Origin of the sequence: Chengkuizengella marina, assembly GCF_009910845.1 — a bacterium.
In the GTDB taxonomy this organism is placed as follows: domain Bacteria; phylum Bacillota; class Bacilli; order Paenibacillales; family KCTC-33759; genus Chengkuizengella; species Chengkuizengella marina.
Genome location: NZ_SIJB01000023.1, coordinates 115343 through 173013, shown reverse-complemented (window position 1 = coordinate 173013; position 57671 = coordinate 115343). Strand labels below are relative to the sequence as shown.

Below are 57671 nucleotides of genomic sequence, written 5' to 3'. Positions count from 1 at the left end.
TTTATCCCGATATTTTTTTTACTTTCAACATTGTCATATTCTATATTTAAATTAAACATAGGCCCATGAGGGATAACTTTTATTTTTTCAGTTTCAACATTAATGTTACTGATTAGCTCTTTCTTAGCATGATCTGTATGACAAATAAGATTATCTGCTACTTCCTTATACACTTTTGAATAAACCTTTTTATATCTATCATTAGTATCATGTGGCAGTATATTATGAACTGTATATATTATTTTAATCCCTCTTAATTTTAATAACTTTAATAGATGAATTTCCAATCTAGTCTTAGTTAGTAGGTTTAACCATTGAATGTGAATTACATCTGGCTTCTTTATAAGAAGTCTAATTGTATATGTTATTAAATTAGCTAAGTATTCACCCAACTTTAAAATTTGTCTAATCTTTTTTTGTCTAATACCTAACTTAGAAACTATATCAAACAGTCCTGGGTCATTTTTTATTCCATTACTTTTAAAATATGTTGTATCTAAATGAAAAGATATAGATGCAAACTTCGTTTTAGAGTTTAAACTCATTATTTCTTTAATCAAGTAGTAATCATAATACGGGGTTATACATAATAAGTCCATGATCACAACAGACAGATTATCTTTTTCTTCACTTTTCTTTTTGTTATGATTAAATTTAAAAATGATACACACCTCTTTATTTATTGATGAAAAATTTTCTGAAAATACTCTGTGTGATTAAAGATATTCTATTTGTTACGAATAAAAACTTGATATGAAATTTAGGTTTTACTGGAAAACTTTTAACAATTAGTTCGTAATTTTCATCAATAAATCTATTGTTATTTTTTATAATATAATATTCATTTTTAAGTCGTCCCTTTTGTCTTTGACCACCAGTTCTTTGATTAAGATGGATACATGTACAATCAGAGGTATAGTAGTTTTTTTTGTTTTCTAACAGGTAATATAATTGAAAATCTGACTCTTCTCTGTATCCATTAATTTTATAGATATCTTTATAGTTATACTTTTTTATAAAGTTAGTATCCATTAAACATACTGCATGAACAAATGGTACAATATGATCCTTATCTGTTTTTATCCTGTAATATCCTTCTAATAGTTTGAAATCATAAACATTAGTCTTACTGTTATTTTTTTCTTCGAGTTCTTGTATTGTTCGAGGATATTCTTGATAATATTTACCATCTATATAGAGTATCCTTCCTGCTATAGCACCAATGTTTGGGTTATTCAACTTTTTTTGTATTAGGGTATTTACATAATTATCTCCGAGTAAAACATCATCTTCTCCCCATAAGATATAATCAAATTCAACCTCTTCTTTTAATTTATTTCTACAATATTCTGCGCCCTTTTTTTCTTTATTAGTAAAATATTTAAACTTTATATTTTTATGTCTACACATAGATGAAATTTTATCAATTGTGTTTGTATAATTTTTTGTACTACCATCATTTATTATAATTAATTCACCAATATTATCTTGTGTTAGGTATGAATTAATTATATACATTAGAGTATCGGGTCTATTATATGTGGGGATTGCTATTGAAACTAATTTTGACATTTCCACACCATCTTCTCCCTATTTTTAAAATTATGAATAAAGTCAATTAATAATTAAATGTCTAACTTCTTAATTACTTTACTAATCTTTTTTGCAATTACGTCATTGGAATACATCAATTCAAATTTCTGTCTTGAATACTTACTTAGCAACTCTCTTTGCTTCTGGTTTTTTAGTAATAAATTAACGTGTTCAGAAAAAAGTTTTGGAGTGTCAGCTATTAATACATCTTCAAAGTGTGATAACTGTATTCCTTCTATACCTTTACTAGTAGAAATTATTGGAATTCCCTTCCTCATAGCTTCTAATACCTTTAACCTAATACCGCTTCCAGACAATAACGGAACAATGAAAATATTACTTTTTAACAAAAATGAAGATAGATCGTCAACAAACCCCAAGAGTTTTACATTTGGAAAAGCTGCTACTTTCTTTTTAAGTTTATCATTCGCACCTTTTCCAATGATAAATACTTTAACTTCACTTAAGTTTAATTTACTAACAACCTCATCAAGAAACCACTCTATTCCCTCATTATTAGGTATATATTCTAAACTTCCTACAAAAACAAGGTTTGGTTTAGTGTTGAAATTACCTATTGGTTGTTCATTATCATCTAAACCAAATGGTATAACCTCACTTTTATTTGGAGGAATATCAAGAAGTTGTTTATCTTCCTTTGATAATACAATTGTAAAATCTAAGTAATTGAATAAGTTTTTTTCGAATTTTTTAACCAAAGAAATCTGTGTAAGCAAAAAAAATTTTTTTAAAAATCTTTGTTTTTTTATTTTTTGCTTTAATAAATCTGACTCAACGTTATGCTCTCTATAAATTATTTTTAAATTTGGCAGAATTTTTTTTAGCTTTTTTACGTATACTGTTGGCCATAATTGATCAACCCATAATACATCTATATTATTTTTATTACAGTAAACAACAATATCATTTAATATCTTTTTTGAATAATATCTATTTATCAATATTGAGTTAACAGAGAAGAGATTTTTAAACAGTAACTTACTATTCATTTTGATTTCTTTTCTAAAAATCAAGATATTCTTGATACAAGCTTTACATAATAATTTATTTTTATTGTGCTCTATATTAGAATCATCTATTTCTGCAAAAGTTGCTAGGTGTACGTTATGTCCAAGTTTATCTAAACAAATGATAGAGGACATCGAGGCAATACTTCCACCATCATTTACTGGATATGGTAACCATGGAGTAATTACTAAAATGTTCAACAAAGATTTCCTCTCCTTTAATTAATGATATTATAAGAAAAATAGTTTACTTACCAAATGACCGTTGTAAATTATAAACTTCTACTTTAGTCCTAATTGCATTAGAAAGATCATTCCAAAAGTGAATGATCTTTCTAATTTTTAATATATTAACGTTTCAAATAACCTTTTTATAACTTTAAAAACAACTCTAAATATAAAAATTCTTCCCTTCAGCATTTAGCACATTATGTTAGCATAAAACAAACTATCAATTCATTGATAGTTTCCGACTATACTTAAATTTTATAAAAACTAGATTAAAAAGGAACAGAAAAAGGAAGAAAATAGTATTTGCGAAAAAGTATGGACCTTTTATATTTATGATAAACATCAGCAAAATAATTGTATATAAATAATAAATTATATTTATTTTTACATTTAATTGCCTTTTAAAATATTTACTCATATTAAACAATTTTATAAACCAATAGATATAAATAAATATAATAATAATTAATCCGATAATTCCTAAACCGTTTATTATCTGAACATACCCTACATCTGAATATCCTCCAAGTTTAGAGGCATTTGAATAAGATGTACCAAAAATTAGCTTTATCAAATCATTTGTCAATTCATAGTGGTTTTCCAATGTGTTATCAAAACTACTAGTGTAAAATTCACCAGTTTCAGTATAATTAATAAACGCTTCAAACATAAAATTATAGCTTTGTTCATACAGTATTGGATATTGTGATTTTATAATTTTTGATCCACCCAAAAGTATAACTATTACTATCAAGATATAAATAATAATATTCATTACATATCTAAATAAGTTTTTAGAAGTCAAAAATGAAAAAATAAGAAAAAATAAAAGTAACGTTAACAGTCCTGTTCTTGATGTAAAAAAGATGGAAAATCCACATAATATCGCAGATGCAATATAAAACAATTTTGCCGTTCTGCTATTGCTTATTTTTATAAGAATAATTGATAGAACAAATGTCATTGCTATAATAATTCCATTGGCATCGTAACCTGCCATTAATCCCATTGCTCTATAAGGCTTATAAGCATGAAGTAGAAAAGTGCTATTTAAATTAAGCGCGAAATCTCCTAGAGAAAAAAGATCAAAATATTGCACATAGGTAATTAATACATTTACTAATAAGACTATTAAGATTGATTTTAAACTTTCATAAATATTAAGATTAAATAGAATTATCAAATAATATAATCCTAAGGATATAATAATTAACTTTGTGAATAGAATAAAATAATATAAATCACCAGATTGAGAGAATAAAATTATAAAAAGAGAATAAATTAGTGGTATTAACAATATATAAATTGGTGTTATTTGTAATTTGTTATCCACCTTTTTTTTAGACAGTAGTAGTCCACATATTATGAAAAAGACAGAAGTAATAACCGGGACCCCGATTAAGCCACTATTAGGAATAAAAAAAATAAGAAATAAAGCCAAACTACTAACAGCAACTTTATAATGAGTAAAATATTGCATCATTTCACCTCTATCATTTTAATACTTCTTTGCGAATTTATAATGTAAAAGTAAAACTATCATACAAATAACAGAAAATGAAAATGCAAAAACATTCGCCTTAGCAACCCCGATTGCACCAAAATTTGCTGCTGCTAATGTATAAGCTATAATGGTAAACACACCTGATGGCAAGATACAGTAAATAAAAAACTTAAATGGACTGTGTTTAATAGTTAAATAACTCAGCAAAGGTCTAAATGTGTTAAAAATAGATAAACCTAACAAAATAAAAACTAGATATTCATAGATAATTTTTATGTCATTTCCCTCTACATATAATTTCAATAAATACTCACCAAACATTATAAAGCATAGATATTGTATAATTGATAGTACTGCACTTATAATAATAAACTTTTTAACTACCAAACTTGCCTTTTTTGGTTCATCTTCTGATAAATTGGCAAGAGCAATGTTAGTGTTTTTTTGTATAATTTGAAAAACAACGATAAAATAATTCGCAATCACTAGTGCTATGGAATAATTGCCCACAATTGTCATAGTTGTGAAAAAACCTAAAATAAAAGGATCAATCCTATAAATTATATTAGTTACTACTCCTGACATATGAGCCCACAAAGAAAAATTTAATATTGATTTTTTTATAATTGAATACCATTCTTTTAATTTTACACCTTTAAACTTATAATCAAAATGTCCCTTTAAATATATAAAAGATAACACAAATTGAATAGTAACAAATACTATATCACTTAAAAGTACTATATATAGATTTGGGATTAGTATTAAAATAGAAAGGACTAGTGTCCTGATCAATCTAGAGATAAGAAAAAACCTAGTAATAAATTTTTGAAGAAAACTCACTTCTAAAAATATGTTCATTACTGCATTGATATTTTTAATAAATAAAACAAAACTATTAACGATAATTACTATTAAGTACATTAAATCGCCATGTAAAATTAATAGAAAAACACCAATAGCAATATTTAAAATAACAATTAAAGTGGATTTTAGAACATTAAAAATAAAATAGCTATTTAAAAAGGTGAATTTTTCTTTCTTATTAAAAGATTTAAACTTCTTATAAAAAAATGTTTCAGGCGCTAAATTAACTATTTGTACTATGGTTGCAATAGAAGCAATATAACCAATAATTCCATAGTCACTTCTCAATAAATATCTAGCCATAATTATGCTTGCTATTAATCCAAACAAAATATCTATAAATTTTTCACTCAATCCATAAGAAACAGAGCTAATTATTTTTTTCCGTAAATTAGTATTTGAACTGGGATCTTTCATAAAATAATTCCTTTTTTTGTTTTTATTAGTTTTTGTTAAATTTAAGCTCTATTAACTAGATAAAAAATAAAAATCTCCATCGCAAAGAGAAGGATTATGTTTCTTAAATTATTAAGCTTTTTGAATTAACTTATATAAGCCATTTTATGATGATACTAGGTTTCATCCCTTAATTTCTTTTATTCAATATATTATAAATGATGTTTAAATGTTGAAAACCCTCAAAAACCATAAAGTTATTAAAAATATCACCTAATTATATAAATTAATGCCTTCTTGATTTCTTTTAGTTCCAGAGTCTTAAAAAAATACTTCAAGAATAATTTTAAGTGTTTTTTATAAAATTTCTTATATCCATTTCTAGCGTTTTTTGAACTACCTATACTTTCTCTTGTATGCTTATGATATATAGTTTGTACACTCTTAACGACTTCACATGAATAGCCATTATTTAAAATTCTTGTCCACATATCCCAGTCTTGACAACTAGGAAAACTCTCATCAAAAAGTTTAGATTTTATTATTGCATCTTTTTTTACCATTACAGAAGGTGAGGGGATAAAACACCCTTTCAACATTTGTCTTATTGCATTTCCATGTATAGTACTTCTAAACTCATGTACAAGCTCACCTTTATCATTTATTGCATCAGTCCAAGTATATACTATCCCAACTTCAGGTCCGCAATTACTAAATAATTTAACTTGCTCTTGTAATTTGGTGGGTAACCATTCGTCATCATCATCAACTAAGGCTATTAGTTCATATTTTGATTTTAGAATACCTTGGTTTCGCGAATATGGTGCACCTTTATTTTTTGAATTTCTTATATAAGTTAGATTATTAATTTTCTGAGAGTATTTTTGTATAAGGTTATTATATTCTTGGCTATTTGGAGAGTTATCATCAATTATTATTACTTCATAATATTTATATACTTGCTGTTCTATACTCTTTAATAGCCTTTCTAGCAAATCTGCTCTTTTGTAAGTTGGGATGACAATACTTACACCCATATACTAATCACCTTTTCCCAATAATATTAGTTTATATTTAACAGATAAAATATCACTTTTTTTGTAATTTACGTTCTTTAACTCTAAATCTATCATCTTCACTGAACCTAGGGGTGAATAGTAATTATTGTCACTTATATTGTATTCACCTTCTTCAAATGAAACCTCTAGTTTTTGACCTTCAACTTCTGAAATAAAACTTTGACCGTTAATTTTCGTTAAATTATAAAAGAATAATTTCAAAGGATGAAATTTTTCAAACTCTATATTTTTTAGAAAGATAATCTTATCATTAATTATTATTTCTCTCTCTTTAAAATCGTAATTCCTAATATGTTTTATTATTTTGGATTCTCCAACTAATTTATTATTTAATAATTTATATCTTAACTCGTCTCTAAAAAAAAGATTATTATTAATTGGCTTTTTCAGAACCCTTTTTAAATTCAGTTTCAATAACTGTTTTACACTATGACTTCTTTTTTTTACAATCCCATGTGGAAGTGGAATAGATTCAGGCGAATATAATAAACTACCAAATTGTTCACCACCATATGTAGGGGTTAAATTAACCTTTTTATAACAGATAAAAGGTATTGGTAAATCATTAGTCCAATAACCCCCTGGAGTTGCAATCACGGCATCATAATTTGTGCTTTTCAATATATAAAAGTTTTTATTACTAATTATATTTTTAATTTCATAATCATTTAACAGATTAGTGTCAGGTTCATAAAGTTTGATTGCCTTATTAAGGTAATAAGCAAGAAAGCAAGTATAATCAAAATAATTATTATAGTTATACCACCCTAAATATTTTGGGTCGTTCACATCTATTTTTATAGGATAGGATAGTTCTTCTTTTCTTAAGACTAAAGGTAATGATCCATCCTCCCTAACAAATAATATTAAATGGCAATACACTTTATTAACTAGCATCTCATACTTTGATTCCCCTGTTAAATTAAGCGCAAATACAAGTGAATATAATAACGGCCCATATCCAAATAATTGCTCCTGTCCCCTACCTATATAATTAGTAGTTCCATTAGAAAGAACAAAATCCGATATAAAGTCAACTGCTTTAAGAAAACTTTGTTTAAAGAAATCGTTTTTTGTAACTTGATATGCCTCAGCGATTAATGCCATTGAAAAACAATGATACTGTAGGGAATTTACTCTTTTATCATCCCTAATAAACCCGAATTCATCTTGATACTTGGTTATCTTACGTGTAATTTCAAATACACCAAGAGGATAATTTTTCTTGGTTAAAATTCGGCATAAACCTCGAAGAATTGTCCAATTTGTACATTTAGTTCCTTTAAACCTTAATGGGTGTAATTGATTATATGCTTCTCTATCATTACTCAAATTATAATACTGGTGTAGTGCATAATTATTAAACTCCCAATGAAAGTTGAAATAGTTTTTATCCTTGTCACCATAACTTTTCAATGAATCCTTTATTTCTAGTTCATACTTTTTATTATCTAATTGAAATAATGTAAGCAAAAAATAAGTCTCCGCATAAAATGTCCTAGCAGGAAAGTTTCCCTTTTTTACAGATTTCAACAAATAGTTTACTAAATTATCAACTGTCATTTGCATATCTTTTTTTATCATGAATTCACCCTATATTTTCGAGAACACTGCCTCAGTTTTTAAAGATAATTTTTCTCCGTTCATTAATTTTACTAATCCGAATGCATTAATTGGTAGTTTTATTCGACTCTTCTCACCGTTATACCATAGGTGTTTTGCGAGTGGGGATTTTAATAGAATTTTAGATATATTATCTGGAAGAGGTCTTGCCTTACTAGTGTATTTTACTAACTTTACAATCTCTTTGTCATATTTTCTAGGGAATAATCTAACATGGACAACCCAAAATTTCGCACTCCCCCTAACATATATAACCTGCTTGAAGTTTGGAACTTTTTCTATAGACAAGACTCGAATATTTACACAATAGTTAGGTCCATACAACTTTACTTTATCAGTTTCATATTGATGATTAATATATTCATTTTTGTGTTCAAACTTCAATCCAGCTAATTCTGCTATAGGAAATATAGACTTATTAAACTGAAAACGAGTAACAAAGTCCATAAAATATGAGTCTTTAAGGGAATAAATGCTGTTTGTTCGTATTACTTTATTATCCAAGACTTTATCTACTATATTCAAATTGAATCTTCCATCATGAAATTCATATTCTCCATTAAATTTATTTTCAAATTGAGAAATATCCCTTTGACATTGAATTAGCTTATAGTCATAGCCACCATTTTCAAGACTTAAAAAGGATTTAGAATCCGCAGTTTCTATTCCCCAACTACCGATTAAGTTATCTTCATTTTTTCTCAACTCTTGTAAGTAACTATTTTTTTCAAAATAAACATTATCAAAAAACATTCTTATCCTCCAATGTCTCTTTTACGAATCTTTTCCACCTTTTCTCGAAAACCAATATTGAAAAGTTTTTTACTGCCCATTCTCTTAATTCCTCTTTCAAATACTTTGATTCGACTTGGCTATTAAACTTTTTAAAATTAACCTCAAAGTCGTCTATAGTTGAAATAAATTCAGGAAATTTTTCATTAATCTCAACTGAATAGCCTGTTTTATTCATTAAAATAGGGGTACCGGTTGCTAAGGCCTCTATTGCAACCAAGCTTGCTGATTCAAAATACGATGGAATTAATACCCCATTTACAGCTGAATATAATTTATACATATCTTTATTACTTATTTCAGTAAAATGAATTACATTATTAAGTTTATGATTTAAAGACCCACTACCTACTATAATAAACTTTATGTCTGGGTTATTACTGGCAATTCTTAATACAGTATTTATTCCTTTATTCTCATCTATACGCCCTACAAACAAGTATAATTTACATTTTTGTGGAAACGAAAAGAACCTTCTTGCTTCATTGGTGGGGATTATTTTAAACTTCGACATATCCACACCAACATGAATCACACTTGAATTGAAACCATAATATCTGTCTAATTGTTTTTGGTTAAATTTCGATACTGTTATACGGTGTTTATTATAACCACTAATCCTCTCAAAGAAGCCTTTTATAAAGAAAGCAATCGTTTTTTTAAAATTACTATTCATATTAGCCTTTAAATAGCCTATATAATTACCATGATAGATATTAACTAGCACTGCATCTACTTTTTTAAAATATAAATACCACCCAAACATACCATTAGAAATAACTAAATCATATTTATTTTTTTTGTGAGCCTTTATAAATTCTCTTCCTACATGATATGATTTCTTAATCTCATCAAATGGCCTTAACTTCTTATCAATAAATCTTGTTTTTACATTATTAGTATCGTAATAAAAAATATCAACATCATTAAAAATTGTTGTAAGGTAATTATTATATACTTCAACTCCACCATTAGAATCTTTATTTGGTGTCAACAGCGCGATTTTCATAAGTTACATCCCCTATAAAACCTGATAACGTAAACATAGGCTTCTACTAATTTTTGATTTATATTAGTTAGAACTCATTTTAATTTAAACAATGTAGTTATTATCCAATATATTATCAAATAACTTGATTTGATTAACGATAATTTTTCTATTTCTCTATATACTTTCCAGTGATATCCCACTAAACTGAACTTATTACTAGATATTGCATCTGTCCTAATACGATGGCTACTAAGAGGTTCTTCAATCCCATATAGGTATTTTTCTTTTTTAATAACTTGTAGCCACATTACGTAATCATTTCTCTTCTTAATATTTGGAATTTTAAATTTTCCTAGTTTCTCTGCATTATATATTACTGTTGAGTTCCCTGGACAAGTTTTTAAAACTCCATCATAGTCACGTATGCTCTGCGCTCTAATAGTGCGGTTAAGGTAGTTACCTAGCTCATCAATCTTAGTATAACTAGTGCAGGTAAAGTTGTATCTGTTAACCTTCATAAAACTAATTTGTTTGCTTAACTTTTCAGGAAACCAAACATCATCACTATCAAGAAAGGCTATATATTTCCCTTTTGCAAGATCAAGAGCTTTATTTCTAGCTACCGCTGCACCAGAGTTCTCTTCTAATTTATAATATTTAATTCTGTGATCATTAACCATATATTCTTTAACTATTTCCTTAGTATTATCTGTAGAACAGTCGTCAACTAAAATTAGTTCCCAATTTTTATATTTTTGAGCTATCACAGAATCAATTGTGAATCCAATATAGTCCCCGCAATTATATGCAGGCATTATTATAGAAACTAGATCTTCTAGTGTATTCTTCCCGTGTTTACTACTCATTTTTGTCCACTCTCCAACTCTGACAACTCTAATGACTTCCTTAAATCCCGGATTTGGTAGTCAACTTTATACTTACTCATACTTTTTTCATATATCAGATTGCCAAACACCTTATTTATTAGCCCCACCTTTGTCCCTATTAGTTTTAATATAGGATTGAAAATCTTAGTAAGTATAACCTTCCCACCGTTAACTTCAGCTATCAATCTTACCATTTCACTTGTCTTAACATACTCAGTATTTTGTGGAAAGAATAAACCACTTTCTTCATTTTCAATAATAAGCTTGATAAACTCACAAAGATTATCAATATGAATCATACTACGCTGATTATCAATATCAGGAAATAATGGTAGTTTACGTGATGCATTAGCAAGCTTTGGATAATTCCCTTTTGAACCCTTTCCATAAATCATCGGTGGCCGCAAAATAACCACCTTAAATTCATCAGATTTCAAGGTGGTTATCCCCTTTTCTGCTTGTAGTTTGCTATTACCATAAAAGTTACTTGGTCTAGGTATAGTGGTTTTATCTATAATTTTTTTTTCTTTACTACTATCCCCATAAACAATGATGCTGCTCATAAAAATGAACTGTTTTATACCATTTGCTTTTGCTTTTTTTGCAACGTTTATTGTAAGATCTCGATTTACTTTATAATACTTCTCTTCCATCTTTGGATCTGACGAAACATGTGCAATTCCGGCCACGTGAAACAATACATCATACTCCGAGAAATTCATTTCCTTGCACGAATCATCTCTTAAACTTATCGAATCTATTGAATATCTATCAGGATAATTTCCAAGCCATTTCTCTACACTCTTTCCTACATAGCTATTTTTACCTGTTATCAATATTTTTTTCATTTAGGTACGCTCTCCTTGCTACTTGTAACTTCCTTAGCTCCAATACATCCATCAATAATCCCATCACTTTTTAAAACACTAATAATAGTTCCAAAGAAGCACTTAACATCCATCCATAGACTAATTCTCTCTACATATTCCCCATCTAACTTTGCCTTTACTTCAATAGATAGCTCATCCCTACCATTTATCTGCGCCCAACCAGTTAGTCCAGGCGAAACATCATTCGCACCATACTTATCCCGTTCAGCAATTAGGTCAAATTGATTCCACAGCGCCGGCCTAGGCCCAATAATACTCATTTGCCCAACAAAGATATTCCAAATCTGTGGTAACTCATCAAGTGAAGTCCTTCTCAAAAACTTACCCACTTTAGTAATGTATTGCTCTGGATTCTCTAATAAATGAGTAGGAGTGTCCTTAGGGGTATCTATTCTCATAGTACGGAACTTCAAGATATTGAAATTTGTCTTATTGATACCAATACGCTTTTGCTTAAATAGAACGGGGCCTCTTGAGTCAACTTTAATTGCAATAATTAAAATTAAATAAATCGGTGATAATACTATAAGTCCAATTAAAGAAAGAATGATATCTATCAATCTTTTTATTTTCATATACATGACTGTAACACTCCTTGAAAAGTTAATTAGTAAGTTAGGACTTAATTGGAAATTATTTACACCTCCAACCAACTACTATCTACCTAATGAATACGAAATAGATATTCTTGCATATATCACTCTAAACCGAGTTCCTTACTTTTATATATACCATTCAATCAATCTATAAACTTTATTCATTCAAATCCTCTTTCAATCTGAAATAAAGTGCGTTTACATAGATGTCAAAAAACGAATTGAACTAAATTATAATCCCCAAAACAAAAAAACCAGCCCCAAAACAATGAAGTCTATCCTCTAATGCTCAAGGGACTGGAGCATCAAAACTATAACTAACACCTAGTAATTAACAACCAATTTCTCTTCTTTCACCCTACCACCAGCAATATCTAATAATGTAACCCTCAGCTCATCTATTGATAAATTCTCAAACTCATTGATTAAAACAGAAAGAAATTTGCCTTCAATAAATGTAGCTTTACCTATATGGATTTTAGGGAACACTTGCTTATGGTGTACTTCATTTTCATTTAACAACTCTTCAAACAATTTCTCACCTGGACGAATCCCTGAGTACACAATTCCTATGTCCTCTACAGAATAACCAGATAATTTTATTAAATTTTTGGCTAAATCTATGATTTTCACTGGATCACCCATATCAAGCACAAAGATTTCTCCACCTCTAGCCAGTGCCCCAGCTTGAATGACAAGTCTTGAAGCCTCTGGAATCGTCATAAAGTATCGTTCCATGTCAGGATGTGTAACCGTAACCGGTCCTCCTGCTTGAATTTGTTTTTTGAATAACGGAATCACACTTCCACGACTACCAAGTACATTTCCAAATCTTACAGCTACAAATCGTGTGTTGCTGATCGTATCCATATGTTGCACAACCATCTCTGCAATCCGTTTTGTTGCTCCCATTACACTTGTTGGATTTACTGCTTTATCTGTTGAAACCATTACAAATGTTTTTACTTTTGCATGGTCAGCAGCTTCCGCAACATTTTTAGTTCCGATCACATTATTTTTCACAGCTTCTTCAGGATTTCGCTCCATTAATGGAACATGTTTATGAGCAGCAGCGTGATACACCATACTAGGTCTATGTTTTAATAATATGGCAAACATTTTGTCTTTATCTTGAACATCTGCAATTTCAGTCACGAAATTGATTTCATCATATGTATTTAATAGCTCTTGTTCTATGGTGTAAATGCTGTTTTCACCATGACCAAGCAATACAATTTTACTTGGTTTATATTTTGAAACTTGACGACAAATCTCTGATCCTATCGATCCACCAGCGCCCGTTACTAATATCGTTTGATGATGAATCGTATCTAATAAATTTTTGTCATCTAGTTTGACTGGTTCTCTTCCTAATAAATCTTCTATTCTAACATCTCTAAAGTCATTAACTGAAACTTTCCCTAACACTAAATCTTCTATCATGGGAAGTGTTTGAGTTCTAACATTTGTTTTACTGCATTCTTGTACAATTTTGTTTAGTTCTTTTTTGTTAAGAGAAGGTATGGCTATGATAATGTTTTTAATATCAAACTCAATCACTGACTTTTCTATTAAATTTACTCCACCAATGACAGGTATGCCCATGATTTCCATCTGTTGTTTTTGACAATCATCATCAATAAAGGCTACTGGATACAGTTTTGAACCCGAGTTATTTTTTAATTGTCGAGCAATCATTGTACCTGCTGAACCTGCACCAATAATTAGTGTTCGTTCTCCTTGATTTTTGACTTTTAAATACGCATCTCGATATAATCGCCAAACAAATCTTGATCCACCAATAAACAACATCAATAACATCCAAGTAATCACAAGCGCTCTAATATAAACATCCTGGTAAAAAAGGAACTGTACAACTGCAGTAATTAAAATAGAATAGGTAACAGATTTGAAAATGGTTACCAATTCTCCTATGCTTGCATATTCCAACACTCTTTTATATAACTTATAATAAGCAGCTAACAAATGGTGCCCTATTAACAAGGTTAAAGAACTCACAACTAGAAATGGTGTAAGATAATATTTCGTACTTAAAATAAGGTGACTAAAATAGATGGCAGTGAACACACACAACGAGTCTAAAATAATCAGGAGTAATAATCGTTTTCGGTACGTCACAAACGAACCTCCCTTATCTATATATTTTTAAATGTTAACTTTATTTTTGTCTTGGATTTCTTTCATAAAAGATAGAAGTTTGGATTTTAATTCATCATCCTGCATTGCAAACTCAATTGTGGTTTGAATAAACCCTAGTTTTTCCCCTACGTCATAACGTTTCCCTTCAAAGTCATAAGCAAAAACTCGTTGAATTTCATTTAATTTAGAAATCGCATCCGTTAATTGAATCTCTCCGCCTGCCCCTATATTTTGTTCTTCTAAAAACATAAAAATCTCAGGAGTGAGAATATATCGTCCCATGATTGCTAAGTTAGAAGGTGCTGTACCTTGCTCAGGTTTTTCTATAAAGCTATTAACCTGATAACGTCTACCAACTTGGTCTAAAGGATCAACTATTCCATATCGATGTGTCTCTTCATCTAATACTTGTTGAACACCTATGACAGGAGCTAGAGTTTTTTCATACTCATCAATTAACTGTCTTAGACAAGGGACATCTGATTGAACAATATCATCCCCTAATAATACGGCAAAAGGCTCGTCTCCAATAAATGTTCGTGCACACCAGATTGCATGACCTAATCCTTTTGGTTCTTTTTGTCTTATGTAATGAATGTTTGCTAAATTGGAAGATTGCCGAACCTTATCAAGTAATTCATTTTTTCCTTTTTCTATTAAATTCTGTTCTAATTCAAAAGCATGATCAAAATGATCTTCTATTGCCCGTTTTCCTTTCCCAGTCACAATCATGATATCTTCAATACCTGAAGCTACTGCTTCTTCTACGATGTATTGAATAGTAGGTTTATCTACAATAGGCAACATCTCTTTTGGCATCGCTTTGGTTGCAGGTAAAAAACGAGTACCTAATCCAGCTGCAGGAATGATTGCTTTTTTTACTTTTTTCATAGACATTGCTCCCATCTTCAAACTCTATGAATCTTTAAATGATTCATTGTTCATCTTTTCTTACATGCCTTTTCTTATCTTTATGTGATCTATATGAAAATATTACAGATAGATTGTGTCAGTAAAAAGTCCAATTAGATTATTTTTAAAACCTCAAATTTATATAAAACTCCTAACTCTAGATTCCCAATCAAAACCTACTAATGCACGAATTAACGTATATGTACATTACGATCACATAACATGTGGTAATAAAATAGAAAAATATACTATAAATGTAAATTAATAGTTTCAATATTCCTTGAAAATCTATAGCTAGAAGTTTATTATGTAGGGCATTTAACCCATCCTCACATCACACCACTGACGACAAGCGTCTAAGGTACATCTATACCCACAGCGTAATCGAGTACCCCCATTGATATTGGTAAGAGGATGTCACCAAAAGCAACATGATTTTAAAAACTAAAAAAGAATAGAGTTCTAACTTTTCCATTCCATTAAAAAATGCCAAATATTTTCTTTCTTTTTATACGTTGTGGCTCTTCATAATAAATCATCTTACCTTCTATTAATCTTTGAGGATTTTTCAGAAGCAAATCTTTCCATTTCGTTCCAAACTCTTGGTCTATATATTCATAAGCTTCATTTAAATAAAATCCTCTTCGTATCACATGATGAACATCAGATGCAACAAAGTGAGTTTGATGATGTTCAATTAATTGTTCTGTGAATTTTTGAATTTTTTTTCCAAACTTACCTACTACACTTGCTGCTGTTACTTGTGTCAAAGCTCCACCTTTCACAAACTGATATAACGTTTCTGGGTTTTCAATGAATTCTTGATTTCTTTCAGGGTGGACAATAATCGGTTTTAAACCTATTAATTGCAGGTCAAATAATAGTTGGTTTGTGTAACGTGGAACGTGGTTCGAGGGAAGCTCCACAAATATGTATTTATCATCATCGTTTAAGGATAGTAGCTCTCCCAGCTCAATATCGTGAACCATATCTTTATAAATACGGGTTTCTTGTCCTGGGTATATTTCTAATTGAATATTTTCTAAAAACATTTCTTCATTTAAAAGGTCAACCGCTTTTAAGATTTCATCTTTGGAATTGTAATAAGAACCATTGCGATGATGCGGAGTGGCAATCATTTTCGTTATTCCTTGTTTAACAGCTTCTCTAGCAAGTTGTACACTTTCTTCTAGGTCTTTCGCCCCATCATCTATTCCAGGTAAGATATGACTATGTAAATCTATCATTTTTCCACCACCCTAAACCTAGGAACTAATTTTTGGAAATATTATGTAATTGTAATCAAAAAGATAGTATGTTCTGTCCTATTTTAGCACGTTTATTGAAAAATGAGAATAGAAAATAGTGCTAATTTCCTAGAAATCAATAAAATGACTAAGAAAATAGCACTATTTATGTAACAGACTATATTTGATTAAGTTCCGTAATAATAGTAATAATCATGTTTTTTGGATATTTTCTTCTGGTTTAGTACCGTACCCAAAATTTTCGTATTTGCTTGCAGTAATAGTTCTTTTGTTTTCAAAGCAGCCTCAACTTCTGTTTTCCCACTTTGTACGACTAATATGGCACCATCACTTAAATCACCTAATATTTGTGCGTCTGTAACAGCTAACGCAGGAGGACTATCAAATAGTACAATATCAAAATTTTGCTTAGCTTCTTCTACAAATTGTTTCATTGCATTAGAGGCTAACATTTCTGCAGGGTTTGGAGGGATCGGTCCGCTTGTAATAATAAACAAATGCTCAACACCTGTTTTACTAATAACCCCTTTCATAGCAGCTTGACCTGCTAATACATTGGTCAAACCAAAAGTGTTCAATAATTGAAAGGTATAATGCATCGATGGTTTTCGAAGATCTGCATCCACTAACAATACACGTTTACCTTGCTGTGCAAGTACAATGGCTAAATTAGCCGTTGTTGTTGATTTTCCTTCTGCTGGTGTTGACGAAGTAACTACAAGAGACTTGATATTTTGATCTACATCCGCAAATTGAATATTGGTACGAATCGTTCGATATTGTTCTGAGATAGGAGATTTTGGATTCGTTAATGTGACTAAACTGCGTTGACTGGTTTGTTTTTGCTTTTTACGACTCAATCGTAACACTCCCAACCGCTTGATTTTGCTGACTAGGGACAGAAGCTTTTTCTTCTTGTTCTCTAATCTGACTTATAGAACCTAATACAGGCAAGTCTAGTAAATTCACGATATCCTGTTCTGTTTTCACTGTATTGTCTAAATAGTCTAGTAAAAACGCCAATCCTACCCCTGCCATTAAACCAAGGACGATCGCAATCGCAATATTTAGGGTTGAATTCGGTTTAATCGGTGATGGATTTTCAGAAATTTTAGCTTCTGCTAATACACTTACATTGTCTACGTTGTTATTCATTAAATCTACAATGCTTGTTTTAAAAACGCTAGCAATCCTATTTGCTATATTTGCTGCTAAAACAGGATTTTTATCTTCAACAACGATGGAAACCACTTGCGAGTTGTTTTCAGGTTTAACGTTGATTTGACTTTTCAAAGCTCCGTACGAGCGATTTAGTTCTAGTTCTTCTATAACGATATCCAAAATAGCTGGACTTTTTATAATCACACTATATGTATTAATCAACTCTGTATTCGTTCGAATATCATTAATATCTAAACCATTATTTTCTGACTTCGTATTGTTCACTAAGATCTGGGTAGATGACTGATAAATCGGTGTTAATATAAATAAACTAACTACTGCACTTATAAGTGTTGCTATGACAGTAATCGTTAAAATTAACCAAATTCTTTTTTTAACAATCTCATATATTTCCTTTAAACTAATCGATTCTTCCATTACTCTCCTCCTGATAATAACCCTACCACGGTATGAATAAATGTATTATAGCATAATTCGTCAAAATTTTTATAAATATTCACTCACAATAATATGGTGAATATTGTAAAACATCCCCATAATATATACGGCTATCATTCATTGACGAAAGAGTCGTTGATTGATTCGATTAAATTGCTCGCTGCTTCTCTAGGTTGCTTTAAAGAGCTAATGGCTGAGATTAGTGCAACACCGTCTGCGCCTGCATTTATCACGGGTTTTAAGTTTTGTTGATTGATTCCTCCGATTCCAACGATCGGGATTTCTATATTATTTTGTCTGAGCTGTCGAATCATGTCTGGACCTGCGACTTCATTTGTATCCAGTTTTGTTTTTGTTTCATACATCGGACCAACACCGATATAATTTGCACCCGTCTTCACAGCTTCTGTTGCTTCGGATAAATCGTGGGCAGAAACTCCTAATATTTTCCTCCCTATAAACTTTCTAATCTTTGAAACATCGCCATCCTCTTGACCGATATGAATCCCATCTGCATCTAACTCTAATGCAAGATTTATATCATCATTTACGATGAAAGGAATGTTATTCTGATTGCATAAAGACTGCAGTTTTTTCCCTAACTGCAGCTTGTCCTCCCCCTCTAAGGCTCCTTTTCCTTTTTCACGATACTGAAACATCGTAATGCCGCCATCTATAGCTTCGCTCAAAACTTCAACTGGATTTTTTAAACAATTCACACTTCCCATTACAAAATATAATTTTAGATGCTTTTTCATTATTTCTGGTGAGATATTTTGAAAATTACTAGCCATTATTGTTCACCTACAGTACGATGTGCAGCATGATTTAACGGTCCATGTCCACTTCCAATTTGCATAGCATGTTCAATAGAGATGTGTACGAATTTCTTAGCATTTCTTACAGCCACTTTGATTTCAACTCCTTTAGCTAACTCACTAGCCACTGCCGCTGCAAATGTACAACCTGTTCCGTGTGTATTGTTTGTATGAATTCTTCTACTTTGATACATTGTAAATTCAGTCCCGTCATATAGAAGGTCTATCACTTCATCTGAATTAATCTCATGTCCACCTTTTATGACAACATTTCGAGCACCTAAGTCATGCAACATTTTTGCTGCTTCTTTTCGATCTTCTAAGGACTGTATTGTTATTCCTGTTAAAGCTGCCGCTTCTGGCATGTTTGGAGTGATAACTTTACTTAAAGGTATCAATTGCTCTCTCATCGTTTTCACTGCTTCTTCTTGTAATAGAGAAGCCCCACCTTTAGCAATCATCACTGGATCAACAACAACATTGTCCCATTGATATTGTTTGATCTTTTCACAAACGAGTCCGATCATTTCACTGTTAAACAACATGCCTGTTTTAATTGCATCTGCTCCAATGTCCGTTCCTATAGAATCAATTTGATTAGCTACCGCTTCTAGGGAAGAAGGATACACACCTTGTAATCCTAAAGTATTTTGTGCAGTGATAGCAGTAATAGCTGACATACCAAACACTTCTAACTCTTGAAATGTTTTTAAATCCGCTTGAATGCCTGCTCCTCCACCACTGTCTGAACCTGCTATGGTTAAAACTTTAATCGGTTTCATATTGTTTTTTCTCCTTTCAGTATGTTGTTAATAGATTTTTAGATTTTAAACAAATTTCACTATGAATTCCGGTTTAACTGACCTCACTGGAAAAGTTGTGCCTGCCATCAACCGACAAAGATATTAAAAGAAATCTCATCAAAAAAAAAGTGATTTGCTCTTGTGACTGACTTTACAAAACAGGAAGTTTTGATGTCAACGTTGGCCACATGGATGTGGCTGATTCTAGTTGAGGTACATTAGCATTGAAGTGGAAGGATAAGAGCAAATTACATTGTATTAAACATTCAAATTTCCTCACAGAATTACATAATAAAAAGTGGTATGTCCCAAAAAAAGGCCCCAAAGCACGGAGCCTCCAAAGTTTTTATATGTTATCCCATATATCGATGATACAAATTTTTAGCCTCAGCAATATCCTTCGTCCCATGCACAAGCACACGACCATCCTTGAATATCACCATGCGATGATCACCCATCTTAAAGTTTAAGAGAAAAGGATTTAAGTCAATTTCTCCACCCTGTTTTTTCAACGTTTCAGCTAACTGATCTAAATGGAGTTTTTTCGGTTCTGGTGGTCGAATTTGCACTGTGTTTCTGCCACATAAAACAGCCGTTTTTGTATGACTACCAGCAGACAAATAAGGGTAGGTTGGATGTGATCCACACGATTTGCAAGATTCCTTTTTCGCTCTGTTTACATTAATCGCTGTATGCTGGTTTTTCCACAGATCAAAGGATACGAGCTTATTCCTTAAAGCTTCTTCATCCTCAACTAAAATTTTTAACGCTTCTGTCATTTGATAAGCCACTACCATTTGCACAGCAGGACTAATAATCCCAACCGTATCACAAGTTGCTCCACCAAGCGGTACGGTCTCTAATAAACAGTTCAAACAAGGTGTTTTCCCGGGAAATATTGTATAGGACAACCCGTAACTGCCTACACAAGCACCATAAATCCAAGGAATTTGGTATTTTTGAGAAATATCGTTTACTAGTAAACGAGTATCAAAATTATCTGTAGCATCTAAGATGAGATCAACGCCTTGTACAAGTTGTTCAATTTCCTCTGTTGTTACATCCATAACGTGTGCAACGACATTTACTTCAGAGTTTATTTCCTTGAGACGTTTTTCTGCAGCGATAGCTTTTGGCATTCGGTTCGCTGCATCTGCTTCATGGTATAACTGCTGTCTTTGTAAATTACTCCATTCCACATAATCCCTATCTACAATCGTAAGTTTTCCAATACCAGCTCTCACTAAAGCTTCGGCATTGCCTGTACCTAAAGCACCTGCTCCGATTAACAACACATGTTTTCTGGAGATTAGTTCTTGCCCTTTTTCACCAATGGGTGTAAATAAGGTTTGTCTTGAATATCGATCACTCAAACGGTACTCAATCCTTCCGTTGGACTACTTGCTGTTGCATAACGTTTTTTTGGAATACGTCCAGCTTCATACCCTAAACGACCGGCTTCAATGCCTAACTTCATCGCTTGTGCCATTTTCACTGGATCTTTTGCTCCAGATACTGCTGTATTTAATAAGACACCATCTGCTCCCATTTCCATCGCAATGGCAGCATCCGATGGTGTTCCAATCCCTGCATCTACTATAACTGGAACCGTAGCTTGTTCTATAATAAAACTTAAGTTCAATGGATTAATGATCCCTTGACCAGAACCAATTGGGGATGCACCCGGCATAATGGCATGTACACCTAAGTCCTGCAACCTTTTAGCTAGTAAAACATCATCAGATGTATAAGGTAATACGATAAATCCTTCAGCTAATAACTCTTCCGTTGCTTTTAGTGTTTCCACAGGATCTGGTAATAATGTCTTTGCATCACCAATGACTTCTACTTTAATCATGTCACATAAACCAGATGCTTTAGCAAGTTTTGCAATACGTACAGCCTCTTCTGCAGTGGATGCACCTGCTGTATTAGGTAGAAGCTTAAATTTCTCTACTTCAATTTTCTCTAAAAAGTTAGGTTGACTAGGTTCAAATATGTTCATTCTCCTTACAGAAAACGTTAATATCTCAGTGCCAGAAACATCAACTGCTTGTTTTTGAATATCAAAGTCAGGATATTTTCCTGTTCCTAACATTAATCTAGAATGGAATGAATAAGGTCCTATGTTTAACAAATTAACCGCCTCCTACAAAATGTACAATTTCTATGCGATCCCCATCTGAAACATTAGTTTGCGCATGGTTTTCTTTTTGCAAAATATCATGATTTAATTCTACAATAACAACTTTATCTTGCAGTTCAAAGTGTGCTAATAATTCTGTAACGGAACTTATTGAGCTTGGCACTTCAACATTTTCTCCATTAATATGAAGTTTCAAAATATATCACCTCATTAATTTACACCGGATGTGAAACCCCTTAGTAGATAGATTGCATTAGACTGTATCTCACATATGTTTTTTAAAAGATTATAAAGGACGATGAATGCGAAACGGTGTTAGATCCACATCATTGTATGGTTTCTTTTCAACTAGATCCGCAATGATTTCCCCAGTAATAGGACTAAGAAGAATACCATTACGGTAGTGACCTGTCGCTATAAAAAGTCCTTGCCATTCTGGATGTTCTCCCAGGTAGGGTATACTATCTGCTGTTTGTGGCCGTATCCCTGCCCATGTTTTCTCCCATTCCGCGTTTACGATGTCTGGCAATAATCTTTTAGCTTTATCTAATAAAGTAGAGATACCATCAACAGTTACCTTACGATCAAAGGTATTGGACTTCATCGTAGCTCCAACGATAAGTCTGCCACCTTTTTTAGGAACAAGGTAACAACCATTTGAAAAAATGGTGGAATCAAGAATAGGTTTTTGAAATACAACCGAAAAGCATTCCCCTTTTACAGGATAATCAGATGAATCAATCCCAGTCTCTCGCAACAATCGATGGCTCCATGCTCCAGTGGTCACTATTACATTGTCGCTCAGAAGTTCCCCTCGATCTGTTTTTACCCCTTTGACCCTACCACTTTCTAATATAAAGGAAAACACTTCTGTATATTCTTGTATCTTTACACCAAGATTTGCAGCTGATTTTGCAAATGCGAGAGATAACTCAGGTGCTAAAACATGACCATCATTGGGAAGATATAACCCACCTAAAACTACATTAGATAAGGCAGGCTCCTTTTCAAGCAATTCATCTCCAGTGTGCCATTCTACCTGTTCTCCTGCTTCATGTTGAAATGAAATCATTTGCTTATATTCTTGCACTTGCTCCTCTGTCACTGCGATTTTAAACATGCCTTTATTTGTTAATGCAATATCGATTCCACTCTGATCATGAAGCTCCTCTGCTAACTTTGGGAACATGTTTCGGCTTTTTCTAGATAATTCGAATAAAGGTCCTGCTTCTGTCATCTCGGCTTGTGCAGCTAACATACCTGCGGCAGCTTGTGATGCTTGCGATCCTAGTCGTTCTTTTTCTAAAATGACTGCTTTCAAACCTCGTTTTGCTAAACTGTAGGCAACAGAGCTCCCAATAACGCCTCCCCCTACAACAATAGCATCGTAATGATTCACCATGCTCTTCCTCTCCATTCGAATCACTTTAGTAGTTGTCTATATCTTATTACTTCCTCAAGAGGATTTTCCGCTTCCAACAACCCTGACATGACCGCAATACCAGATGCTCCTGCAGTCAAAACTTCATTCATATTAGAAATTTTGATACCACCTATAGCAATAATAGGAATTTGTAACTTTTGTGTGATGGTAGCAAGTTCATTCAAACCTCTTCCTGGTAATCCTGGTTTTGAAGCAGTCTCATATATATGACCGTAAAAGACGTAATCCACTTGTTTTTGCTCCATAGACAATGCCTCTTTTAAGGAATGCACAGAGCATCCAACTCTAAGATAGGGAAAGGTTTGTTTGATTAATTCTGCATCCAGACTGTGAGAAGCCAGATGAACACCTGATACACGACTTATTGCAGCTACATCCACTCGGTCATTGATCACGATTTTTGAAAGCGGGATACCTTTCTCTTTTAAAAAAGATACACCTACCATAAGCTCTTTTGCACTCATTTGCTTTTCTCGAATATGAAAAGCTGTAACATAGGGATGAATCTGCCCTGCGATATCAGCGAAATGCTGTAAAGAACTCTTTCCATTTGAAATGACATGCAATTCCCGCCCAGACATAAAAAAATCCACTCCTTCTTACGTAAAGAGTGGATTGATGTTTTCATTTAAAATATGACATCTCATCTTCACTTCCCTACGCTGGAATAACCCAGATCAGGTACAAAGGGTCCAGAACATCATTCTATCTCAGCCAATCGGCTCCCCTAGTGTATCTTTCAATATTTTAACATGAATACTTGTAACGAAGCAATGAACGATTCTTGTCAGATTATGTATTCAAATCTTGTGTTAAAGGCAAAATAATATCCACACTAGTCCCTACATTTTTAATACTGTGAATATGAATACTTCCTTTATGGTTGTGTATCATCTTTTCACTTAACATAAATCCTAAACCTGTTCCTTCTTCCTTACTCGTAAAGAAAGGTTCACCTAATTTACACACTTCTTCCTCATTCATACCACACCCATCATCTTGAATGCTGATGAATACTTTTTCATCTTCATTCATTTTAACAGAAATAATGATATTTCCTCCAGATGGCATGGCTTCAATCGCATTTTTCAATAAATTAATAAATACTTGTTTCAATTGATTTTCGTCACAATCTATGAAGGGTACTTTTTCTTCTATGTCCAACTGTATTTTCACATTATTTTGTGTGGCTTGTATCTCAATTAACGTCAGTACATCCTTAAATATGTTATGTATGTTTTTATGTTTATATGTTATTTCTTGCGGTTTAGCAAGTACTAGCAGCTCACTTAAAATCAATTCGATCCTGTGAAGCTCTGAAGTCATAACCTCTAAAACTTCCCTGTTCATTTCCTTACCATGTTTAATTAAGTTTAAAAATCCAATTAATGAAGTAAGCGGATTTCTAATTTCATGAGCAACTCCAGCAGCTAACTGACCAACTACAGATAACTTTTCTGATTTAATTAACATCTCTTCTGATTGCTGGTACTTTTTTAGATTCAAAGATAATAAATTCACTCTTTCACTTAATAAACCTAATTCATCTTTTCTATTTACTTCTACTTGAACTCCATACTTCCCGTTATTAATATCATTTAAATTTAGTAGAATTTTCTTAAGAGGTGCTGCGATATATCCAGCGAAAATAAAGCTTGTTAAAATAATGATTCCAATTGCTGACATTAAAATGATAAAGTTAAAACACAGTTGTTTGTTTAATACTTTCTGTATATCACTATAATCAAACACAATGCTGATCACATACGGTTTATCCATCGATATTGGGGTGAATATTTTCATTACTTTTTGATCCTGATATGTTGAAATATAACTCTTAGTCTCACCAGTATCTAGGACTTTCGAAATGATATCTACATCATTATCTTCATGGTAATCATATTTTTCTAATTGTATAAAATCATTAAGAGATTGATTGTTCTGAGCGAACACAGGCACTTCTTTATAGGTATTGGGATCAAATCCAGCAACTTCTAATACTCTTTCATTGTTTGCAAAATTCATCTCTAGTAAATAGTCTGGTACATTAATAAAGAAAGAGTTTTCTGAAAATTGAAGAAAAGTAGCTAATCGATTAGCCAACAATACCATTTCCTGCTCTTTATCATCACGTAAAATCTCTCTAGTTGAGAAATAATTAAACGTATTATTTAACAACAAAAATAAAATAACAATTGTAGAAAAAATAATGGATAATTTTGTTTTCAGCTGCAAATATCATCACCCCTCCTTTCCGTTTCATAAATGAAGGAAGAAATAACCAATATTTATAATTATAGCTTGATTTTATTTAATTTGAAACACCAATCGACAAAATTATTGTTTTTATTACTAAGAACAGAAACAGCAATGCATAACATTCTAATAAATATCAAAAGATACTTATGTAGTACAATTTTAATAAGGGAAGTGAGTTCATTTGTCTAGAAATACGAACAATAGAGCAAAACAAAAACAACAAGGCAATGACCAAGATGACGATACAGCAAAGTTAAAGCATAGAAATTCTACAAACGGTGAACCTGCTGAAAGAAAAACCGTAACGAATACTCCATAATATGACAAATTATGTTCTGATCTGATAAAAATAAAGACTAATGAGATGTTTTTTACTCATTAGTCTTGTTCAATTATTCATACTACCCAGCTATAATTCAAAATTACCTTCCATAATGAGTTTGATTTTCAACTTCTTTAAGGTTTTTAATTTGTTGATTTAATCGTTCCTCTATTCTATCAGCTGGTTCTTGATTTTCACTACCTTTAGCTTGATCCAGTGCATGTTCTGCTCTGTTGATGGCATGTTCTGCTTGTTGAAATGTAGTTTGATTAGGATGTGTTTGTGCTTGTTCTACAGCATTTTCTGCTCTTTGTGCCGAGTTTTGCGCTTGGGAGATTGGATTTTGCCTTTGTTTACTTGTGTTTTCACTTGGCATGGAAAAACCTCCAATACTTTTTTGGTTAGTACTTCATTCCTTATAGTGAGGAGTTAGAGGTATTTTTATTCATGCACTCATCTTTTCATTGTGTTACATATCTCATCAATCCATGTAGATTTTATTTGATTTCCTTCAATCCATTGATGCTCCTTTAAACATTTTACAATATCCAGACCAGTTATTAACTTGATGGAAGAACCTTCTTTTGTGCGGATTCAGTAAAATAAGATGTAGTAATATATAAACCCATTTGACCTCTATTTAATTTGTATAAAAATCACTTCATTTCTGTTGGTGTTGAAGTTTCCAATTTTCTAACCTCTAAGATGTAGTCCATTTGTAATGGGATTAATCCATCGATATTCATAACACCAGAAAATAAAAAGGATGTTTTTATAGGAAATATAAGCTGGTTTAATATAACCATTGGTGTTGTAATTAGAGATTTATGATATTTTTATAGTAGTTTAGTTAAAAGCAAAAGGTGGTAAGCTAAATCTGTGGAAAACGAAATACTTATCCACATGTTATCCACAAACTGTTAACAACAAATATATGTTCTATTTTTTTTATTTAAACATATACTATTATGATGTTCACATTTAACAAAAGGAAGGAAGTAGATATCCTTGTCCTCACAAAACCAATTATTAGTTACGGGCTGTGCTGGATTCATTGGTTACCACCTTACAAAACGTTTGCTGCATCAAGGTTATTCCATAATAGGTATTGATAATTTAACACCATACTATGATGTTTCTTTAAAGAAAGACCGTTTAAAACAGCTTCTTCCTCATGAAAACTTTACTTATCAACAGATCTCCATTGAGGACGGGAGTAAAATAAAACATATTTTTTCTGAAAATGAATTTGAATCTGTGATTCATTTAGCAGCTCAACCTGGTGTTCGTTATAGTTTTGAAAATCCACAAGCTTATATTGATACGAATATTACTGGGTTTTTAAGTATATTAGAAGCTTGTCGGTATCACCAACCTAAACAGTTGATCTTTGCTTCTTCAAGCTCTGTTTATGGAGCAAACACAGAAATGCCTTTTTCAGAAGAACATCGGGTTGACCATCCCCTTAGTTTATATGGGATGACTAAAAAAAGTAATGAGTTAATGGCTTACACCTATACTTCTCAATTTGGTACACCTACGATTGGATTACGTTTCTTTACGGTATATGGCCCTTGGGGACGCCCTGATATGGCTTTGTTTTCTTTTACGAAGTCCATTTTAAGTGGGAAAACGATAAAAGTTTATAATCACGGGAATATGAAAAGAGATTTCACTTATGTTGATGACATTATTGAGGGCATCGTTCGATTGATTGAGAAAGACAACAACATTGGGGATAAGAATAAGAAATTAACACAACCTGTTACAAATACAAATGATTTACCTTATAGAATCTATAACATCGGAAATCAGAATCCAGTAAATTTATTGGAGTTTATTGAAGTATTGGAAAAGAAACTAGGCATCCAAGCAAATAAGGAACTTCTCCCAATGCAAGCAGGCGATCTATCTGAAACGTATGCAGATGTAGATATGTTGGTCAAGGATGTGGACTATAAACCAAATACTACGATTAAAGAAGGGATCAGTCGTTTTGTAGATTGGTATTTAGAATATTATAATAAAAAGAAATAGACCGTAAACGGTCTATTTCAAAATGAACCTATCAGCCTACCCACTATACAGTAGATTTTGCATGACAATTAGAAATCAAAGTGATCAGGATCAGGACCAACACGTTTATCCTCATTCAAATCAGCTATTGTATTCATATCCTCAATATCCAATTCAAAATCAAAAATCTCTGCATTGCTTTTAATACGATCTGGATTCACAGATTTAGGAATCGTTACAACCTGATTCTGAATATCCCATCGCAAAATGATTTGAGCTACGCTTTTTCCATATTTATCTCCAATCAATTGAAGGCTAGCGTTATCCATCAGTTTACCTCGACATAATGGACTCCAAGCTTCCATTTGTATGTGTTTAGACTGACAATAAGCTAACAAATCTGTTTGCTGCAGTAAGGGGTGATATTCAACTTGATTTACTGCAGGGACGATTGAACTTTGTTGAAATATGTCTTCTAAATGATGCTTTTGAAAGTTACTTACCCCAATGGCTCTAACATAACCCTCTTCATAAAGTTTTTCTAAAGCTTTCCACGTATCTAGATATTTTCCCTTTACAGGCCAATGAATAAGGTAAAGGTCAATATAATCCATTTTTAATTTTTTCATACTTCGATTAAATGCATTTAATGTAGATTCATAACCTTGTTCAGAATTCCAGACTTTTGTGGTTATAAATAATTGAACACGATCAATTCCTGAATTTCTAACTCCTTCTCCAACACCAACTTCATTTTCATAAAATGCAGCAGTATCAATACTGCGGTAACCTAGTTCAACAGCTTCTATAATTGCTTTCTGCACTTCATTCCCTTCTTCAGCTGCTTTATAAACTCCTAATCCTAGCCAAGGCATTTTTACACCATTATTTAAAGTCGCTTGAGATGTTACGTTCACTGGGTCCACTCACTTTCTATATAAAATATTAAATAGATCACTTATAAATAAAGTACCATTGTTTTAGTTCACTTTGAAAACAACTTCACCAATACCTAGATCTGCTTCAATTTTAATATGATGACTATTAGAAGCATTGTATGCTTCATTTACATAAACCCCATCACCTAGTGATATTAAACCTATAAAATCTCCTGCAACTATTCCTTTATCAGCTTCAATAATAACTCCTATATCAGTAGGTAAAATAACGGTGGAACTACCTACACCCGTAGAAATTATAGCATTGAAGCTCTCTTCCCATTGACCACTCATATCAATTGTAATATCACCGACACCTGCCTGAACCTCTAAATTTTTTAATTTGAGACCACGTAAATCTAGCTCCGTTTCTGAAACACCAGCATCTATTTTTAAATCTATTGGAATTTCATTGGTTAGTTTTAAATCCCAGTTATTTTCAACGTCCCCAATGTTGATTCCAAAATTGCCATCATTTTGTTTAATTATAACCTGACCTCTATTTTGAATAAGTTCATAATTAACCTCTGGATCTAAACTCTCTACATTATATTCGATAATTCCTTCCACCCATTCTTCTGCTCCCTTAGATACATACAACTCTCCCATACTAATATCTAAAATGACTTCTAACTCTGTGGATTTATCTTTTATAATTTCTATCGTATCCTTCTCCAAACTCCCAACTTCTACACTAAAACATCCACTTATGATTAATAATGGTACTAACATTATCCAAAAAAAAGACCTTTTCATTATAGCTTCTCCCCCTTTGATCATTACCAATTTTGCACATACCCATATTATGACATTTTAAACATCTTAATGACAAGAATTAGTTAATCATTTGTATTGAATCATAGATGCGTTTATCTTTACCATATATTTCAAATTAATGGTTGACGAAATAAAATAAAGTGATTATAATAAGAACAAATGTTCCTATTTTTGATCGACTCATTTCCATAGTTGGCCACTGTTCATGAAAGTATACTTGGCAGGAAACAATTCTCTTTAGACATTGCAACTTATTTAATTATTGATAGCAATGCACTACGAATAATTTATGCCGGTATACAGACTTAAAATATGTGCGATAACATGGAAGGGAAATGAGAAAATATGACAATTCAAATAATGAGAGGGTTAGAAGAAGGAAAAGAGATTAATAATAACAAACAATTTCGAGTCAGTTATGCATTAGATGATATTAAAGGAGTTAGAATATTATTAAAAGATCGATTTATTATTTCTAATCGCCGGTATAAAGGAGATACAAAAGCAAGTGATATTTTACTAGATTTAAATACAGCGATTGAACGAGCAAATCTTACAAAAAGGCAAGCCCAAACGTTCACATTAGTATATGGATATAAACAATTTCCTCAACAAAAAGCAAGTAAAATTCTTGGAATTTCACAGAAGCAAGTAAGCTCTCATCTTCAAGGCGCACTAACAAAGATCGCCCAAGTATATAAAGACTGGAAGTATAGCGAAATAGTGATCAAGATTTCCTTAGATCATTCACCATGTGAATATGGATGGGAGGGTGATGTCGTTGAAAACTATTTTAGATGAATTGGACAAGATAGTGAACATGCTAAAAGGTTGTTTAAAAGAAGGGAAGAGCTTTACATTTAAACATAGATCTTATGAAGTTCAATTAAGAGATGAGCGGATACAATGTATTGAAAACATGATAGAGGCATACCATCAACAAATAAATGATTCTCACTCTGAAAGCCCTCTATTGCTACAGCTATTAGCTGATTTAATTTTATATGAGGAATTAACAGATGTTAATCCTTATAAGGTGCAACGTGAGGAGTATCCAATCATGAGCAGCTGGCAATTGCATTTACGACAACAACGCGAATATAATATTACTCTAGCTGAGGAGATGGATATCAATTATATGAAATGCAATCCTCCTGTACGTAGGAAACGAACTGCTAAAGAAGAGTGGATTCGTGAGAAAAACGATCAGGAACGATTACGCAAAACCAATGTTCTTTACTATACCTTTTCTAACCCTAGTCCAATCAAAAATTACTTACTTAAAGATAAAGGAAATATATAAAGTTGAATGATAGGTATTGATTTACCTTAAGAATAAAAGGTTGAATGTTAGTTCAAACCTTTTATTCTCTATTTTTTATAAACTTGAAAGATTTACATCTTTCAAGTTTTAATCACACAAAAAAAGGTGTAAGTTATATCGTCATCGAATTTTATTCAGTATGTTCCATTCTTGTTTATCCACTAGAAATTATTAAGGGCTCTTGATACTAAAATACGAAAGGGGGAAAATTTATGGATTACTGTAAAATTAAAGACATAGATGAATATTATATGAATCATGCGGTTAATGAAGGGAGAAAAGCAAAAAATAAAACTGGACTTAATCCTCCAGTTGGCGTTGTTATTGTAAAAAATAACAACATAATTGGAAAGGGTTATACATCTATGAAAGGTGGAAATCACGCGGAAATAAATGCCATAACTAAATCTAAAGATGAATCTATTGGTGCTACGTTATATTCTACATTAGAACCTTGTTCACACTATGGATTAACTCCACCATGTTGTGAAGCTGTAGTTAAATCAGGTATTAAAAGAGTTGTAATTGGAATCATTGACCCTTATTTTAAGGTCAATGGGAAGGGGATACGATATTTGCGGGAAAATGGACTAGAAGTACAATTGGGTGTTTTGAAGGATATCATCGAAAAAGATTTAACAGTATATCTTAACAACGTGAACAAAAATAAGATAAAATAATGTAAGGTTCATAGTCATCATTACGATTACTAAGAACCTTTAACTGGTTATATTACCAAACATCGTTTTAATGGTTTTAATTTATGTTATAGACCCTTTACATAGCGAATGATTCTGGACGCTTCGACTGCCATCCCTCCTTTAGTCAGCATTTGGGATGGTTTAAATGTTCCATCGGTATATCCCTCTAAACCAGCTACTTCTTGAATTCCAGTGCTGTACACTCACATCCTTGAAAATACTCTTTTCTTTTAACTCTTAGTTTCTGGTCCATATAATTCATTTGGCATAAAACCATCAACTAACCCTCATCTTATTTTCTAGTTTATCGACCGTATCTATTTTTTGGAGAGCTTATTAAGTAAAGCATGAAGTCGATTCTCTCGTTCTTTACCCTCTTTCTTTGTTGTATATAATAACCAAACAAAAAGGCCTGCAAACGGCCCTTGTGTCATTAAAAATGCTATAAATTCTTTTTCCATGTCCATTTCCTCACCTTATTAAAAATTTTAACAATCAGTAATTTGGTATATTCCTGATATATTTTTATTATCTATCTCTACTTATATTGAAACGCCATACATTCCTGATATCTTAGGACCGTAAAATCATCACTTCCGCTGTAAACTAAACCATCAGCATCCACTGCAAACGCCCAAATTTCTGAAATAGAGGATTTAATCGGTCAAAATGTTCCTCATGAGTTAGCGGATGCTGAAGTCCCTCGTGTAATTCCTCAACAAGCTTATGTTTCTCCACCTTTTTAGTAGGGAAGATAGAAATCAAAAAGTGCTCAATTATTTCAAAATATTCAGTTATTAACACATTCTCATTCCCTATGGGCAACAACCTTACCCCAACTGTTCATTGCTAACTTCTAAAATCTTATTCCTGTTCCTATTCCTATTTTTTTGTATGACTCATTCCAAAAATTAATTATCAATTACTTCTTCCTCAACTTCTCACCTCCATCAATACAAAGCCAATAAAAAAAGATCCCAACATATACTTGGCATTCATCATTTCTTGAAGCATGATTACTTGGAATATTTATAAGTAATGAGATGCTTATCATGAATTCTTTTCAGCCGAGTATTGGAACTTTTTCTTTTTGTGATTATGAATTTAAGATGTAATTACTTTGGCATAAAGAGAGAGTTTGAATCAAGGAAAAATATACCCCCTATCAAAATATAAAATACTTTCATTTTCATTTGTGAGTTTAATAGTTAGGTTTTATCTAGTTATTTCCTTAAAAATTTCATTGTAGCACCAAAAAAGCACCCGTTAGGATGCTCTGATTTCACTTATTCCTCTTCAATCTCACTCTTCTGATGAGTATATCAGACGGTGATGGTGTAGTACCTGTCACTACTACTTCTACTAACCTCTCCCCATTTTTCTTTGATATTGGAGTGAACTTCTTAAATATGAATAATGCGATCTGTTGATAACTTGGTGTGAATGGAACACGCAAAATAGGAAATGGTGTCTTTTTAGGAGCACGAATTCCCTTTTTAACAAGAGTTTTACGGTTCCATTTCTTTTTAATGGTATTATTAAATATTTTTTGTATCCTTATCCTTCCAGCGATATTTTCTGACACCAGTGGTTCTGTTACCAAGGTAATACTCTTTAAAAAAGTGATCACATTTAAATCTTGAATAAAAACTGCCGTTTTTGGAAAACGCTCCAGACCACCTAGAGTTGTTACAATTTCTCTCTTAGATTTACATCTAGTATAACTACTATTCTTCTTACATTTTCTTCTCAAGTTACGACCCCCTTTTTCCTATTTGTTATATTCTATGCATTGTAAATCTTCTACGTATAGGGAGGAGGCTATCTTAAGAAAAAAAGGCTAATATATTACTATATTAGTAGAATAAGAGTGGTCATCTATTATATTTTAATTTGACTGCGTTCTATCTCAAAACTTTTTCTAAATCTCACCCCAGTTTATTTCCTCTATCCCCTTCCTCTTCAAAAATGTATTCACTTTTGAAAAAGGTGTACTGCCAAAAAAACCTCGATGTGCAGACAATGGACTAGGATGAGGGGCTTCAATAATATAATGTTGTGGCGAAGTAATTAACTTTCGTTTTAATTGAGCCGGTTTACCCCATAGTATAAAAATAACTGGTTTAAGACGATCATTTAATGAAAGCATCACTTGATCCGTAAACATCTCCCACCCTTTCCCCTTATGAGAATGAGCTTGTCCATCCCGGACCGTTAATACCGTATTTAATAATAAAACACCTTGCGCAGCCCATTTTTCAAGACAACCATGTTTAGGTATTTGGATATTTAGATCACTACTTAACTCTTTAAATATGTTTTTTAAAGATGGTGGTATCTGAATTTCATGTTGTACAGAAAAACTTAAACCGTGTGCTTGATCGGGTCCATGATATGGATCTTGTCCAAGGATAACCACCTTAGTATTTTCGTATGAAGTATGTTGCAAAGCATTAAATATATGTTCTTTATTGGGATAGATAACCTGGGTTTCATACTCTTCTTGTAAAAACTTCATCAATTGTTGAAAGTATTCTTTTTCTATTTCTTCCTTTAAAACCATCGCCCAATCATTTGTGAAGCTGGGAATATTTATTTTCATAAAAATAGCCACTTTCTTTATTAATTTACACAACCATTTAAATCACATTTTCGTTTTTGTCATTATATCATACGAAAGTTGTAGATCATTTTAAAGCTTAGTGATGAGGTAAACCAATTCCTTGAAGTTTATAATAAAGCTGGAATGATAGATGTCCCATCTAAATAAAATGATAGTGGTAAATGTTCTCATCATGTCACAAAACCCTAAACCCACTCGTTGTGTATTTACAAAAATAAGGAGCGTGAAATTTCATGACTATAAATAAAGAAATGAACGTGAATGAATATTTAAAGAGAATCAAAGTTCAATCCATAACTGGAAATGCGATTGAAGATATAAAATGGTTACAAAGACAAAATCTATATTATGTACCTTTTGAAAATTTGGATGTAATCAATAAAGTGCCAGTCAAACTAGATCTATCACCCATTTATCATAAAATCGTACGAAATCATAGAGGGGGTTTCTGTTATGAAGTTAATGGATTGTTTCATTGGTTGTTAAAGCAACTTGGTTATAAAGTTAGAATGATTTCATCTACAATTGCTAAAGAAAAGGATCAATGGTACAGAAGTCATACTCATTTAACCAATATAGTTACTTTGAAAGGAGTAGACTATTTGATAGAGGTTGCAGCTGGGGATACAGTTCGTAGTCCAGTGCCTCTAACTGGTGAGATCGTTGAAGATATCAGTGGGAAATATAGAATTTATCCTATTGGAGAATTTTTACACTTACAAAAATATTTGGACAACGAATGGGCTTCTGTCTATCGTTTCACTACTACACCTAGAACATTTTCATTTTTTGAAGAGGTTTGCAGATGGAATCAAACCAGTCCAGAATCTCCCTTTACTCAAAAAAAGATTGTAACGCGAGCAACAGAAACAGGAAGACTTACATTAACCAATCATGAGATCATCACAACGATAAATGGAGAAAAAAAGAAAAAGGAATATCAACAAGATGAACTTCCTATTTTACTAAACAACTTATTTGATATAGACATGTATCAAAAGCAATCCAAATAATATGTGAAGCTTTCATATCAATGTCACAAAACATTCTCACTCCTCGTTATGTAAGTAAAACAAAGAGGAGAGTGATTTTAATGACTGAAAATCTACAAAAATGGGATGTAATCATTATAGGGGGAGGCATAGCAGGGCTCACTGCTTCCGTTATTTTATCTAAAGCAAACAAAAAAGTACTGATTCTTGAAAAAGCAAAACAAATCGGTGGTCGTGCTACTACGATTGAAAAAGCAGGTGGTTTGTTAAATCTAGGACCACATGCGATTTATCCAAATGGACCAGGTGTAAAAATTCTTGAGGAATTAAATATCAAGTTAAATGGTGGTTCCCCAGTATCAAAAGGGACACTATTGTATGAAAATAAAACCTATCCACTAACCCTAAGCCCAGTCGCTTTATTAACCTCCAAATTGCTAAAATGGAAGGAAAAAAGAGAATTCATTAAATTAGTTAGTGGGTTAAACAAAATAAATACAAAGTTTATACAAAATATCAGTTTATATGATTGGGTTGAAGCCCATATAATAGAAGAAAAAGTGAAAAAATTATTTTATATGTTATGTAGACTTTCTTCTTATTGCAATGATCCTAAACGATCAAGTGCTGGTATAATTATAGAACAAGTAAAATTAGGATTAACTGGGGTTAGATATTTGGATGGTGGGTGGCAAACACTCGTTGACCAACTCAAACAACAAGCTTTATCTCATGGGGTAACCATTAAAGAAAATCACCATATCATTGAACTACTAGGAACCCACCCTAACATCACTTTAATAGATAGTTTGGATGTAACATTTACAACTGAACATGTCATTTCTACATCCACACCTGCAAATACATTATCCATGATTAAATCCGAACAGATGTCTTCTACTTTAAAACAATATCGTGACCTCTGCATCCCAGTGAAAGGCGCTTTTTGGGATATCGTATTAAAGAAAACAACCAACCTTAACGTTAAATTTGCTTTAGGTCTTGATGAACCACTTTACTATTCCAATCAATCAGCAGTAGCCAATCTTGTCACAGAGCCGAATCTACACATCATTCACCTTGGTAAATACTTATCTACTGATGAAAAACTAGATCCTAAGAAAAACCATAAGCAGTTAAAGAATTTTTTAAGTGTCATTGAACCAGACTGGGAAAAAGAAGTCGTTTTTCAACGTTTCTTACCTTCTTTAACGGTTTGCAATGCAATGCCATCAACAAATATGCCTAAAATAAATACAGAAATTTCGGAGATTCCAGGATTATATGTAGCTGGAGATTGGGTCACTACAAATGGTCTGTTAGCAGATGCCTCTATCACCAGTGCGAAAGCAGCTGCAGATGCTATTCTGGAAGAGGCAAGCAGCTTAACCTATACAGGATGAACGATCCAGCAATATTTTTTATTTGGATTCGACATGAAAGGAGATTCATCATGAAAGAGCTATTTGATTCCTATCGTCCATTATTATTTTCTATTGCCTATCGTATGTTAGGAACGATTGTAGACGCTGAAGATATCGTACAGGACACCTTCGTAACGGCAAGTACAAAAAATCTTGAACACATTGAAAATACTAAAGCGTATCTATGTAAAATGACCACCAATCGCTGCCTAGACGTTTTAAAATCAGCACGAAAAAAAAGAGAAGTTTATGTGGGACCCTGGTTACCAGAACCTTTAGTTATGGATCAAGTTTATCAAGACCCTTCAAAAGATATCATTGGAAAAGAATATCTTTCCACCGCCTATTTATACATGATGGAAAAACTCACTCCTATCGAAAGAACGGTTTTCATTTTAAGAGAGGCATTAAACTTAGATTATAAAGAAGTAGCACAGATCACAGAAAAATCGGAATCCAACTGCCGTAAAATTTTAAGTAGAACAAAACAAAAAATGAATATAAATCACGATCAAACCAGCTTTACTTATGAGGAAAATAAAAATATTGTTATTCAATTTTTAAAGGCATTATCGACTGAAAATACCCAACAATTAACTCAGTTACTATCAGAGGATGTAGTCTTATATACCGATGGTGGTGGAAAAGTGATTGCAGCTCTAAATCCAATTATATCCCGTTCTAGAGTTCTTTCTTTTCTATTTGGCATCTCAAAAAAAGCGACTCAACACACCGAGATTAGACTAGCCAACATTAATGGCCAACCTGGTTTCATCGCTTATGAAAACAAAATACCTGTAAATGTAACAACTTACCGCTTTGAAAACAATAAAGTAAAAGAAATTTATACGATAAGAAACCCAGAAAAATTAACAAATGTGGTATAGGGTATGTAAATGAGTAGATGATACTCTTAAAGAGATGAAGATAGCTATAATATAACAACAGAAATAAAATGTAGGTTTGTTTGAATGACCTACTTTTTTTTGTCCACTTAAAATTAAAAAACAGATCCTTCAATTAAAAACTAACTGATTGCCTCTCTCAAATCTTGAAAACATGCCATTTGAAAAGAAAGCGTTTAAATGGTTTAATTGAAAGAAAAAGGGAGAATTACATAATGGAGTATAAAAATCAAACAGCACTTATTACAGGGGCTTCTTCTGGTATTGGAGAAGTATTTGCTAATAAACTGGCTGAACAAGGAATGAATCTAATTTTAGTGGCTCGTACTGAGCAAAAGTTAGAAGATCTAGCTAAACAATACCGTGAAAAATATGGTATTAATACCCATGTCATTGTTTCAGATTTAAGTAAAGAAAATGCTGCAAAAGAAGTCAAAAAAACGGTAGACGAGCTTAACCTTCATGTTGATATGCTTATTAATAATGCGGGTTTTGGACAAGTTGGCAGTTTTATACACAATAATCTAGACAAAGCACATGGACAAATCATGGTGAATGTCAGTGCACTTGTAGATATGACATACCTCTTTGCAGCAGACATGGAAAAAAAGAGGAATGGTGCTATTATTAACATAGCTTCCACAGCTGCATTTCAACCACTTCCTAAAATGGCGATATACGGAGCAACGAAAGCTTTTGTACTATCCTTTTCCGAAGCCTTGTGGAGTGAATTAAAGCATAAAGGAGTAAAAGTATTGGCCATTTGTCCAGGACCCACTGCTACGAATTTCTTTGAGGTTTCTGGAGGATTTGGTGCGAAAAACTTGAGAACTTCAGAGCAAGTTGTCAACACCACAATGAAAGCTTTAAAGAAAGGAAAAAGTTTTGCCATTGATGGGTTTGGCAATTACATCACTGCAAACCTGCCCAGATTCTTCCCTCGACAACTGATTACAAAAGTAGCTGGAAAGGTCATAAAACCTAGTAAGTAATGGATCTTTCTCATTTTTTTCTTATTCAGATTGTATCCCTTTACTCCATAGACTTGAAACACGAAAGCGCTATTGTTAATCTGAACATATAAAATCTTTCATTCATTCCAACATACATAAATGAAGATATAAAAATTCCCATGAAGGTGGTATTTTGTTAATGAGTAATTTTGAACGTAATCTAGAAAAATATGCTGAAGTTACATTAAAAGTAGGCGTCAACATCCAAAAAGGTCAAAAACTTTTAATACGCTGCGGATTAACTGCTGCGGATTTTGTACGTTTATTAACGAAAAAAGCTTATGAATTAGGGGCAAAAGACGTCATTGTTGATTGGAAGGATAGCGAGATTACTCGTATTAAATATGACAACGCTCCTTTAGAATCATTTCAAGAATTTCCTGCTTGGGTTGCACAAGGTTACACGGAGCTTGTAGAAGAAGGAGCTGCTGTTCTCTCTATCTATTCAGATGATCCAGATTTATTAAAAGGGGTTGAAACTCCAAAGATTGCCGCAGCTCAAAAAGCTCAGGGTCAAGCATTAAGCAAATTCCGTGAATATATTCAATCAGACAAACCAAGCTGGAATATCATTGGTGTATCGTCAAAAGTATGGGCTGCAAAAGTCTTCCCAGACGTTCCAGAAGAAGAACAAGTTGAAAAACTTTGGGATGCATTTTTCAGTATTGCAAGAATAGATCAAGATGATCCTATCCAAGCATGGAAAGATCATAATAAAAAGCTGCATGACAAAGCAAACTTTTTAAATGAGAAAAAATATAAATTTTTGCATTACGATGCACCAGGTACAAAACTAACCATTGAATTACCTGAAAAACATATATGGTTAGGCGGAAGCTCACCGAATGAAAAAGGCATCGATTTTTTTGCTAACATTCCTACAGAAGAAGTATTCACGGCACCTTTGAAAACGGGTGTTAATGGTTATGTTTCCAGTACAAAACCATTAAGCTATGGCGGTAATTTAATTGACAATTTTAAAATCACTTTTGATAACGGAAAAATCATAGATTTTGAAGCAGAGCAAGGTTACGATACTTTAAAAACTTTAATTGAAACTGATGAAGGTTCACATTACTTAGGTGAAGTAGCGTTAGTTCCACATGATTCACCGATCTCAAATTCCAATCTCATTTTTTACAACACGTTATTTGATGAAAATGCTTCCAATCACCTTGCAATCGGAAGTGCTTATGCGTTCAGCTTTGAAGGTGGCAAAAAGATGACAAGAGACCAACTTGCAGAACTAGGTGCAAATAATAGTTTAGTACATCAAGACTTTATGGTTGGTTCCGCAGAAATGAACATTGATGGCGAAACAGCAGATGGAAAAAGAGAACCATTGTTCCGTAACGGGAATTGGGCTTTTTAATTATACTGAAATAGTAAAGCTCCCCCTACTATTTAAGTGGGGGGTTTATATATTTTATAAAGGTGGTATTTATAAATGACTCAATTTGAGCGTAATCTAGAAAAATATGTTGAAATTGCACTAAAAAATGGTGTCAATATTCAAAAAGGCCAAAAACTATTAATAAGATGTGATCTTGGAGATGCAGATTTTGTTCGTTTATTAACCAAAAAAGCTTATGAATTAGGAGCAAAGGATGTTATCGTAGACTGGCGAGATAGTCAAATGACCCGCATTAAATTTGATCTGGCACCCATTGAATCATTTCAAGACTTCCCTACTTGGAAAGCGGATGGTCACACTAAACTTGTAGAGGAAGGTACTGCGTTGTTATCCATAGTTTCAGAGGATCCTGATTTATTAAAAGGGGTTGATAGTAAAAAAATTGCTTCTTTTCAAAAAGCTGCAGGAAAAGCATATAAGAAATTTGGTGAGTATATACAAGCGGACAAAACAAGTTGGAATTTATTAGCCACTCCCTCAAAAGCGTGGGCAGCTAAAGTATTTCCAGATCTACCAGAAGACGAGCAGGTTGCAAAACTATGGGATGTCATTTTCAAAATTGCAAGAGTAGATGTAGATGATCCTATTCAAGCATGGAAAAAACATGATGAACAATTACATAACAAAGCTGACTTTTTAAATGAAAAAAAATATAAGTATTTACACTATGAAGCACCAGGTACAAAGCTAACGATAGAACTTCATGAAAAACATCTTTGGACAGGTGGAAGTTCGAAGAGTGAACAAGGAATCGAATTCTTTGCCAACATTCCTACAGAAGAAGTATTTACACTTCCTTTAAAAACAGGTGTGGATGGATATGTTTCTAGTACTAAACCCCTAAGTTATGGTGGTAATTTAATAGACAATTTTAAAATTACCTTTGAAAATGGAAAAATTGTAGACTTTGAAGCAGAATCAGGCTATGATACTTTAAAATCTTTGATTGAAACAGATGAAGGAGCACACTTTTTAGGTGAAATTGCGCTAGTTCCACATGATTCTCCTATCTCAAATTCCAATCTCATTTTTTACAACACGTTATTTGATGAAAATGCTTCTAATCACCTTGCAATCGGTAGAGCTTATGCATTTAATTTGGAAGGTGGCACAAAAATGACTAGAGAAGAACTGGACAAACTAGGAGCTAACGATAGTATAGTACACGAAGACTTTATGATTGGTTCTGCTGAAATGAACATTAATGGTGAAACAGCGGATGGAAAGAGAGAACCTCTCTTCCGTAACGGGAACTGGGCATTATAATAACATTTTGAGTATTGACACGATTCAAAACCAAGTTAACCATAGAATCTTCTAAATCACTTACAAAGTGAATTAGAGGGTTCTTTTTTAGTTAAATAGTTCAACTGAAGGAATATAAGATCATCTGTTAGAGAATCATGATAAAAATGAAATTTAATATGATACAATACTTTACATACTTACATAACAAAAATATAAAAAGGAAGTACATTACATGAACATATTACAATGGATCACAGCTTTAATGCCTGTCTTATCTGTGTTTATATTTTTAGTCATTTTGCGTATTCCTGCTGCAAGAGCAATGCCTATCAGTTTTTTGGTTACAGCCATATTTACCTATTTCTTTTGGGAGGTGTCCTTACAACATATCGTTGCTTCATCCTTTCAAGGTGTGATTATTGCTTTTTCAATATTATATATCGTGTTTGGAGCGATTCTACTTCTAAATACGTTAAAAAATAGCAGAGCCATGGACTCTATACGTGCAGGATTTATGAACATCAGCTCAGATGCCCGAGTTCAAATTATTATAGTAGCATGGTTGTTTGGTGCCTTCATTGAAGGTGCTGCTGGATTTGGTACACCTGCAGCGATCGGTGCACCTCTTTTAGTAGCGCTTGGATTTGCGCCTTTACCTGCTGTTGTTTTAACACTAGTTGCTGATAGCGCTCCAGTAACTTTCGGGGCAGTGGGCACTCCTATGTTAGTAGGAATCGGACAAGGATTACAAACAGAAGGTGCACTTGCACCTAATGTTAATGCTTATTTACAAAATGAACAGCTCACTGTAATGGAATATGTAGCAAACATTGCAGTGCAAGTAGCATGGATTGATTTATTTGTTGGTTCCTTTATTCCTTTATTATTAGTTATCATTTATACAAAATTTTTTGGAAAACATAAAAGTTGGAAAGATGGTTTAGCCATATGGAAATTTGCATTATTCGCTGGATTTAGTTTTTCCATATCATCATTGCTTGTTGCTATTCTGTTGGGACCAGAATTCCCATCCATTATGGGGGGGTTTATAGGTTTAATTTTAGTCATTCTTGCTGCAAAAAAACAGTTTTTATTACCTAAGATTCCATATGAACTTGAGCTTGAAAATTCAGAAGATAATGCTCGCCAACAAAATGAAACCATAAATCAACCTTCTTTATTCAAATCATGGGTTCCCTATTTGATTGTGCTTTTATTACTCGTCGTAACCAGAATTGAAATTCTTCCATTTAAGGATTGGTTAAAATCTTTTAAAATTACATGGGTAAATATTATAGGCACAGAAATTAGCACAGAACTTGAACCGTTATATTTACCAGGTACAATTTTTATCATTACTGTATTGATTTCCTTTATGATTTATCGTTTTACTAAAAAAGAAATCTTATCAACTATCAATACATCCTTAAAAACCATGGTCGGCAGTTTGATTGCACTGGGGACAGCTGTTCCCATGGTACGAATATTTATAAATTCAAGTATTAATGATTCTGGTTTGGAAAGCATGCCGATCGAGCTTGCTAACTCCGCTGCTGAAACACTTGGACAATCTTGGCCTCTATTTGCACCTTTTGTTGGAGCATTAGGTTCTTTTATTTCCGGGAGTGCAACATTTAGTAATATGATGTTCTCCTTGTTTCAGTTTAGTACCGCTGAACAAATTGGGTCTAACCCGGATATTATTGTATCCCTACAGGCACTTGGAGCTAATGGTGGAAATATGATCTGCATATTAAATGTGGTAGCTGCTGCTTCTGTAGTCAATTTGTACGGTAAAGAAGGGACAATCATTCGTTATACGTTACTACCAATGTTGTACTACTGCTTACTAAGTGGAATCATTGGATTTATAATATTGACAATATTTTAAGTTCACATTCTTCGCATCTACTTCACTAGCTCTGATTAGCTTAGCATCTTATAACAAAAACTCCTATCGGAGTTTTTATATGTCTTCTTTAGGGTTTAACTTTAAATTTAAGCTGTTTGATTATTTTTAACAAACATATAGAATGCAGCAGTGAAAATGACAATATAACCAACAACACTGAATACATCTGGCGTTTGACTAAAAATGATCATACTAATAATTGCCGAAAACACTACGTTCATATAAAAAAAGATAGAAATTTCATTTGCCGGTGCAAATTTATAAGCAAGTGTAATTCCAAACTGTCCAACAGTAGCAAACACCCCTGCTAGCAATAAATAGATTAGCTGCTGTATACTCATGGGTTCATAAAAAAGGATCAAAAAAGGAACCAAAATTATGGTTGAAAAAGATGAAAAATAAAAAACGATTGTATAAGATTTCTCCTTCTTTCCTAATACCCTTAAAGTTGTATATGCTCCCGCTGCAAAAATGGAGGATAATACCCCCATCATATATGGAAAAATATCTACAGAGAATTGCGGTTTAATGATAAACAACGTCCCAATAAAAGCAATGATAATTGCAATGATTTGGTAAGGTTTGGCCTTCTCCTTCAAAAAGATTGCACAAAATATGATCAATAAAAACGGACTTAGTTTATTTAACATGTCTGCATCAGAAAGAACAAGATGATCAATTGAATAAAAGAAAAATAAAATACCCAACGTTCCTAATACAGATCTTAATAATAAAATAGGTTGATTCTCACGTTTTCCAAATAAACTCTCCTTATAATAAACAACCATCCCAAAAGAAATGATGGCAGAAATAAGATTTCTAAAAAATGTCTTTTGAGTTGTAGGTAAATCACCTGAAAGTTTAACGAACATTGCCATTAACGAAAACCCAAGCGCTGCTAGTATTAATAAAATGATTCCTTTGTTTTTATCTGTCATCTAGTTGATACACCTTTCTCCAGTACAATGCATGTATTGTACCACAAATGTACCTAAACAAACGAATCACTAACTAAAATAGAAGTGTTACAATGATTTGTTAGAAAGCCATAAAAAATGCCGCTCCCATCATTTATAGGGAATCGGCTTTTTTAACTTCTTAAAACTTGGTTATTTTCTGCTTTTAAAACAATTCCATCATTTCAGACCAGTTGGCAATCGTTACAATCAAAGCAAATACAAATAATATAAAAGCAGGTAATGCTTTAGAAACGGGATCTTTCATTCTTACAATATGGGTTAGAACAGCAAAAAACATCGTAATTGCCAACAATAAGGCACCCAAACCGCTTAATGAATCCAACCATAAGCCAATGATGAGTGCTACTGCACCTATGGATTCAACAAAGCCTGTAAAAGGCAAAAACCAATTTGGGAAACTATAACGTCTAAAATCCTCCACCGTCGTCTTTGAACCAAATAACTTTGAAAATCCTGCTCCTAAAAAGGCAAGACCTAAAATGGCTTCCAAAATGACTACAAAAATATCCATTTACTCATCTCCTTTTCCTTGATCTAATACAAGACTATGCTTTACAACCGCATAGTAGATCAAAAAAGTGAGAATTATAAAGAAGCACCACACGAATACTCAATACATAAAAGTTGACTATAACTCGTATAATGTGAAAAAGAAAAAATAACTCAAGCTCCTTGAGCTTTTGTACAACTTAAATAGGTTAACAAGGATAGTTTCATATTTAAATTGGATAATTGGAGTGAATTTGATTGAAAAATAATAGAAATAGACGGTTCCTTGTTTTGGCCAATATTATCTTCTATATTCTTGTTCTTTTAGTGAATTACTTAGCAAATGCAATTCCTATCAACGGTAAAACAACAGGAGAAATTTCAGCTCAATATCCTATATTAATTACACCTGCCCCTTATGCTTTTGCTATTTGGGGATTAATATATACATTACTAGGTTGCTTCATCATTTATCAAGCATTACCAAAGACATCACAAAAACCCTCATTACAAAAAATAGGTTGGTGGTTTGTCCTTAGCTGTATATTCAATATAACGTGGATATTAGTTTGGCATTTTGAAAAAATTGGTTTATCGGTATTAGTCATGATTTGTTTATTAACTTCATTAATCATCATATATAGAAGAGTACGATTTACAGATGCATCCATCTCTATAGTTGAGAAAATATGTGTACAAATTCCATTCAGCATTTATTTAGGTTGGATTAGTATTGCTACTATCGTAAATATAAGTGTTTTTTTATATGATGTTGAATGGAGTGGTTGGGGAATCTCAGAAGTTGTATGGTCATTAATTATGCTCTTATTCGCTATTATTTTATGTATCATAGTGAGTTACCCATATAAGGATGTTGGATATGTTTTAGTCTATATATGGGCTTTTATTGCAATAGCGATAAAGCAAAATGACATTATAATAATAAAGATTGCAGCTTATTCCATGATTGTTCTGCTCCTTATATATATTTTTAAGTTAGTTTATAACAAGTCAAATCAACATTAAACTTACACTAAATTCAAAAAGTTAAACAATATTATATGATTACTTTTAAAACGATTTCCATTTTATAAATTAATAAGGTAAGCGCTTATCATGTATTTTATTAAATCTATTTTTCTAAATAAATAAAATAAATCAATTTTTTGTATTCTTTGTGAAATATACGCCAAATTAACTATATTTTTGGTATTTTATATTGTTGTATTATGATCCATTGCTATATGATAATAGAGTTGGATTAAGTATGTACAATATAATTATTGTAATTCATTCATTAATTATTTAATGTATTAAAGCATTTATTTTTAATTGATATATAGGGTTAAGCGCTTTCATTATCAAAATTTATGTAACGAAAGAATTGATACTTTTATGTTTTCCCAGTCTCATGGAGAACCATCAAATGACATTAAATACATGGTACAAAATCAGGAAAAACCTCTGCAGAACATCACTCAAAAATTAGATTACTTACATCAAGAAATTCATTTATTAAAAAATAACTTAAATGAACACTATTTTTGGGCACTAAAAATGTCAAAAAAAATACAGTTACTACTTCATCGTGCAGAAATGTTAAAAATTCAAACAAAAAAATAAAAATCCTTTACCTTGGAATAAGTCATTTGTTGTTTCCAAGATAAAGGAGATTCATGTATATTAAGATACTTTATTACTTAGATTAATTTTTGTTTATTTAACTTTAATTACAATTTTACCTTTCGCACGTTTAGACTCGCTTAACTCATGTGCATTGCGAATGCCTTGTTCTGATAAGCTGAATTGTTCTGCAATGATAGGTTTAATTTTATTTGCTTCTATGAGCTCTGCAATTTCTTGAAGTTGCTCTCCATCTGGTTGCATAAAGATAAAACTTGCTTTTATGTTTTTCTCCTTTCCAAGATTTTCAGCAGGTTGTTGATTAAGTGCAACTAATGTTCCACCATCTTTTAATACTTTAATACTCTTTTCCTGTATGTCCCCACCTAATGTATCGAGGACAATATCATATTCAGATAATACCTCAGAAAAATCTGTTGTCTTATAGTTGATTACTTCATCAGCTCCAAGCTGCTTCACAAATTGAACATTTTTTTCACTTGTTGTAGTTGCTACATAGGCACCTTTACTTTTTGCAAATTGAATAGCAAAAGTACCAACTCCCCCTGCCCCTGCATGAATTAAAACTTTGTCTCCTTGTTTTAATTGAGCTTTATCAATGAAACTTTGATATGTTGTGATACCTACCAAAGGAATAGACGCGGCCTCTTCAAATGAAAGATTTGCTGGTTTCTTCGCTACAAAGTTTTCATCCACTGCTACATACTCTGCATAAGTTCCATTTCTTGCGATATCTGGGCGACTGAATACTTCATCCCCTACTTTAAATTTAGAAACAGAAGCACCAACTTCTTTCACAACACCTGCAACATCTAAGCCAAGAGTGACTGGAAATTGATGTGGAATGTTTTCTTGAAAGTATCCTTCTCTAATGTAGATATCAACTGGATTTACGGCAGATGCATGGACTTCAATTAACACATCCTTATTATTTAACTTTGGAACTGATACCTCCTTCTCTTGTAATTGATCTCTACCCCCGTATTGATTTATAACGACTGCTTTCATTTCTTATTTCCTCCAATTTATTTTTTAATTTATTATTTTCAGTATTATCTCGACACACTTTTAAACCAATTAATCTGTATTTCCTAATAGCTTCTTTTCCCAATTTAACCATGGTGTATCTCTTTTGGCATTTATTTGTTGTTGTATTCCTTTACCAATTGGATAACGAAGTGAAGGATCATTCAATTTTATGATCGAAGATATTTTTTGAGCAACTTCTTCAGGATTCCCAAGACTCATATTTGAAAAGTTCTCAATTTGTTTTTTTTTGACTGTTAAATATGGAGAATCCTCACCTGTATCCATATCAAGCATATTGTTGACAATACCAGTATCATATGGTCCTGGTTCTACCAATATTACATCTATATCAAATGGTTTTAATTCTAAACGCAAGGATTCAGAAAATCCTTCTACAGCATATTTTGATGTGACATAAGCCGCCATAGATGGGAAAGCCATTACTCCTGCAATACTGCTGATGTTTATGATTTTTCCACCTTTTTGTTTTCTCATAAAAGGAATTACTGCTTGAGTTACTGCAATTAATCCAAATACATTTGTTTCGAATTGATCTCTGTACCTACTCATTGGAACTTCCTCAGCAAATCCTGCTACATATCTTCCTGCATTATTAATTAACACATCTATACTTTCATAGCTATGCAACTTCTCTTTGAAAGACTGAATAGATAACTCATCTGTAACATCTAATTGTTCAAATTTCACTAAATGACTAAGATTGAGTACTTCTAATTCTTTTTTTAGTTTATTCCCCTTCTCTAAATCCCGTATCGCGGCAATAACTTGAAATTCCTCCTTGGCAAGATCAATCACTGTAGCAGAACCAATTCCACCTGATGCTCCTGTGACAATTGCTGTTCTCAATTTCATATTGTCATTCATCTCCCTATTCAAATCATCATTCAATATGTTATGTTCAGATTTTGTTACATATGATATTCAAACTCTTTAATGGTGTAATCAGAACCTATAAACTTTTCTGAATCAAATGATGTGAATTCTATTCCATTTTTTGCTTTCACAGGTAAATCTGGATTTGACAATGCAAGTTTGCCTATGGCAATAAAATCAGCATCCTTGTTTTGAACCATTTCAGATGCTTTATCTAATTCGTGTAAATTTCCATTTGCAATCACTGTTACCTGACCATATTTTTTAGCTGCTGCTGCAAGAGATTGAGAATTTTCTCTAAAAGCAGGTTTCCATCCCTCATATTGAAATGTATGAATATAGTCTACTCCTGCTTCCTTCATACTTGAGAAAATCACTTCAGCATCTCCATCTTCCCATTCATGTGTAAAACCATCAATATGATTGTTTTGAGTTAAACGTATTCCTACTGTGAAATTTTCTCCTAGAGCTTCACGTATTGCTTCAATAATTTCAACTAAATACCTCACTCTATTTTGTACAGAACCACCATATTGATCTTGACGCTTATTTGTATACTTTAATAAAAATTCATCTAATAAATATCCGTTAGCACCATGGAGTTCAACCCCATCAAATCCTGCATCTTTAGCATTTAAAGCGGCCTTTACAAAGTTTTCTTTAATTTTTATTAAATCTTCGACGGTTGCTGTTTTAGGCACTTTCTTCCAAGCCATCTCTCCTTCTAAAAGTACGGATGATGGTGCAATGGATTGTTCCGTAAAACGATTACCAATCGCTTGAGCTCCCGCATGCATTAATTGAACTATGATTTTTGAACCTTCTTTGTGAACAGCATCCACAACTTTTCTCCACCCGTCTATTTGCTCTTGATTAATGATCCCAGGTTGATTAAAATACCCTTGACTGTGTTGATCATCAGTATATGTTCCCTCAGTAATGATAAGCCCAAATTGCCCTTTTGCAAATCTTTCATAATACTTTGCATTTTTTTCTGTAACAACCCCTTCATATGTAGCACTTGTGCGGGTTAATGGAGCTAATGTAAATTTGTTTTTCATTTGTAATTTACCAATAAACGATGGGTCAAATAATACTGACAAATAAATCCCTCCTAAAAAATAAATTAAAATTTAAATATAAAGTGAAACAGATATATGTTTGATTTTAAAATGTTTAAATATTTTTAGTATAAGACAAGTACTGTAATATTTTATATTACATTTAGTATAAAAATATATGGACTGTCTTTGTTACCATAAGCACATTTTCTCAACCCCTAACTATTTAAAAACTGTATTAATTTTTATTACAATTAGTCCAAAAAAATATTAATTAGTTTATTTACTGTAATTTTAATTAATACAGTTAAAATTGTCAACACTTTAATTTATTTTTTTATTTAATATATTTTCACTTAAGATTTGTCAAAACCCAACAAAATCCACTTAAAGTGCCCCTTACATCATTTTTCTCACTTCTCATTTTTGCTAAAATACTTTTCTGTATACTACTTGTGAAAAAAATCACAGACATTAGGTTTTATTAGTTTTATACTTTATTTGAAGGAATAGTTAAAACCATAAAAGTGATGAAGCTCCCTAAAATTCACCCCAAAAGCATGATTTCACGATATCTAAGAACAAAATGAATAAAATATTCATCACTTTTATGGAATACAAAGATAAATAAGATTTAAATTTTAAAGGAGAGAGCTGTCATGAAAACAAAAAATCGTTGGCTCATTGCATTATCCGCTGTTGCAATTCACCTCTCTATTGGTTCAGTGTATGCTTACAGCGTTTATAAAAATCCTCTAGCAGAACAACTTGGATGGAGCAGTACTCAAACTGCACTCGCATTTACAATTGCTATCTTTTGTTTAGGAACGTCTGCTGCTTTTTTTGGTAGACTAGTTGAAAAAAAAGGTCCTCGTTTTTCAGCAACAGTTGCAGCTGTTTTATTTGCTACAGGTCTAATTGGAACAGGGATAGCTGTTCATTTTGAATCACTAATAGGTTACTATGTATCTTATGGGTTGATCAGTGGTATGGGACTAGGTATTGGTTATATATCGCCTGTTTCTACTTTAGTCAAATGGTTTCCAGATCGTCGCGGGTTAGCAACTGGGATGGCCGTGTTGGGCTTTGGTGCAGGTGCATTAATCTGTAGTCCTATTGCCAATTATCTTATAGAAAATGTAGGTCTTTCACAAACGTTTTACATTTTAGGTATCGCATACTTTATCCTCATGTTGTCAGGAGCCTCATATATCGCTAAACCTGAGGAAGGCTGGATGCCTGCAGGAATGAAGAAAAAAACAGAGAAAGGAACGATGCGACTAAAAGAAGATTTAGCACAGCTTACTGCAAATGAAGCCGTTAAGACAAAAAGATTCTGGATGTTATGGGTCATGATGTTTGTGAATATTTCATCTGGTATTATGCTGATCTCTGTCGCTTCACCCATGGCTCAAGAAAAAGTAGGGATGACAGCTGTTGCAGCAGCAAGTATGGTAGGTCTAATGGGATTTTTTAATGGTGGGGGTCGCATCGGCTGGGCTTCTGCATCTGATTATTTAGGTAGAACAAATGTATTTACTGCATTTTTCACCATCCAGCTTATTGCATTCTTATTGTTGCCATCTGTTTCTAATCAGATCCTGTTTATGATACTCATCTTTACGATCCTGACGATTTATGGTGGAGGATTTGCTTCCTTACCAGCATTTATTGGGGATATGTTTGGTACAAAACAACTAGGAGCCATACATGGTTATTTGTTAACCTCTTGGTCAATGGCAGGAGTTTTCGGACCAATGCTTGTGGCTTATATAAGAGATACTACAAACAGTTATAATGCCACTTTTTATGTATTTGCCGTTTTTTTAACCATAGCACTGATCACTTCTATTTACATTCGTAAGGATATTCAAAAAGTAAGAAATGCTAGCCAGCTTTCTTTACAGCAAAACAAGAAGTTACAACAAAGAATTGCTCATGAAGTATAATCTCTTTCCCTATACCGCTTATGATCTGTCATAAGCGGGTTTTTTATGCTTATTCTTTGTACCCTTATTTCCTCATTTTAAATAAATCAAATAATAAATCCTTTTGATAAATGATATCAGCAAGAGCATCTTCATTATGATGTTTCCCACAATAACAAGCTATGCTCTTTAATTTGTCATGACCATTATCTACTGTTATACCTATATCCGAGGCTGTCAACAATGCCATATCATTTAAATGATCTCCAAACCCAACGGTATATACTTTATGTAAATTCAAATGTTTTTTTAGTTTTCTTAACCCATTCCCTTTGTTTACATTCTTAGCTAATATCTCTAGAAACTGTGGTTCAGAACGTACCCAATCTACTCCCGTAGCATTTTGTATCAAAAAAGTCTCTACTTGATTTAAACATGAAGGTTCCCAGACCAACATTACTTTTTGCAAAGATCCTTGAATTTGTTCAAGTGATTTAGTCTTTCTTACAAAATTTTCTTTTATACAATGACTATCTGTGTAGTCGTTATGTGTAATAAAGCTCACATTCTCATTGTTATAAACTTCTACTCCAATACCAGGGAAAGAACGGACTATTTTATCCAATAATAATATAAAATCATCTGGTAAAACTTGATTCCATATACATTTTTGACTTTGAAAATCGTAAAGAGCTCCACCGTTATATAAAACACCCGGCACATTAATGGGCAAATCATCTAAGTAGGGGATCACAGATTTTTCCATCCTACCTGTAGCAACAGTAAACAACCCCCCTTCATTTACGAAATATTCTAATGCTTGTTTATTATTCATACTTACTTTGTTATCTGAATTTAAAAGTGTTCCGTCCATATCTGTAACCAATAAAATGTTATTAAAATAAATTCCCATTCACATCTCCCTAGTAGATATTTTTGTAATTATAAGTAATCTTAATTACTTGTTTAGATATTAATTTTAGATATATCATCTTAATAAGTATAATAATTTTTAAAATATATGAATTCAAGAGTTTTTCTTTATTTTAGTCTGCATTCCAGTGGAGAAAAAGCACATTGAATGATAAGATTATAATACCTAATATGATGGTTCTTATGGGGGTGAAGGTTATGAAAATATGTCTTTGTGTGAAGGACGAGCTTGAACGAAATGGAATGAAGTGGCTTCTTTCCTCCCACCACATTCCTTATAAACACCTCATTGAAGCAACAGATAGTCAGCACTGTTTTATACTATTATCTCAGCATAAAGTGGATTTACTTATTTTTGAGCTGGATCTATTTTCATCTGAAGAATTAGCTAAATTAAGACCCTTATTAATACAAAATCATACACAAACGGTCATTCATACAATACACAAAACATTTGATGCAGCACATGAGTCACTTTTATGTAAAGCAGAGGCTTTATTTGTTAAACCATATGATACACAAACTTGGATCAAAACCATTCGCCAAATGGTTAAAAACTTTACAGCATCAGGTGCTATAAATAATAGTACAATTCCTCAGCATTACTTGGCTTATGATTTATTATTTCTAGAAAATCCAGATAATGAGCATGTAGAGGACATACCAAGGTTACTTGCTGTCATTGAATTAGATCAAAATAATGAAATAGAAATGAGCATTAACCATTTACTATCTTTCGTTAAACAAGAATTAAGCGAATATCAAGTGTTGGTCATTCCAGTAGAAAATCATCTGGTTCTTTTTTTTAACGAAACGATGTTAATAGGAACATCAAATCCGATCATTACATTAGAACAGATCCTAATCCGACTTTGTTATCAGGCTAAAGAACATGATTTCTCTATATCAGCAGGTATAGGAAATCCAAAAAAAAATACGCTGCGTATAAAACAAGCGTATCATGACGCCAAGAATAGCCTAAATAGAAGATTTTATTTTGGAGGAAATCAAGTCTTTAGTCCAATGCAACCTTACGCTCATATACAAATTGACTCCTTTTTATCCCCAAAAGATAGCAAAAAACTAGTAGAAGTATTAGAAGGTTGTAACCACGAAGAAATCAAAAAATGGTTGTATGATCAATTTACTGGATTTCCTGATGAAAGTGGCCTATATCCTAATCCTGAAACCATGCGAATTCGCCTAACTAGTGTGTTAGCCCACATTCATCGATTCATGAGCAAACAAAATATTGTAAAAACATTAGAACATAATTATCAGAATTTATTCAAGATCATTTTATTTGGAGAGGTCTTATTTGAAATCACACAAAAAATGTTAAATTTTTGTTACGAGCTCTTTAATATCATTCAACGCGAACAACGTCCCGTTTATTCCCTTATTGTGAATCAATTGCAATTATTTATAGAGGAAAACTATGCAAAACCTCTTACTTTATCTGATGCAGCAAAACATGTAAACCGTAACAGCTATTATATCAGTCATTTATTTAAGCAAGAAACAGGTATATCTTTCATAGAGTATTTACAAAAAAAACGTATTCAAGTAGCCAAAAGACTACTTGCAAACTCTGATCTAAATTTAAGTGATATTTCAGTAAAGGTTGGATTCTCAGACGCCAACTATTTTAGTAGAGTTTTTAAAAAAGTAACGGGAGATTCTCCTCGAGCTTGGATAGCTAAAAGGAATGAGTGAAAGAAACCCCATCTCGTAATAAGGAGGTATATTTTTATACCTGGATGTCCATCTTTTTATTATGATTAACTATAATCTCTTCAAGATCATCCACCGTTTCTACCCACATCACTTCCATTCCTTTAGGTACATCATCTGTAACATTTCCTAAAGGAGCTATGATTGTTGTCATTGCCAATCGATCTGCCGCTTTTAATTTCATCTCAAAGTAAGAAGTCTCCCTAATTGTCCCCATCAAATCCACATCTCCACAAACAGCAAAATTCACTGGTAAAGATATATAATGCTTAATAGAAAAAACATTTACAAGAATTGCAAGAAGTACTTCCTTAGTGGATTGTTTCTGATTTGTCCAGATTTTATGACCCTCTACATCAATCTGACTTTCCCCATCGATCTGAATATAATATTTACCGTAAAGCCCCATCTGATATAATAAAGCCTCTAAGTTTATTCGGTCTCCATTTGTTAAACACTCCGGGGCTTTAATTTCTACTATATCTGAGAGTTGAACAGTTACTGAAACATTTAAAACTTGTGCTATCCCTTTATCATAGATTAATGTTTGAACCATTCCCACTTGTGAATAAGGTGTTGATAATCTACTTTTATCCACCTCAAACAATATTTGCTCTTCTAATGTCTTTACTTTCAATAGTGCTTGCTGAACATGCTTCTTATCCACAAGTCTATCTTCAGACTGCACAGCAATATCCCCAGCTGCACGAATCAATCCACCTAAATCACGAAAACTTGTTGTTAACTGATTCGAACGTGGTGACATTTCCTTAGCTCGTCCAATGATCACTTTAACAGCTTCCCTTGTAAAGTGAGGGATTTTACCATCTTTCCTTATTTCTTGTGAAACAAACTGAGCTAGTTTATATCGATTGTATTCCGTATCCTCCATGGTTGTCTTTGTGTATATCTCATAGCCATAACCGTGAATTCTAGATCTTAATGCTGGATGAATTTTATCCACATCTGGAACATTACCAGCCAACACCATAATAAAATCTGTTGATACCGCTTCTGTTCGTATCATACTCCCACTGGAACCAGGTGAACGTCCTGTAATGGGTAGTTTTTTCTCTTGAAAAGCAGTAAGTAAAAATTGCTGTGACTCTAAGGACAGTGTGGATACTTCATCGATATATAACACCCCTTGATGTGCTTGATGAATGGCACCCGGCTCAACTAACTGATGCGGCATAGCTTCCAAGCCCCCAGATTGATAAGGGTCATGACGAATATCACCCAAAAGCGCTCCTGCATGTAGTCCAGTTGCATCTATGAAAGGAGCTCGCTTTGTATTAGTATGATTAACTAAAATTTTAGGAATTTGCACTGTAGGATTTGTTTTCATTTTTTTAGAAACCCAATATAATAACCCTATTACAACAATTCCAATCAAAAGGAATATAGGTTCATCCTTTGTAAAATAGTAAAAAAACGCAACAAATAAAACAGCCACATAAACAAAACCCATCATCCAACGAAAAGTGATAAGACTCCCTCGAGCTTCATTTTCAAACTGTTGAATATATGCTTCTGCCTTCCCAGCAGGTTGGGTTTTGATCTTTGGGACATTTCTTTCACTGCCACTACTTTCCACAATAACATCCTCTAAATTTGAGACCGGTAATAGTTCAGTAATCGCTTGCCCTAACATACTTTTTCCAGTTCCAGGCTCTCCTATTAATAGTACTGAACGTTTCTGACGAGCTGCAATTTTAATTGTTTCTACAGCATGATCTTGTCCTACTACTTGATCTATTAGTCGTGAGGGTATAGGGATCTCTTCTGTTGTTTCATAGCCTAATATGGGTTCTTGTGTAACATCCCCCTGATCTATAAGAGGGACGATATATTTTTCTACAATCACCTTTACTTTGGATGAGGTTTCATTTTTTACAAGTTCTATGATGGGGAGAAGGTTGATCTCTTCTTTATGTTTATCTAAAAAATGAACCAGTGTCATCGATGCCGTTTGACGAACATGTTCAGAGTTGTGAGAGAAAGCAGTCTCCCACTTTTGCCAAACTTCTTTTATATTCGATTCACCTGCATATGTAATCCCCTTTGCTGTCCCTTCTCTAACGTAGAGCTTCTCATCGCTAGCTAACCTAAACCAAATCTCCATCACTTGCTCGGGCTTTTCAGTAAAAAACCTTCCTAGCTCCCTACCTGACAAATAACGAAGAACCCATCGAGAATCCTTACTAAACCCGATCAACATGGCAAAAAGTTTATCAGGTTGTTTCTTATAACATTTTAAAAGTAAAGAAATCGTTTGTTCCAATGCTACGACTTGATGTTTCGCAGCTAATCGATGCATCACAACAGCAAATAGATTTACTAAAACATTTTTCAATAAAAAGACCACCTTAGTGACATGGAATAAACATTAGACCATGCCTTAAATCATGAAGCGCATCATGTACGGGTGCATAACTGGAAAATAAAGCGGTATAAATAACGATCCCCGCTAAAAGTGCAACAACAGTTAGCTGAATGGGGAGTGAAAGAAACATTGATTTGAATTTATTTTTAAAGCTATTTTTGTTTTGATATTCATATTTATATTCCATGGTTAGCTCCTCCTTTTGTCGCATACCTCGACCTTAATTTTATGACACCCACACCTAATAACATACCTATCACAATCATCATCACTAAAAAGAATATCGTTTTTATTTTAATAAACATCGGTGGATCAAAACCTAGTACTTCAACTAATTCCGTTTTTTCCATAATGACTTCTTCCGTAACAGGATTTAGGAGTGAAAATGTGACATCGTGTTCAGCTCCATCAAAAAACTGTGCAGCAAATTGATAGCTTCCATCTTCAGATGTATTTTTCATAGTAATAATTTGTGCATCATCTTCTAAGCGAATGGCATGAAACCTAATTTCAAAAGGTCCATTCTCTGTTGTTTCCAACTTCCCTTCAAATGAGTAAAGTTTCCCTACTTCCGCATGATGATCTATCGAACGACCATGATCATTATTATCGTGAGCCATAACAGTAGCAGATAACATGAATAGAAAAATAAATCCCAACGTCAATAACAGACTACGATATCGCATGAGTTCTCCCCCTCTTTGCTGTTAAAATAAGACCGACCAAAAAGCCAAATAAAAAAAGAACACCTACAAAAACAATCGCATTTTGTATCTCATCTGGATTTTCTGGAATATGAATGTTCAATAAATGAGTGCCCGCTACAATACCGTTTTCATTTAAAACTTCTACAGTCATTTCATAATTACCACGGATTGGGAACATATAATCAAACTCTGCCTTACCATTTTCCACCAAAATGGTAGATTCAATTAACTCAGTACCCTCAACAATTGGAAAATCAGTAGGAGAGAAAAATTTCCGCTCTGGACTATTCAACAAAATGTTAGCAGAACCATTCTCAATCTCTGTAAATGTAAGTTCAACCTTTGCTGTGTCTAAATCCGGCCTTGTTTG

Annotated in this window: 58 protein-coding genes and 1 riboswitch (2 of these 59 running past the window's edge); of the genes, 16 read left to right on the top strand and 42 right to left on the bottom strand. The window is 32.7% G+C overall.

The window, feature by feature from the left end; translation table 11 throughout:
• The 25 genes from ERL59_RS10335 to ERL59_RS10215 form a co-directional block, all read right to left on the bottom strand.
• Positions 1 to 560 carry the 5' portion of a glycosyltransferase family 4 protein gene (locus ERL59_RS10335; RefSeq protein ID WP_160646128.1) on the bottom strand. Its footprint begins 553 nt before the window's first position, so only the first 560 of its 1113 coding nucleotides appear in the window; its start codon is at positions 558 to 560; its stop codon lies beyond the left edge, outside the window.
• A gap of 115 nt (positions 561 to 675) precedes the next feature.
• Complete coding sequence (locus ERL59_RS10330; RefSeq protein ID WP_235929856.1) at positions 676 to 1572, bottom strand: glycosyltransferase family 2 protein; 897 nt, start codon at positions 1570 to 1572, stop codon at positions 676 to 678.
• Between the two features lie 53 nt (positions 1573 to 1625).
• The gene (locus ERL59_RS10325; protein WP_160646126.1) at positions 1626 to 2825 is read right to left on the bottom strand and encodes a glycosyltransferase family 4 protein; all 1200 of its coding nucleotides are present in this window, start codon (positions 2823 to 2825) and stop codon (positions 1626 to 1628) included.
• Between the two features lie 247 nt (positions 2826 to 3072).
• A complete protein-coding gene (locus tag ERL59_RS10320; protein ID WP_160646125.1) occupies positions 3073 to 4332 on the bottom strand; it encodes a hypothetical protein in 1260 nt (419 codons plus the stop codon).
• A gap of 18 nt (positions 4333 to 4350) precedes the next feature.
• Positions 4351 to 5640, bottom strand: a complete 1290-nt coding sequence (locus ERL59_RS10315) for an oligosaccharide flippase family protein (protein ID WP_160646124.1) — start codon at positions 5638 to 5640, stop codon at positions 4351 to 4353.
• Between the two features lie 248 nt (positions 5641 to 5888).
• Positions 5889 to 6656 carry a glycosyltransferase family 2 protein gene (locus tag ERL59_RS10310; protein WP_160646123.1) on the bottom strand — a complete coding sequence of 256 codons (768 nt, stop codon included), beginning with the start codon at positions 6654 to 6656 and terminating at the stop codon, positions 5889 to 5891.
• A 3-nt stretch (positions 6657 to 6659) separates the two neighbouring features.
• Entirely contained in the window at positions 6660 to 8171 is a 1512-nt protein-coding gene (locus ERL59_RS10305) for a hypothetical protein (protein WP_160646122.1), read from the bottom strand.
• Between the two features lie 120 nt (positions 8172 to 8291).
• On the bottom strand, positions 8292 to 9074 hold the full coding sequence (locus ERL59_RS10300) for a hypothetical protein (protein WP_160646121.1): 783 nt from the start codon (positions 9072 to 9074) through the stop codon (positions 8292 to 8294).
• Positions 9064 to 10122 (bottom strand): glycosyltransferase family 4 protein, encoded by a 1059-nt coding sequence (locus ERL59_RS10295; RefSeq protein WP_160646120.1) that lies wholly within the window; start codon positions 10120 to 10122, stop codon positions 9064 to 9066. The genes ERL59_RS10300 and ERL59_RS10295 overlap by 11 nt, the downstream gene beginning before the upstream one ends.
• A 74-nt stretch (positions 10123 to 10196) precedes the next feature.
• On the bottom strand, positions 10197 to 10970 hold the full coding sequence (locus ERL59_RS10290; RefSeq protein WP_160646119.1) for a glycosyltransferase family 2 protein: 774 nt from the start codon (positions 10968 to 10970) through the stop codon (positions 10197 to 10199).
• Positions 10967 to 11839, bottom strand: a complete 873-nt coding sequence (locus ERL59_RS10285; RefSeq protein WP_160646118.1) for an NAD-dependent epimerase/dehydratase family protein — start codon at positions 11837 to 11839, stop codon at positions 10967 to 10969. Before ERL59_RS10285 ends, ERL59_RS10290 begins: the two co-directional genes overlap by 4 nt.
• Complete coding sequence (locus ERL59_RS10280) at positions 11836 to 12462, bottom strand: sugar transferase (protein WP_160646117.1); 627 nt, start codon at positions 12460 to 12462, stop codon at positions 11836 to 11838. The genes ERL59_RS10285 and ERL59_RS10280 overlap by 4 nt, the downstream gene beginning before the upstream one ends.
• A 339-nt stretch (positions 12463 to 12801) precedes the next feature.
• On the bottom strand, positions 12802 to 14616 hold the full coding sequence (locus ERL59_RS10275) for a polysaccharide biosynthesis protein (RefSeq protein ID WP_160646116.1): 1815 nt from the start codon (positions 14614 to 14616) through the stop codon (positions 12802 to 12804).
• 27 nt (positions 14617 to 14643) lie between these two features.
• Complete coding sequence (gene galU / locus ERL59_RS10270) at positions 14644 to 15528, bottom strand: UTP--glucose-1-phosphate uridylyltransferase GalU (protein WP_160646115.1); 885 nt, start codon at positions 15526 to 15528, stop codon at positions 14644 to 14646.
• A 500-nt stretch (positions 15529 to 16028) separates the two neighbouring features.
• On the bottom strand, positions 16029 to 16796 hold the full coding sequence (locus ERL59_RS10265) for a tyrosine-protein phosphatase (RefSeq protein ID WP_160646114.1): 768 nt from the start codon (positions 16794 to 16796) through the stop codon (positions 16029 to 16031).
• 188 nt (positions 16797 to 16984) lie between these two features.
• Positions 16985 to 17677, bottom strand: coding sequence for a CpsD/CapB family tyrosine-protein kinase (locus ERL59_RS10260; protein WP_160646113.1), 693 nt, complete (start codon positions 17675 to 17677; stop codon positions 16985 to 16987).
• Positions 17667 to 18416 carry a YveK family protein gene (locus ERL59_RS10255; RefSeq protein ID WP_160646112.1) on the bottom strand — a complete coding sequence of 250 codons (750 nt, stop codon included), beginning with the start codon at positions 18414 to 18416 and terminating at the stop codon, positions 17667 to 17669. The genes ERL59_RS10260 and ERL59_RS10255 overlap by 11 nt, the downstream gene beginning before the upstream one ends.
• A gap of 134 nt (positions 18417 to 18550) precedes the next feature.
• A complete protein-coding gene (gene thiE / locus ERL59_RS10250) occupies positions 18551 to 19231 on the bottom strand; it encodes a thiamine phosphate synthase (RefSeq protein WP_235929851.1) in 681 nt (226 codons plus the stop codon).
• Complete coding sequence (gene thiD, locus ERL59_RS10245; protein WP_160646111.1) at positions 19231 to 20037, bottom strand: bifunctional hydroxymethylpyrimidine kinase/phosphomethylpyrimidine kinase; 807 nt, start codon at positions 20035 to 20037, stop codon at positions 19231 to 19233. Before thiD ends, thiE begins: the two co-directional genes overlap by 1 nt.
• 374 nt (positions 20038 to 20411) lie before the next feature.
• Positions 20412 to 21431 (bottom strand): thiazole biosynthesis adenylyltransferase ThiF, encoded by a 1020-nt coding sequence (locus ERL59_RS10240; protein WP_160646110.1) that lies wholly within the window; start codon positions 21429 to 21431, stop codon positions 20412 to 20414.
• Entirely contained in the window at positions 21428 to 22195 is a 768-nt protein-coding gene (locus tag ERL59_RS10235; RefSeq protein ID WP_160646109.1) for a thiazole synthase, read from the bottom strand. The genes ERL59_RS10240 and ERL59_RS10235 overlap by 4 nt, the downstream gene beginning before the upstream one ends.
• Before the next feature lies 1 nt (position 22196).
• A complete protein-coding gene (thiS, locus tag ERL59_RS10230; RefSeq protein WP_160646108.1) occupies positions 22197 to 22400 on the bottom strand; it encodes a sulfur carrier protein ThiS in 204 nt (67 codons plus the stop codon).
• A gap of 90 nt (positions 22401 to 22490) precedes the next feature.
• A complete protein-coding gene (thiO, locus tag ERL59_RS10225; protein WP_160646107.1) occupies positions 22491 to 23606 on the bottom strand; it encodes a glycine oxidase ThiO in 1116 nt (371 codons plus the stop codon).
• A gap of 20 nt (positions 23607 to 23626) precedes the next feature.
• On the bottom strand, positions 23627 to 24229 hold the full coding sequence (gene tenI, locus ERL59_RS10220; RefSeq protein ID WP_160646106.1) for a thiazole tautomerase TenI: 603 nt from the start codon (positions 24227 to 24229) through the stop codon (positions 23627 to 23629).
• Positions 24230 to 24285: 56 nt separating this feature from the next.
• A riboswitch (TPP riboswitch) is annotated at positions 24286 to 24387 on the bottom strand.
• Between the two features lie 53 nt (positions 24388 to 24440).
• The gene (locus ERL59_RS10215) at positions 24441 to 25883 is read right to left on the bottom strand and encodes a sensor histidine kinase (protein WP_160646105.1); all 1443 of its coding nucleotides are present in this window, start codon (positions 25881 to 25883) and stop codon (positions 24441 to 24443) included.
• Between the two features lie 205 nt (positions 25884 to 26088).
• On the opposite strand from ERL59_RS10215, the gene ERL59_RS10210 reads away from it, so the two are divergent.
• Entirely contained in the window at positions 26089 to 26226 is a 138-nt protein-coding gene (locus tag ERL59_RS10210; RefSeq protein ID WP_160646104.1) for a hypothetical protein, read from the top strand.
• Between the two features lie 103 nt (positions 26227 to 26329).
• Here ERL59_RS10210 and ERL59_RS10205 read toward each other — a convergent pair whose 3' ends face one another.
• Entirely contained in the window at positions 26330 to 26605 is a 276-nt protein-coding gene (locus ERL59_RS10205; protein WP_160646103.1) for a hypothetical protein, read from the bottom strand.
• A 632-nt stretch (positions 26606 to 27237) separates the two neighbouring features.
• On the opposite strand from ERL59_RS10205, the gene ERL59_RS10200 reads away from it, so the two are divergent.
• Positions 27238 to 28266, top strand: a complete 1029-nt coding sequence (locus tag ERL59_RS10200) for an NAD-dependent epimerase/dehydratase family protein (protein ID WP_160646102.1) — start codon at positions 27238 to 27240, stop codon at positions 28264 to 28266.
• Positions 28267 to 28334: 68 nt separating this feature from the next.
• Here ERL59_RS10200 and ERL59_RS10195 read toward each other — a convergent pair whose 3' ends face one another.
• Together ERL59_RS10195 and ERL59_RS10190 are read right to left on the bottom strand one after the other, a co-directional pair.
• Complete coding sequence (locus tag ERL59_RS10195; protein WP_160646155.1) at positions 28335 to 29120, bottom strand: aldo/keto reductase; 786 nt, start codon at positions 29118 to 29120, stop codon at positions 28335 to 28337.
• Positions 29121 to 29225: 105 nt separating this feature from the next.
• Positions 29226 to 29939, bottom strand: a complete 714-nt coding sequence (locus ERL59_RS10190) for a toast rack family protein (protein WP_160646101.1) — start codon at positions 29937 to 29939, stop codon at positions 29226 to 29228.
• A 366-nt stretch (positions 29940 to 30305) separates the two neighbouring features.
• Between ERL59_RS10190 and ERL59_RS10185 the strand changes: the two genes are divergently transcribed.
• From ERL59_RS10185 to ribD, 3 genes are all read left to right on the top strand, one after another.
• Positions 30306 to 30761, top strand: a complete 456-nt coding sequence (locus ERL59_RS10185) for a sigma-70 family RNA polymerase sigma factor (RefSeq protein ID WP_160646100.1) — start codon at positions 30306 to 30308, stop codon at positions 30759 to 30761.
• Positions 30742 to 31263 carry a hypothetical protein gene (locus ERL59_RS10180; protein ID WP_160646099.1) on the top strand — a complete coding sequence of 174 codons (522 nt, stop codon included), beginning with the start codon at positions 30742 to 30744 and terminating at the stop codon, positions 31261 to 31263. The genes ERL59_RS10185 and ERL59_RS10180 overlap by 20 nt, the downstream gene beginning before the upstream one ends.
• A 233-nt stretch (positions 31264 to 31496) precedes the next feature.
• Positions 31497 to 31964 carry a bifunctional diaminohydroxyphosphoribosylaminopyrimidine deaminase/5-amino-6-(5-phosphoribosylamino)uracil reductase RibD gene (gene ribD / locus ERL59_RS10175; RefSeq protein WP_160646098.1) on the top strand — a complete coding sequence of 156 codons (468 nt, stop codon included), beginning with the start codon at positions 31497 to 31499 and terminating at the stop codon, positions 31962 to 31964.
• 86 nt (positions 31965 to 32050) lie between these two features.
• Here ribD and ERL59_RS10170 read toward each other — a convergent pair whose 3' ends face one another.
• The 4 genes from ERL59_RS10170 to ERL59_RS10155 form a co-directional block, all read right to left on the bottom strand.
• Entirely contained in the window at positions 32051 to 32188 is a 138-nt protein-coding gene (locus tag ERL59_RS10170) for an S-layer homology domain-containing protein (protein WP_160646097.1), read from the bottom strand.
• Between the two features lie 114 nt (positions 32189 to 32302).
• Positions 32303 to 32452 (bottom strand): BhlA/UviB family holin-like peptide, encoded by a 150-nt coding sequence (locus ERL59_RS10165; RefSeq protein ID WP_328699932.1) that lies wholly within the window; start codon positions 32450 to 32452, stop codon positions 32303 to 32305.
• Positions 32453 to 33267: 815 nt separating this feature from the next.
• Complete coding sequence (locus ERL59_RS10160) at positions 33268 to 33738, bottom strand: hypothetical protein (protein ID WP_160646096.1); 471 nt, start codon at positions 33736 to 33738, stop codon at positions 33268 to 33270.
• 168 nt (positions 33739 to 33906) lie between these two features.
• Positions 33907 to 34587, bottom strand: coding sequence for a uracil-DNA glycosylase (locus ERL59_RS10155; RefSeq protein ID WP_160646095.1), 681 nt, complete (start codon positions 34585 to 34587; stop codon positions 33907 to 33909).
• A gap of 254 nt (positions 34588 to 34841) precedes the next feature.
• Between ERL59_RS10155 and ERL59_RS10150 the strand changes: the two genes are divergently transcribed.
• The 7 genes from ERL59_RS10150 (at position 34842) to ERL59_RS10120 (ending at position 43495) form a co-directional block, all read left to right on the top strand.
• Positions 34842 to 35621 carry an arylamine N-acetyltransferase family protein gene (locus ERL59_RS10150; protein WP_160646094.1) on the top strand — a complete coding sequence of 260 codons (780 nt, stop codon included), beginning with the start codon at positions 34842 to 34844 and terminating at the stop codon, positions 35619 to 35621.
• An 80-nt stretch (positions 35622 to 35701) separates the two neighbouring features.
• The gene (locus ERL59_RS10145; protein ID WP_160646093.1) at positions 35702 to 37003 is read left to right on the top strand and encodes an FAD-dependent oxidoreductase; all 1302 of its coding nucleotides are present in this window, start codon (positions 35702 to 35704) and stop codon (positions 37001 to 37003) included.
• Positions 37004 to 37053: 50 nt separating this feature from the next.
• The gene (locus ERL59_RS10140; RefSeq protein ID WP_160646092.1) at positions 37054 to 37911 is read left to right on the top strand and encodes an RNA polymerase sigma-70 factor; all 858 of its coding nucleotides are present in this window, start codon (positions 37054 to 37056) and stop codon (positions 37909 to 37911) included.
• A 233-nt stretch (positions 37912 to 38144) separates the two neighbouring features.
• Entirely contained in the window at positions 38145 to 38921 is a 777-nt protein-coding gene (locus tag ERL59_RS10135) for an SDR family NAD(P)-dependent oxidoreductase (RefSeq protein WP_201763526.1), read from the top strand.
• 160 nt (positions 38922 to 39081) lie between these two features.
• The gene (locus tag ERL59_RS10130; RefSeq protein WP_160646091.1) at positions 39082 to 40314 is read left to right on the top strand and encodes an aminopeptidase; all 1233 of its coding nucleotides are present in this window, start codon (positions 39082 to 39084) and stop codon (positions 40312 to 40314) included.
• 75 nt (positions 40315 to 40389) lie between these two features.
• The gene (locus ERL59_RS10125; RefSeq protein WP_160646090.1) at positions 40390 to 41622 is read left to right on the top strand and encodes an aminopeptidase; all 1233 of its coding nucleotides are present in this window, start codon (positions 40390 to 40392) and stop codon (positions 41620 to 41622) included.
• 214 nt (positions 41623 to 41836) lie between these two features.
• Positions 41837 to 43495 carry an L-lactate permease gene (locus ERL59_RS10120; RefSeq protein ID WP_160646089.1) on the top strand — a complete coding sequence of 553 codons (1659 nt, stop codon included), beginning with the start codon at positions 41837 to 41839 and terminating at the stop codon, positions 43493 to 43495.
• A gap of 107 nt (positions 43496 to 43602) precedes the next feature.
• On the opposite strand, the gene ERL59_RS10115 is transcribed toward ERL59_RS10120, so the two are convergent.
• Complete coding sequence (locus ERL59_RS10115; RefSeq protein ID WP_160646088.1) at positions 43603 to 44454, bottom strand: DMT family transporter; 852 nt, start codon at positions 44452 to 44454, stop codon at positions 43603 to 43605.
• A gap of 184 nt (positions 44455 to 44638) precedes the next feature.
• Positions 44639 to 45007 (bottom strand): DoxX family protein, encoded by a 369-nt coding sequence (locus ERL59_RS10110; protein WP_160646087.1) that lies wholly within the window; start codon positions 45005 to 45007, stop codon positions 44639 to 44641.
• Positions 45008 to 45243: 236 nt separating this feature from the next.
• On the opposite strand from ERL59_RS10110, the gene ERL59_RS10105 reads away from it, so the two are divergent.
• Together ERL59_RS10105 and ERL59_RS10100 are read left to right on the top strand one after the other, a co-directional pair.
• A complete protein-coding gene (locus tag ERL59_RS10105) occupies positions 45244 to 46011 on the top strand; it encodes a TspO/MBR family protein (RefSeq protein ID WP_160646086.1) in 768 nt (255 codons plus the stop codon).
• A 414-nt stretch (positions 46012 to 46425) separates the two neighbouring features.
• Positions 46426 to 46608 (top strand): hypothetical protein, encoded by a 183-nt coding sequence (locus ERL59_RS10100; RefSeq protein WP_160646085.1) that lies wholly within the window; start codon positions 46426 to 46428, stop codon positions 46606 to 46608.
• 93 nt (positions 46609 to 46701) lie between these two features.
• Here ERL59_RS10100 and ERL59_RS10095 read toward each other — a convergent pair whose 3' ends face one another.
• From ERL59_RS10095 to ERL59_RS10085, 3 genes are all read right to left on the bottom strand, one after another.
• Positions 46702 to 47637, bottom strand: a complete 936-nt coding sequence (locus tag ERL59_RS10095; protein ID WP_160646084.1) for an NADP-dependent oxidoreductase — start codon at positions 47635 to 47637, stop codon at positions 46702 to 46704.
• 69 nt (positions 47638 to 47706) lie between these two features.
• Positions 47707 to 48531, bottom strand: coding sequence for an SDR family oxidoreductase (locus ERL59_RS10090; protein ID WP_210767455.1), 825 nt, complete (start codon positions 48529 to 48531; stop codon positions 47707 to 47709).
• Between the two features lie 56 nt (positions 48532 to 48587).
• The gene (locus ERL59_RS10085; RefSeq protein ID WP_235929850.1) at positions 48588 to 49655 is read right to left on the bottom strand and encodes an NADH:flavin oxidoreductase; all 1068 of its coding nucleotides are present in this window, start codon (positions 49653 to 49655) and stop codon (positions 48588 to 48590) included.
• 617 nt (positions 49656 to 50272) lie between these two features.
• On the opposite strand from ERL59_RS10085, the gene ERL59_RS10080 reads away from it, so the two are divergent.
• Positions 50273 to 51562: an L-lactate MFS transporter gene (locus ERL59_RS10080; RefSeq protein ID WP_160646082.1), complete on the top strand. Its 1290-nt coding sequence runs from the start codon at positions 50273 to 50275 to the stop codon at positions 51560 to 51562.
• A gap of 64 nt (positions 51563 to 51626) precedes the next feature.
• Here ERL59_RS10080 and ERL59_RS10075 read toward each other — a convergent pair whose 3' ends face one another.
• Complete coding sequence (locus ERL59_RS10075; protein ID WP_160646081.1) at positions 51627 to 52454, bottom strand: Cof-type HAD-IIB family hydrolase; 828 nt, start codon at positions 52452 to 52454, stop codon at positions 51627 to 51629.
• Between the two features lie 218 nt (positions 52455 to 52672).
• On the opposite strand from ERL59_RS10075, the gene ERL59_RS10070 reads away from it, so the two are divergent.
• On the top strand, positions 52673 to 54190 hold the full coding sequence (locus ERL59_RS10070) for a helix-turn-helix domain-containing protein (protein WP_160646080.1): 1518 nt from the start codon (positions 52673 to 52675) through the stop codon (positions 54188 to 54190).
• Positions 54191 to 54224: 34 nt separating this feature from the next.
• On the opposite strand, the gene lonB is transcribed toward ERL59_RS10070, so the two are convergent.
• The 4 genes in view from lonB to ERL59_RS10050 are tightly spaced (at most 13 nt apart) and all read right to left on the bottom strand, a layout consistent with a single transcriptional unit that may run on beyond the window.
• Positions 54225 to 56564, bottom strand: a complete 2340-nt coding sequence (gene lonB, locus ERL59_RS10065; RefSeq protein WP_160646079.1) for an ATP-dependent protease LonB — start codon at positions 56562 to 56564, stop codon at positions 54225 to 54227.
• A 13-nt stretch (positions 56565 to 56577) separates the two neighbouring features.
• A complete protein-coding gene (locus ERL59_RS10060; RefSeq protein ID WP_160646078.1) occupies positions 56578 to 56781 on the bottom strand; it encodes a CbtB domain-containing protein in 204 nt (67 codons plus the stop codon).
• Complete coding sequence (locus ERL59_RS10055) at positions 56771 to 57280, bottom strand: hypothetical protein (RefSeq protein WP_160646077.1); 510 nt, start codon at positions 57278 to 57280, stop codon at positions 56771 to 56773. The genes ERL59_RS10060 and ERL59_RS10055 overlap by 11 nt, the downstream gene beginning before the upstream one ends.
• Positions 57267 to 57671, bottom strand: partial view of a hypothetical protein gene (locus ERL59_RS10050; protein WP_160646076.1) — the 3' portion only. The gene runs 120 nt beyond the window's last position; the window shows 405 of its 525 coding nt (coding positions 121-525); its start codon lies off the right edge, out of view — the gene reads right to left on this strand; it ends in the stop codon at positions 57267 to 57269. The genes ERL59_RS10055 and ERL59_RS10050 overlap by 14 nt, the downstream gene beginning before the upstream one ends.

Excerpts from the sequence above, each read along its gene's own strand:
- ERL59_RS10130 (WP_160646091.1), top strand. The coding sequence starts at position 39,082 with ATGAGTAATTTTGAACGTAATCTAGAAAAATATGCTGAAGTTACATTA.
- ERL59_RS10115 (WP_160646088.1), bottom strand. The coding sequence starts at position 44,454 with ATGACAGATAAAAACAAAGGAATCATTTTATTAATACTAGCAGCGCTT.
- ERL59_RS10120 (WP_160646089.1), top strand. The coding sequence starts at position 41,837 with ATGAACATATTACAATGGATCACAGCTTTAATGCCTGTCTTATCTGTG.
- ERL59_RS10265 (WP_160646114.1), bottom strand. The coding sequence starts at position 16,796 with ATGATAGATTTACATAGTCATATCTTACCTGGAATAGATGATGGGGCG.
- thiO (WP_160646107.1), bottom strand. The coding sequence starts at position 23,606 with ATGGTGAATCATTACGATGCTATTGTTGTAGGGGGAGGCGTTATTGGG.
- ribD (WP_160646098.1), top strand. The coding sequence starts at position 31,497 with ATGGATTACTGTAAAATTAAAGACATAGATGAATATTATATGAATCAT.
- ERL59_RS10150 (WP_160646094.1), top strand. The coding sequence starts at position 34,842 with ATGACTATAAATAAAGAAATGAACGTGAATGAATATTTAAAGAGAATC.
- galU (WP_160646115.1), bottom strand. The coding sequence starts at position 15,528 with ATGAAAAAAGTAAAAAAAGCAATCATTCCTGCAGCTGGATTAGGTACT.
- ERL59_RS10080 (WP_160646082.1), top strand. The coding sequence starts at position 50,273 with ATGAAAACAAAAAATCGTTGGCTCATTGCATTATCCGCTGTTGCAATT.
- tenI (WP_160646106.1), bottom strand. The coding sequence starts at position 24,229 with ATGTCTGGGCGGGAATTGCATGTCATTTCAAATGGAAAGAGTTCTTTA.
- ERL59_RS10060 (WP_160646078.1), bottom strand. The coding sequence starts at position 56,781 with ATGGAATATAAATATGAATATCAAAACAAAAATAGCTTTAAAAATAAA.
- thiD (WP_160646111.1), bottom strand. The coding sequence starts at position 20,037 with ATGAAACCGATTAAAGTTTTAACCATAGCAGGTTCAGACAGTGGTGGA.
- thiE (WP_235929851.1), bottom strand. The coding sequence starts at position 19,231 with ATGGCTAGTAATTTTCAAAATATCTCACCAGAAATAATGAAAAAGCAT.
- ERL59_RS10300 (WP_160646121.1), bottom strand. The coding sequence starts at position 9,074 with ATGTTTTTTGATAATGTTTATTTTGAAAAAAATAGTTACTTACAAGAG.
- ERL59_RS10125 (WP_160646090.1), top strand. The coding sequence starts at position 40,390 with ATGACTCAATTTGAGCGTAATCTAGAAAAATATGTTGAAATTGCACTA.
- ERL59_RS10255 (WP_160646112.1), bottom strand. The coding sequence starts at position 18,416 with ATGGAAGAATCGATTAGTTTAAAGGAAATATATGAGATTGTTAAAAAA.
- ERL59_RS10290 (WP_160646119.1), bottom strand. The coding sequence starts at position 10,970 with ATGAGTAGTAAACACGGGAAGAATACACTAGAAGATCTAGTTTCTATA.
- ERL59_RS10165 (WP_328699932.1), bottom strand. The coding sequence starts at position 32,452 with ATGGACATGGAAAAAGAATTTATAGCATTTTTAATGACACAAGGGCCG.
- ERL59_RS10140 (WP_160646092.1), top strand. The coding sequence starts at position 37,054 with ATGAAAGAGCTATTTGATTCCTATCGTCCATTATTATTTTCTATTGCC.
- ERL59_RS10155 (WP_160646095.1), bottom strand. The coding sequence starts at position 34,587 with ATGAAAATAAATATTCCCAGCTTCACAAATGATTGGGCGATGGTTTTA.
- ERL59_RS10070 (WP_160646080.1), top strand. The coding sequence starts at position 52,673 with ATGAAAATATGTCTTTGTGTGAAGGACGAGCTTGAACGAAATGGAATG.
- ERL59_RS10280 (WP_160646117.1), bottom strand. The coding sequence starts at position 12,462 with ATGTATATGAAAATAAAAAGATTGATAGATATCATTCTTTCTTTAATT.
- ERL59_RS10100 (WP_160646085.1), top strand. The coding sequence starts at position 46,426 with ATGGTACAAAATCAGGAAAAACCTCTGCAGAACATCACTCAAAAATTA.
- ERL59_RS10090 (WP_210767455.1), bottom strand. The coding sequence starts at position 48,531 with ATGAAATTGAGAACAGCAATTGTCACAGGAGCATCAGGTGGAATTGGT.
- ERL59_RS10110 (WP_160646087.1), bottom strand. The coding sequence starts at position 45,007 with ATGGATATTTTTGTAGTCATTTTGGAAGCCATTTTAGGTCTTGCCTTT.
- ERL59_RS10190 (WP_160646101.1), bottom strand. The coding sequence starts at position 29,939 with ATGAAAAGGTCTTTTTTTTGGATAATGTTAGTACCATTATTAATCATA.
- ERL59_RS10310 (WP_160646123.1), bottom strand. The coding sequence starts at position 6,656 with ATGGGTGTAAGTATTGTCATCCCAACTTACAAAAGAGCAGATTTGCTA.
- ERL59_RS10075 (WP_160646081.1), bottom strand. The coding sequence starts at position 52,454 with ATGGGAATTTATTTTAATAACATTTTATTGGTTACAGATATGGACGGA.
- ERL59_RS10195 (WP_160646155.1), bottom strand. The coding sequence starts at position 29,120 with ATGCCTTGGCTAGGATTAGGAGTTTATAAAGCAGCTGAAGAAGGGAAT.
- ERL59_RS10095 (WP_160646084.1), bottom strand. The coding sequence starts at position 47,637 with ATGAAAGCAGTCGTTATAAATCAATACGGGGGTAGAGATCAATTACAA.
- ERL59_RS10185 (WP_160646100.1), top strand. The coding sequence starts at position 30,306 with ATGACAATTCAAATAATGAGAGGGTTAGAAGAAGGAAAAGAGATTAAT.
- ERL59_RS10055 (WP_160646077.1), bottom strand. The coding sequence starts at position 57,280 with ATGCGATATCGTAGTCTGTTATTGACGTTGGGATTTATTTTTCTATTC.
- ERL59_RS10320 (WP_160646125.1), bottom strand. The coding sequence starts at position 4,332 with ATGCAATATTTTACTCATTATAAAGTTGCTGTTAGTAGTTTGGCTTTA.
- ERL59_RS10330 (WP_235929856.1), bottom strand. The coding sequence starts at position 1,572 with ATGTCAAAATTAGTTTCAATAGCAATCCCCACATATAATAGACCCGAT.
- ERL59_RS10145 (WP_160646093.1), top strand. The coding sequence starts at position 35,702 with ATGACTGAAAATCTACAAAAATGGGATGTAATCATTATAGGGGGAGGC.
- ERL59_RS10205 (WP_160646103.1), bottom strand. The coding sequence starts at position 26,605 with ATGCCAAGTGAAAACACAAGTAAACAAAGGCAAAATCCAATCTCCCAA.
- ERL59_RS10135 (WP_201763526.1), top strand. The coding sequence starts at position 38,145 with ATGGAGTATAAAAATCAAACAGCACTTATTACAGGGGCTTCTTCTGGT.
- ERL59_RS10285 (WP_160646118.1), bottom strand. The coding sequence starts at position 11,839 with ATGAAAAAAATATTGATAACAGGTAAAAATAGCTATGTAGGAAAGAGT.
- ERL59_RS10295 (WP_160646120.1), bottom strand. The coding sequence starts at position 10,122 with ATGAAAATCGCGCTGTTGACACCAAATAAAGATTCTAATGGTGGAGTT.
- ERL59_RS10315 (WP_160646124.1), bottom strand. The coding sequence starts at position 5,640 with ATGAAAGATCCCAGTTCAAATACTAATTTACGGAAAAAAATAATTAGC.